Here is a 54,253-nt window from a genome sequence, read left to right on the forward strand (position 1 = left end):
TTCGCCAAGCCAAGGTCCGGGCGGCCGCCCGGACCTTGGCTCAATCGCTCTAATCCCACGAAATCTCTCTCGTGTAGATACAAGGTGGCCGCGAAGCGGTCGGAGAGGGGGCTGCGACGCTGGCAAGTTCCCTCTAAATCACCTAAGGCCGCGCCGCCCCCGCTCCGTCTCGGCTTCCCCGAGCCACCTCTCCCCCACTTCCGTGGGGGCGAGGAACCCAAACCCTGCCACGTCCCGCCATCCTCTTCCCATCAGATGCGGTTTAACTTATCTTGCCAATTGGCAAAACATGCTATATGTCTGCCAACAGCGAGGCACAAAATGCAGCTTCAGTCCATCGTCACCACGCCGGCCACGGTCGGAGCCGCTATCTCGGATGAAGAAGCTGGCGCGCTGGCGCGCACCACGGTCAATCTGTTCAAGGCCTGGAATCTCACCGACCTGGAGGCCTGCATCCTGCTCGGCGGCATGTCGGCGCGGACCTGGGCGCGTTGGAAGACTGGGGCGAAGGAAGGCGGCGTCGGCAGGATCGACCGCGACCTGCGCACCCGCTTGGCGCATCTGATGGGCATCCATAAGGGCCTGCGCTATCTGTTCACGGACCCGGCGCGCGGCTATGCCTGGATACGCAAGCCCAATACCGCCTTCGGCGGCCAGTCGGCCCTCGATCTGATGCTGCGCGGCGAAATTTCCGATCTCTCGGCGATGCGCGAATGGCTCGATGCGGAGCGTGGTGCATGGTGAGTGGGCTTGCGGTCCGGCGCGGCGTCCATTGGCACCAGACCTTCCGCATCATCCGCTCTATCCACCCGCCGATCGACCTGTTCGAGGACATTGCCGATCCGCGCGACTGGGAGGCGTTGGCCTCGGTCGAGGCGAAGACCAACCCGCGCATAAGGTTCGAGATCGGCGACCTCGGCAAGGTGTCGGCCGCAAGGCGGGTTTCCGGCCCCGGCGCCAGCTTCGTGATGGCGCCCTTCGTGCACTGTTCGACGCTGCGGCCGGGACGCTTCTCGGATGGCAGCTACGGCATCTACTATGCGGGCGACAGCGAGGAGGTGGCGCTGGCCGAGACCATCCACCACCATCAGAAATTCATGCGTGCCACCAACGAGGGGCCGGGCTGGACGGCGGATTTCCGCGTGCTGATCGGCAGCGTCGACCGCGACCTCGATGATGTCAACGCCGTGCCCGGCGTGCTCGACCCGGACGACTATTCCGCCTCGCAGGCGGAAGGGCGGGCGCTGCGGGCAGCAGGCAGCGACGGGCTGGTGTGGAACAGCGTGCGCATGCCGGGCGGCGGCTGCATCGGCATCTTCTGGCCCGACGCGATCACCATTCCAGTCCAGGGCCGCCACTACAGCTACCACTGGGACGGCGCCCGCGTCGACTTCGTGCGCCAGCACGATACGGGAAAGGTGCTTGCCGTCACATGATGGCGGCGGACACTCTTTACAGATCGCTGGGAAGCCGATATCCATAAATCCAAGGATTCGGATATATGGATAAGAAAAGCACTTTGAATGCGCTGGCCGCACTTGGCCAGGAGACGCGGCTGGATGTCTTCCGGCTGCTCGTGCGTGCCGGTCCGGAAGGTATCCCGGCGGGCGAGATCGCAACGAGGCTCGACACGGTCCAGAACACCATGTCGGCGCATCTGAAGGTGCTCGCCCATGCCGGGCTGATCCGTCCCGAACGCGACGGAAGGACCGTGCGCTATGTCGCCGATATGACCGGCTTGCGCGACCTGCTGGCCTATCTGATGGAAGATTGCTGCAATGGCGCGCCGGAGCTCTGCCGTCCCGTCATCAATGCCGTGACCTGTGACTGCTGAGGGGCTTGTGACTGTCCGCCGCGCGCCGTTCGAACAAGGAAAGCCATCATGACCGATCATGCTTTGAACGCAGCTGTGGCGGTGCGGCCCGGCATCGGCTTCGTCGAGAAATATCTGACGGTGTGGGTTGTACTGTGCATCGTCACGGGCATCGCGTTTGGCCATCTGCTGCCGGGCGTGTTCGGAGCCATCGCGTCGGCCGAGATCGCCAGGGTCAACATTCCTGTCGCCGTGCTGATCTGGCTGATGATCGTGCCGATGCTCTTGCGCGTCGATTTCGCCTCGCTGGCCAGGGTCGGCACCTATTGGCGCGGCATCGGCGTGACGCTGTTCATCAACTGGGCGGTGAAGCCGTTCTCGATGGCGCTGCTGGGCTGGCTCTTCATCGGCTGGCTGTTCCGGCCATGGCTGCCCGCCGTGCAGATCGATTCCTACATTGCCGGGCTGATCATCCTTGCCGCGGCGCCCTGCACGGCGATGGTTTTCGTCTGGTCGAACCTGACGCGCGGCGAGCCGAATTTCACGCTTTCGCAAGTGGCGCTCAACGACGCGATCATGATCGTCGCTTTCGCCCCCATCGTCGGCCTGCTGCTCGGCCTGTCGGCGATCACCGTGCCATGGGGCACGCTGATGCTGTCGGTCGCACTCTACATCGTCGCGCCGGTGATCGTCGCGCAGTTAGTTCGTGGCCGGCTGCTGGCAGCGAGGGGACAGGTCGGGCTCGATGCCCTGCTTGCCACGCTGCAGCCCTTGTCGCTGATTGCCTTGCTGGCGACGCTGGTACTGCTGTTCGGCTTCCAGGGCGAGCAGATCATTGCGCAGCCGCTGGTGATCGTGCTGCTGGCAGTGCCGATCCTGATCCAGGTCTATTTCAACTCCGGTCTTGCCTATCTGCTCAACCGCCTCAGCGGCGAGCGGCACTGCGTGGCTGGACCATCGGCGCTGATCGGCGCGTCGAACTTCTTCGAGCTGGCGGTGGCCGCCGCGATCGCGCTGTTCGGGCTGAATTCGGGCGCGGCTCTTGCCACCGTGGTCGGGGTGCTCATCGAGGTTCCGGTCATGCTGTCGGTGGTGTGGATCGTGAACCGCAGCAAGGGCTGGTACGAGAAGGGTGGCGCCGTCCGGAATACCATGTCGACTGGGAAGGCCTCGAAATGACCATCACCATCTACCACAACCCCGATTGCGGCACGTCGCGCAACACGCTGGCCATCATCCGGCAGTCGGGCGAGGAGCCGGAGGTGATCGAATATCTGAAGACGCCGCCGTCGCGACAAAGGCTAGTCGAACTGATCGCCGCGATGGGCATCACACCGCGAGACCTGCTGCGCGAGAAGGGCACCCCCTATGCCGAACTCAGCCTTGCCGACCCGAAATGGTCCGACGAGCAGATCGTCGATTTCATGCTGGCACATCCGATCCTTATCAACCGGCCGATCGTGGACAGCCCGCTCGGCGTCGTCCTTGCACGGCCGTCGGAAAAGGTGCTGGACATCCTGCCCAACCCGGAGATCGGTGCGTTCACCAAGGAGGATGGCGAGGTGATCACAGGCGCCTCGGGCAAACGCGCCGGCTGATGTTATTTCCATATTTTTCGAAATTAAGTTGACGGCGCGAAAAGTGCCGCGTAGTTTATTTCCATGAAACTCGAAAAAGCAGCTGCCCAGCTTGAAGCACTCGGCAATCCGACGCGACTTCAGCTCTATCGCATCCTGGTGCGCGCCGGTGACGACGGGCTTGCCGTCGGCAGCGTCCAGGGCAAGCTCGACATTCCGTCATCGACGCTGTCGCATCACCTCAAACGGCTGGTCGACACCGGGCTTGTCACGCAGGAGCGGCAAGCGACGACGCTGATCTGCCGCGCCAACTATCCCGGCATGAATGCGCTGATCGGCTATCTCGCCGACGAGTGCTGCGCTGACGCCGTCTGCGCGCCCGCCGTCGGCAAAGCACTGGTTTGATTTTTTTGCACTTATAATTCGAACATACCGGAAGGATCGAACCTATGGACATGATGGCAAACCTTCCCGTCGCGGTGATCGGCGCCGGCCCGGTCGGGCTGGCAGCCGCGGCGCATCTGGTCGAGCGCGGCATTCGTCCGTTGATCCTGGAGCGCGGCGAAAGCGTGGGTGCGGCGCTGCTCGATTGGGGCCATGTGCGGGTGTTTTCGCCATGGAAATACAACATCGATACGGCGGCGCGGGCGCTGCTCGACCGCTCCGGCTGGACGGCGCCGGACAGCCAGGGCCTGCCGACCGGCGGCGAGATCGTGCGCGATTATCTGACGCCGCTTGGCCGGCTTCCCGCGATCGCCGCCAATTTGAAGCTCGGCGCCGAGGTCACCGCGATCACCCGTCAGGGACACGACAAGGTCGCCAATGATGGCCGCAAGGACGCGCCCTTCGTCATCCGCTATCGCGATGCCGGCGGCGAACACCGCGTTCTCGCGCGCGCCGTCATCGACGCGTCCGGAACATGGTGGCGGCCAAATCCGATCGGCGTCGACGGGCTGCCGGTTTCCGGCGAAGGCGAGGCGTCGGCACGCATCGCCTATGGCATTCCCGACGTGCTCGGCAAGGCGAGAGAAGACTATGCGGGCAAGCGCATCCTGGTCATCGGCGGCGGGCACTCGGCCATCAACGTCGCGCTGGCGCTGATGGAGCTGCAGGATGCGGCGCCTGGCACCGAAATCTTCTGGGCGCTGCGCCACGCCAGCATCGAGAGATTGCTCGGCGGCGGGCTGAACGACCAGTTGCCGGAACGCGGCGCGCTTGGGCTGGCTGCCAGGCAGGCGATGGCGGATGGCAGGCTGAACATGCTGGCGCCCTTCGCCGTCAACGGCATCAAGACGCAGGGCGAGGGGCTTGTTGTCGATGCCGGCCTGGGTGGCAAGCCGTTCAGCCTGGCCATCGACCGCATCGTCGTCACCACCGGCTTCAGGCCAGACCTGTCGTTCCTGAGCGAAATCCGCATCGCGCTCGATCCCGCCGTCGAGGCGCCGCCGGCACTGGCGCCGCTGATCGATCCAAACTTCCACTCATGCGGCACGGTTCCCGCGCATGGCATTGCAGAGCTCGCCCATCCCGAACCGGGCTTCACCATCGTCGGCTCGAAATCCTACGGCCGTGCCCCGACCTTCCTGATGGCGACCGGCTACGAGCAGGTCCGCTCGGTGGTGGCCGATATTGCCGGAGACCATGCCGCGGCCCGCGAGGTCCGGCTGGTGCTGCCGGAGACCGGCGTGTGCTGCGCCGTCGGTGTCGCGACGGTAGCGGCAAGCGCCGGCTGCTGTGGCGGGCCCGCGCCGGCCGCTGTCGATGCCTGCTGCGTCAGGGATGCGGACGCCAAGGCAACCGGCGCATCGGGTTGCGGCTGCGCAACCGCGCCGGCCACCGAGCCGCGAGAGGATATGGCGGCCGGCGCCGATGCCTGAACGATCCGTCCTGCGCAAGGCGATCTGGGCGCTTGGGCTGACCCAGATCATTGGCTACGGCACGCTCTACTACAGCTTCTCGATCCTGGCGCCGGCAATGGCTGGGGAGTTCGGGCTCACGGAAGGCTGGGTGTTCGGCGCACTGTCGGCCTCGCTGTTTGCCGGCAGCCTATTCGCGCCGACTGCCGGGCGGTGGGCCGACCGCTTCGGCGCCGGCCGCATCATGACCGTCGGCTCGGTGGCGGCAGCCGTGGCGCTGGCGCTGTGCGCCGTCGCGCCCGACCGCGTGAGCTTCGTTGTGGCCTTGCTGGCGATGGAACTGGCCTCCAGCTTCGTTCTCTACAGCGCCGCCTTCGTTGCGATCGTGCAGATCGGGGTTCCCCGACCGCAGCGCAGCATCACCCATCTGACGCTTATCGCCGGGTTCGCCTCGACCCTGTTCTGGCCGCTGACTTCGGCGCTGCATGCGCATCTGACATGGCGCGAGGTCTATCTTTTGTTCGCCGCTCTCAATTTCGGCCTATGCCTGCCGATCCACGCGTGGCTGATGCGCCTGTCGCGCCGCCATGCAACAGTCATGCCGCAAGAGCGCGGGTCCGCCCCCGATGAAGCGGGCACGCGGCTCGATGCGCGGCGCGGCCGGACCGCGTTCCTGCTCATGCTGGCGGGGTTCGCCACCGAGGGCTTCGTGCTGTCGGCGATCCTCATCCACATGGTGCCGCTGACGGCGGCGCTGGGGCTCGGAACCGCAGGCCTCTTCGTCTCGACCCTGTTCGGGCCGGCGCAGGTCGCCAGCCGGCTGATCAACATGCTGTTTGGCGGGCGGCTGCAGCAGACGCACCTCGCCGTCATCGCCGCATCGCTGATCACAGCAGGGCTGTGCGCACTGCTCCTGACGACGCCATGGCTGCCAGGCGCTTTCCTGTTCGTGTTGCTGTTCGGCCTTGGTTCCGGCCTCACCAGCATCGTCGGCGGCACCTTGCCGCTCGAACTCTTCGGCCGCGAGGGCTATGGTGCGCGGCTCGGATGGGCGAGCGCTGCCCGTCAGTTCACCTCGGCCTTCGCGCCGTTCGCGCTCGCCTTCATGATGGCGCGGACATCCGTCGCCAATTCGCTGTGGGTGCTGGTGGTCGTCGCCGCGAGCGGCGTGATCGCCTTCCTCGCCATCGTGCTGCTCAGACGGCGGGGCGGCCTGCCAGCGTTCGTGACCCATCTCGCGTGACTTGGCACCTGGCGCCGATCATGATGGTCTGCAAAAGGGTCCGGAACGCTGAGAGTGGGGATCGACCGCAATCCCTTTTGCATCTACCGCAGTGTACTGCCGACGGAAACCTGGCTCTTAAGGAGCGCCGGGAAGACCGGCTCGACATCCAATGCGTCGCGGGGTTCCCGCTACCCGCGGTCACAGTGAACCAGGTGGAATCTTATGCAGAATGATTTTGTATTCAAGACCGGGTCAGCAAAACGAACGTTGGGATGGTTGGTCTGTCTGGGTGCCGCGGGCGCATTGGCAGCCATGATCTATGGTATTTTCACGCATCCCGAAGCGCAGACCCCGGCCGAGCTTGGTCCGGAGTGGTCATCGGTGTTTTCCTTGTCGGTCTCATGGTGGCCGGGATTGCTGTCCAATACGCACGTTGGAGCATCGAAGGCGAAAACATCATCTACCGTCGTCTCTTCAGAAACAAAACGATCCCACTCTCCGAGTTGGCAGGCTTTGGACAAGTCATTGTCGTTGTCGTCGTCATTCCTTTCGTCCATGTGGATCTTTACGATCGCGAACTGAAGCTCATCGCGCGGCTTCCGGTAAGTCTCAAGGATTGGCCTGAAGCGGAAGCACGGCTTGCAGCGCGTTTGCGCTATGTCGTCAATGACGGAAGCCCCGCATTGCCCAAACGGAGGTTCGTCGATACACCGAAAAAGAAGCATGTCTTATAAGGCGTGACATCAATGCCTGAGAATCTTGCTCAGGAAAGCGCGGCTGCGGTCGGTCTTGGGGTGTGAAAAGAACTCGTCCGGCGTGCCGCTTTCGACGATGGCGCCGGCGTCCATGAACACCACGCGCTGGGCGACCTTGCGGGCAAAGCCCATCTCGTGCGTCACCACCATCATGGTCATGCCTTCCTCGGCGACCGCCACCATGACGTCGAGCACTTCGGAAATCATCTCGGGATCGAGCGCCGAGGTCGGCTCGTCGAACAGCATGATCTTGGGCCGCATGCCGAGGCAACGCGCGATCGCCACGCGCTGCTGCTGGCCGCCGGAGAGCTGTGCGGGATAGGCATTGACCTTGTCGGCGAGGCCAACCTTGGCCAACAATTCACGGCCTGCTTTTTCAGCCTCGGCGCGCGGGATCTTGCGGACATGGATGGGGGCTAGCGTGACGTTCTCGAGTGCCGTCTTATGCGGGTAGAGGTTGAACGACTGGAAGACGAAGCCGATCTCGGTGCGCAGCTGCGTCATGTTGGTGGCGGGGTCGCCCAGGCGTTGGCCGTCGACGACGAGGTCGCCGTTCTTGATCGCCTCCAGGCCGTTGACGCAGCGGATCAGAGTGCTTTTGCCCGAGCCGCTCGGGCCGCAGACGACGACCACTTCGCGCGGCTCGACGCTGAGCGTGATGTCCTTGAGCACGTTGAGCGAGCCGAACCATTTGTTGACGCCGCGAAAGTCGATCATACCGGTCTTGGCAAGGCCCGTTGTGGTCATGTTTTCTGGACCTTTGGGGTTGGAAGTCACAACTGCACCTCGCCATGTGCCGCGCCCATGCGCTGCTCCAGCCGACGGGCCAGCATGATCAGCGGATAGCATACGATGAAATAGCCGACGCCGACGAGGAAGAAGACCAAGAGGCCGTTGGGCACACGCTGCACCACCAGCCAGCCGACGCGGGTGAGGTCGGTGAGACCGATGGCGGAGACGACCGAAGAATCCTTGATCAGCAGCACATATTGCCCGACCAGCGGCGGCAGCACGATGCGCATCGCCTGCGGCAGCACCACCTGGCGCATGCGCTGCCAGCGCGACAGGCCGGACGCCAGCGCCGCCTCGACCTGGCCGGTCGGTACCGAGCGGATGCCGGCGACGACGATCTCGCAGATGAAGCAGGCGGCCAGATTGGTCAGCGCGATGATGCCGGCGGTGAAGGCGTCAAGCTCGATGCCGAACTCCGGCAGGATAAAGAAGATCAGGAAGATCTGCACCAGGAATGGCGTGCCGCGGATCAGATCGACCCAGGCCCCGATCAAGCCCGAGATCAGCCGGTTGCCGCCGGTGCGCAGGATGCCGAGGCCGAAGCCGAGCAAGGTGCCGAGCACAAGGCTGATCAGCGACAGCATCACGGTCATGCCGAGGCCGCGCAGGGCCAGCGGATAGGAGCCGGCGAGGCTTTGCAGTTGTTGCCAGATCATGTCCGCGCCCCCGCCGTGCCGAGCCAGCGGCTGGAGACGCCAGCCAGTCCCTTCAGTCCGTAATAGAGCAGCAGATAGAAGGCGGCGATGGTGAGGAAACCTTCGGCCGGCATGAAGCGGTCGGAGGCGAGCAACTGGCCGGCGCGCGTCAGTTCGGCAACCGAGATCAGCGACAGAAGGGCGGAATCCTTGACCAGCACGATGGCTTGGCCAAGCAGAGGCGGGATCGTCACCTTGAAGGCTTGCGGCAGGACGACAAGGCGCATGCGCTGGACATAGGTCATGCCCGAGGCGACGCTGGCCTCGACCTGGCCGCGCGGGATCGACAAGATACCGGCGCGAATGATTTCAGCGATATAGGCACCGCTGTTCAACGACAGCGCGAGGATGCCGACGACGAGTTCCGGCAGGACGAAGCCGAGCCGGGGCAGGCCGAAATAGAGAAAATAGAGCTGCGCCAGCAAGGGCGTGGCGCGCACCGCATCGATATAGGCCTTGGCCGGCACACGAAACAGCCAGCCGCGCTGCAGATTCATGGCGCACAGCACGATGCCGACGATGAGCGCCCCTACAAAGGACAGCGCCGACAGCCAGACGGTCGTGATCAGGCCCTGTCCGAACAGCGGCAGGTATTCGACGATGGTGCGGAAACTGAAATTTTCGAGCATCGTTGGGTGCAATCCCCAGAGTGCAGGAAACGACGGATGAAGCGAAATTCCAGGCGGTTCGCGGCGCTTGAGACGCGCGCGAAACCGCCTGGGTTTTATCGCTGCTTAGTGGTCTTTCTTCCAGGCGTCGGAATTGACCCAGTAGTCGAGGTTCTTCTGCAGGCGACCGTCGATGGTGACCTGGTTGAGGAACAGGTTCATCCAGACCAGCAGGTCCGGCTCGTCATAGCGGGTGGCGAAGGCAAGCGGCTCCTTCGACAGAAGGTCCGGCATGATGGTGAAGCTGCCGGCCGGATAGGCGGTCGACTGGCCCTTGACCGCCGAGACGTCGTTGACGCCGCAATCGGCCTGGCCGTTGTTGACGGCGTCGAGCAGCAGCGGACCGCCGCCCTTGTAGCTCTTGATGTCGGCGTCGGGGAAGGCTTTCTTGGCTTCCTTCTCGCCGGTGGCGCCGAGCAGCACGGCGATCTTGGTGCCCTTGGCCTTGCAGTCTTCGGTGGTCTTGAACTTGCTGTCGGCCTTGGTGAAGACGGTGCTGCCGGTGTACATGTAAGGCGTGGTGAAGGCGACCTTCATGCCGCGCGCCAGCGTCGGTGTCATGTCGGCGACCAGAAGGTCGGCCTTGCCTGACAGCAGCGCCGGGATCAGACCATCCCAGTCGAAATCGAGGAAGGTGATTTTCACACCCATTTCCTTGGCCATCAGTTCGGCCAGTTCAACCGAACTGCCGGTGCGTTCGCCATTGGCGCCAACCAGCGAGAAAGGGGGTCCCTGGGTCTGCACGGCGACACGCAGTTCGCCGCGCTTGGTGATGTCGTCCAGTGTTCCGGCTGAGGCAGCAGTGGTAAGGCCGGCGAGCGCAAGTCCGGCGATGAAAAGCTTGGCAATCTTCATTTGGTAGTCCTCCTTGTTTTATTGTTCCATGTCTTCGTTGTTTTTCACCCTTTGGGGTGCTTTTTGAGCGGCAGCGCCGTTGCCGGCGGCAGCCACCGTTCGAAAATCCTCAGTCCCAGGCCACCGTCTCGGTGACCTTGATGCCGCGTCTGGCAAGCTCGTCGAAGAAGGGTTCGTCGGGCACGTCCAGCAGCGGGTTGAGCAGGCCGGGTTTGGTGATCTCGCCACGCGCCAGCATCTGCGCCACGATGCTGGCGGGATAGCCGACGCCGAGGCTCATGCCGAACAGGCCCGAAGCCAGGTCCCGCTCGATGATCAGGTCCGACGTCACTGTCTTGGCGCGGCCGCCTTCGAGGCCGGAAAAGACATTGCGCATCACGCACAGGTCCTTCTCGCCGGGACCATATTGCAGTTGCGGGCCGAGCAGCCGGCCGAGGAATTCGCGCGGGCTGTTGGAGGTGCCGGGCACCTTGTCCTCAGAGAGGAAACCGAGCTCCTTTAGCGGCGCCCAGAAGGCCGACCATCCCGGCCAGCGCAGCGTGTAGCGGCCGGAACGGCGCAGACCCTTGGCTGCCTCCAGCATCTCGACATAATGCAGCGCATCGCCATTTGGGAACGCTTCCAGCCTGCCCAGGCCCGCGACCTCGATCTCATGGATGAAAGGGTTTTCGTGCTGCTGGCCGGCCGGCACCGCGACGCGCTTTCCGCCCTCGATCATGACGCTGTCGCGGTTCTGGCTGACCAGGACCATGTCGAAATTCCAGCTCACCTTGTAGCACAGCGGCTTGGCCATCGCCTTCGGCTCGGGGATGCCGCCGCAATAGGAATCGATCGCGGTGATCGAAGAGAACTGCCTGGCGGCGCGCGCGTAGAGTACGAGGTCGATGCCGGGGTCGAGCCCGCATTCGGTCATGATCGAGACGCCGGCTTGTTCGGCGGCCGGCGCCAGATCGGCGATCGACTTGGCGTAGTTGGTGGTGACCAGCGGCGTGCGCGTGGCGATCGCGGCCTGCACCGCCTCGCGCATCAATGGCTGCGGCAACAGGTCGATGACGGCGTCGACATCATCAAGCACATTGGCCAGCGCCGGGCCGATCGCGCCTTCAGGCACGACGAAGCGCACACGGGCAAGATCGGTCAGGCCGGCAAGCCGGGCCGGGCCATCCGCTGCGGTGTCGACGCAGACGATTTCCTCGACGCCGTCGCTGGCAACAAGGTCGGCGATTGCCGCCCGGCCTTGCAGGCCGAGGCCGCCGAGTACCGCGATCTTCATGCCGGCTCCTTGCGGTCGTCCGACCAGCAGCCTTCCGGCAGGCTGACCCATTTGTTGCAGGACGCCATGACGACGAAGGTTTCGCTGCGCACGACTTCGCCGGGCTCGCCGGCACCCGGGATCAGTTCGCTAGTGACGCGGTAGAGGTCGGCGACGTCACCCGCCACGGTTACGTCGACGATGATGTCGAAGCGCCCGGTGACGACCGAGGCCGAGTTGACGAAGGGCAGTTCGGCAATGCGCTGCGCCAGTTCGCGGGCCCGGCCGCGCCCTTGGGCATTGATGCCGACAATGGCCGAGATCAGCTCGGGACGCTCGGTCAGATTCAGCAGGCCGACGATCTTGAGCAGGTTGCGGTCGAGCAGGTTGCGCAACCGCGTGCGCACCGTCGGCACCGAAATCGCCAATATCTCCGCGATGCGGTTGATGCCCGGCTGTGCATCCTGCGACAGCTGTTTGACCAGCCGCCGATCGGTCAGATCGAGATGTTCTCGCAAAGTCCCCGTCTTTCACAAAAGGAAAAAACTTTGGCGATTTTTTTGCCAATGTGCAAACAAGCTACGTCACGGATATTGGAAAAGCAAGGCAATGATTCAGCGCTACTGGGGATAGGTGGTCGCTGTCAGGGCTCAGACCAGCGCTGCCGCCAACAGTTTTGCCTGTGGCGTCAGCTCTTCGAAGCGGCGGGCGCAGAGGTTGAGCTGGCGCGTCGCCCAGTCGTCGGTCAGCCGCAGTGTGCGCACGGAACGACCCGCCGCACTTTCCGGCACGATGGCGATGCCGGCGCCTTGCGCGACCAGCCGGCAGACATTGTCGAGGCCAGGCACGCGGATGCGGACATGCAGATGGCCGCCAAGGCGGGCCGCCTGGCGCGTGATGTGCTCCTGCAGCGCATGGCCGGTGCTGAGGCCGACGAAAGATTCGCCGAGAACCTCAGTGAGGTTGACGGTGCGGCCTTCAAGGCCGGGCCGGTTCCGCGCGGCGATCACCACCAGCCGGTCGGTGAAGAACGGTTTCTGTTCGAGATGCGACAGGCCGGCCCAGGTTGCGGCGATGCCGAGATCGGCCGCACCATTGGCCACGGCTTGCGCGATCTCATGGCTGGGGCGCTCGTCGAGATCGATGTCGATCTGGGGATGGGCGACAAGGAAAGCCGGCAGGATGTCGCGCAGCAACTCGGCTGTAGCGGCGGTGTTGGCCAGCAGCCGGACGCGGGCGCGCAGGCCGGTGGCATAGGCGGCCAGATCGCCGGTCATGGCCTCGATCTGGTTCTGCACGGCGCGCGCATGATGCAGCAGCGCCTGTCCCGCCGGCGTTGGCACCACACCACGGCGGCGGCGCTCCAGGAGCGGCGCGCCGAGCCGCTCCTCCATGCCCTTGATGCGGGCGCTGGCCGACGCCAGGGCCAGGCCGGCAAGCTCGGCGCCATGGGTGATGCTGCCGCGTTCGGCCACCAGCAGGAACAGGCGGAGATCGACCAGATCGAAGCGCATTCTTTTGCTCCTGCGAATATTCAGCGCCCGGGAAGGCGATCGGCCCTCCAGCCTTCGTCCTGGCCGAAGGTTGGCAGCACAACTTCCACATTGTGATCGGCCGGGATCTTCGTCAAACAGTTTCGAAGGAGAATTGTGATGAACAAACGAACGTCAGGCCGGCTCGGCATTCTCGAAAGCACGGCGATCGTGCTGGCCATTGCCGTGGCTGGCCTTGCCATGGCGCCAGCGGGATCAGGCCTGCGGGGATGCGCGGCGACGGTCGTATCCACCAGCCGCGATGCGGCGCCGGCAAAGGCCGCCAGCCTGGATGCCGACGCAACCGATATGCTGCTGCATGACTGATCCCGCCTTGAAGATACGACCATGCTGAGCGCTGGCGTCCTCGCCTGGATCGGCGCCGTCTTCCTCGCCGCCGGCTTCGTCAAGGGCGTCGTCGGCATGGGGCTGCCTACCGTTGCGATGGGCCTGCGGGCGGTGACGATGCCGCCTGCGCAGGCCGCGGCGCTGCTGCTGATCCCGTCGCTGGTCACCAACCTCTGGCAATTGCTGACCGGCCCGTCCTTCGGCCGCCTTTGCAAGCGGCTGTGGACGATGATGGCCGGCGTGATGCTCGGCACGGTTGCCGGCGCCGGTCTGCTGACCGGCACGCATACGGGCGCGGCTTCTGCCGGGCTGGGCGCGGCACTGGTGCTTTATGCGATCCTCGGCCTCGCCAAGGCCGGCTTCACCACGCCGGTGCGCCATGAGGCCTTGATGTCACCGCTGGTCGGGGTGGCGACCGGACTGGTCACCGGCGCCACCGGCGTCTTCGTCATCCCGGCAGTGCCCTATCTGCAATCGCTGCGGCTGGAGAAAGAAGACCTGATCCAGGCGCTCGGCCTATCCTTCACCGTGTCGACGGCGGCGCTCGCCATCGGGCTGTTCAGGACCGGTGCCCTGGCGTCGCCGAGCGCGCAACTGGCGGGATCGGTCGCAGCCCTTGCGCCGGCGCTGGCCGGCATGTTCGCCGGCCAGGCATTGCGCCGGAGGATGAGCATCGAGACCTTCCGGAAAGTGTTCTTCGTCGGATTGCTGGCGCTGGGTGTCTATCTTGTGGAGGACGGTATTCTGTAGCTTGCGGCAGGCGTTCAGAATGCAGCTATCGCCTTGGCGATCGCGGCGAAAGGCAGGACCAGGGACAGCGGCGCGTCATCCAGACGGATCGCACCGTAACCTTCATACCAGTGGGCAGCCTGGTCACCTTTGGCATCGATTAGCAAGGCAACGCCGCCGAGCTCCTCCGCGACTGCCATACAGCGCTTCCCGGCGGCGAGCAGCAAACCGCCGCCAAGGCCGCGGCCTCGTATCGTACGGTCTACGGCGAGCCGACCCAGACGGTAGACCGGCACGTCATAGCGGCCAAGGCCGCGTTTGGCGACTGCCGGGGTCCTGGCAAAGTCGATCGAAGCCGGGCTGAGAGAGTAGAAGCCGAGGATGCGCAAAGGATCTTGCGCCGTCACGGCGACGAAAGTTTTTGCGCCACCGCTTTGATGACTTTGACGCGCAAAGCGCTGCAAATAGATGTTGAGGTCCGCGTCGCCACAGTCGAAGGCGGCACGGTTATGTTGTCTCCCGATCGGCACTTCTTGCCATGTGACGGAGTTCACGCGAGAGTCTGGCCGGCTTTGGCGGCGCGGATAAGGCGGTTGGTCGGGGAGGGCGGGTTTTCAAGCAGGTCGAGGACGCGCAGACTGTCCCGTTCTGACAGCGCAAGATGTTCGGCGCGTTCGATCGCAGCCTGGGCGTCACGCAGTGCGGAGCGCGTAACGAACTCGGTCAGGCCGACATTCGACAGGGCGGCCGCACGTGCGATCACGGCTTTCGCTTCGGGCGGAATCCGGAAATCGATTCGACCGTTATCACCGACGTTGCGAGGCATGGCTATCTCCTTTGTCTGCTATTATATGGTACGGATTGAATCCGTACAATATAAATCCTATCGCTTTAGCCTCACGGGCATGTGAGGAGCGCGCTGGGCCAAATCTGTTACCGCACCACCAGCACCGCAATCTCCGTGTAGGACAGCACTTCCGCCGTCTGGCTGCCGAGAAGCAGCTTGCCCAGTCCGCGACGGCCGTGCGAGGCCATGACGATCAGGTCGCAGCGCAGGGCCTGCGACAGTTCCAGGATGGCTTCGGCGGGCCGCTTGTCCTCGACATGGACCACCTCCGCGGCCACGCCAACGGCGTCCGCCGACGCCTTGCATTTGGCGAGCACTTCCTTGGCATAGCGGCCTGCCTCTTCCTTGTAGGCGACGAGCTCATCGCCGGCGGCATAGCCGGCCATGGCGCCGCCCCAGGCGAAGATCGGGAATGGTTCCGAGACGGTAACGAAGGTGACGGAGGCGCCGAGGTCCTTGGCCAATGTCAGGCCGTGGGCAACGCCCTTGTCGGCCAGTTCCGATCCGTCCGTGGCGATGAGCAGATGTTTGTACATGATGATCTCGACTTGTTGTGCAAGGGCCCGTGCCCTTGTGGTGGCGGGAGCCTTGTAGAGGCTGGCCTTGATATAGTTGCGGCACCAGGATGATCACAGGGCCGGCCCGCCGCGGATCAAGGCCAGGCGACCACGCAGTTTTGTACCAAGCGGATTCCCCTTTGCCGCATCGTCGCTTAAGGTGCCGGACCACATCGAAAGGCATCTCATGAGCAGCGTGTATCCCCAAATCCATCTGGTCCGGCATGGCGAGACGGCATGGAGCCTTTCGGGGCAGCATACCGGCCGCACCGACATGCCGTTGACCCCGGTTGGCGAGGCCGCCGCGCGGGGCGTCGCGGATAGGCTCAAGGGCCTGTCCTTTTCGGCCGTATGGTCGAGCCCGTCGCAGCGCGCCTACAACACCAGCGTATTGGCCGGCTTCGGCGCGCAGAGCGTCAAGAAGGACGATCTGCAGGAGTGGGACTATGGCGCCTATGAGGGGCTGACGACAAAACAGATCCTGGCCGAGCGCCCCGGCTGGAATGTGTTTCGCGATGGTTGTCCAAAGGGCGAGATGGCGGCCTATGTGGGCGCGCGGGCCGACAGGATCATTGACGGGTTACGCAAGGCCAATGCCGACATGTTGGTGTTTTCCAGCGCGCATTTTTTGCGCGTGCTGGCGGCGCGCTGGATCGGGCTGCCGCCCGAAGGCGGCGCGCTGTTCGTGCTCGATACGGCAAGCATCAGCGTGCTCGGCTACGAGCATGATCTGAGCGAGCCGGTCATCCGGAAATGGAACCAGAAGTAGTGCGGCATCGGCCGGCGGTACCGCTCCCCCTACCTGTCGAATTTCCTGATCGCCTCGGCGGTTACCGGCGTGAAGAAATTCACCAGATTGCCATCGGGGTCGCGAAACAGCAGCGAGCGATTACCCCAGGGCATTGTGGTCGGCTTTTGCACCGTTACATCCCTGAGTAGGTCCGAGAGCCTGGCGAATTCAGCATCGACGTCGCCGACGCGGAACTCAAGGATGACGGTGTGGTTGTCGGCGGGGCGGGCGATGTCGCCGCCGAACAGCATCAAGGTGCGCGTGCTGCCGATTGCCAACGTGCAGGCAGGTGTCGCGAGTTCGGCGAAGTCTTCTGTGTACATAGTCACGGGCATGCCGGTGATCTCGCCATAGAAGCGCACGAGACGCTGGACGTCCGACGTGATGATGCGGACAGAGACGAAATTCATTTGTTTTGCTCCTGGATTGCTGGAGCCGCAGCCCGGCCCATGAGTCACCTATAGGCCAGGCCTCCTGACAGCTTCCTGTCAGGAGGTGGCGCGGATGCAAGGCCGCCGACATCGACGATACGCGGGGCTCACCCCGCCAGCAGCTCCAGTTCCTCCGGCGTCAAATGCCGTGCCGTACCCTTGGCGAGGTCGCCGAGCGGCAGGCGGCCGATAGCGATGCGGATGAGGCGCAGAACCTCGACGCCGTGCGCGGCGAGCAGGCGACGGATGTGGCGGTTACGGCCTTCGTCGAGCACGATCTCCAGCCAGGCGGTGCGGCCGCCGCTGCGCAAAAGTTCGATCGAACTGGCGCTCAGGGTCTCGCCATCGACGGTCACGCCGGCGCGGAATTTGTCCAGCATCGCTGCGTCCGGCACCATGCCGATCTGCACGTGATAGGTCTTGGGCAAATGCGAGGCCGGATCCATCAGCCGGTTGGCAAACCGGGTGTCGTTGGTCATCAACAGCAGGCCTTCGCTGGCCTTGTCGAGGCGACCGACCGGGGAGACGAAGGGCAGGTCGAGCCCTTCCAGGCAGGCATAGACGGTGTCGCGCTGTTGCGGGTCGTCACGGGTGGTGACCAGCCCGCGCGGCTTGTTGAGGACGAGATAGACCTTGCGCTCGGCAACCACCGGCCTGTCGTCGACAACGATGCGGTCACGGTCGAGGTCGACGCGCAGGGCTGCATCGCGCACGACCTTGCCGCCGACACGCACGCGGCCTTCGGCGATCAGCACCTCGGCCTGCGTGCGAGAGCACAGGCCGAGCTTCGACAGCGCCCGGTTCAGGCTGACGCCGGGCGCCGCCTGCCTGCCGCTTTGTCGTGTCTGCCGTGGTGTCATGCTGCCGTCTGTGCTGGTGGAGCCGACAAATGCCACGGGCTGCAATGGCTTCGCAAGACGCGCTGCTGCAATCGTGCGCAAAGCAAGGGGGCAGTGGCGGCATCCGCAGTTCTTGGACCGGCGATATTGTCGCCGCCGCATCCGCGATAAACTTGCTTCGCATGAGTGAGTCTCTCGACATCTCGCCGATCACCAAGACCGTCGTCATCAGTGCCGAGCCGGCCAAGGTCTGGCGGATACTGACGATGCCAGAAATGATCCCGCAATGGATGTCCGACGAGGAGTTGACTGTCAGCCTGCAAGGGCATGCCGGCGGCGCGATCGTGATGCGCGGACTGCTGCGCGGAATGCCGTTCGAGAACCATGGCACCATCCGCGCTTTTGTGCCGGAAAGAGCTTCGCGTACGGCTACTGGAGCACGCTGTCGGCCTCGCGGCTGGCGGATGTGCCCGAAAACCACACCGTGGTCAGCTTCGATCTGGCGCCGATGGATGGGGGGACGAAGCTGACGCTGACGCTCAGCGACTTCGCCGAACCGGCGATCCGTCCGCATGCCAATCTCTACTGGGGGCCGACCTTGCAAATCCTGAAAGCGGTCTGCGAGCGCGCTTGAGGGCGGGCGTCATCCCCGCGGACGGGCCGTCCGGCCCTTACTCTTTGGGGTGTCGGGCGAGAGCCAGCGCGCGAATACGGTCGGCGACGGCGCTGTCGACCGGGTTGTAGACGGTCAGGCTCAGATCCGGCCGGCCGTCGACCGCGAAGCCCGAATATTCCAGCTCGATATCGCCGAGTTCCGGGTGTTTCAGGCGCTTTGTCCCGTCGCCGTGGCTGAGCACGTCGTTTTCGCGCCACAGCGCGTCGAATTCCGGGCTGGCGCTACAGAGCTCGTCGACGAGTTCGCGCACCTCGGAGACAGCGCCGGCGCGTGCCGCATCGGCACGGAACGAAGCGACCACGAAACGGGCCAGGTTTTTCCAATCGTGCTGCTTGGCGCGGATGACGGGGCGCAGGAACATGAAACGCAGGATGTTGCGCTCGCCTTCGGGCAGGGCGCTGTAGTCGGTCAGCACGACCCGCGCGGCGCGGTTCCAGGCAACGACGTCCCAGGTGGCGGTCCTGACTATGGCGGGGCTGGCATCGAGTGTGTCGATGAGGCGCTGCAGCCGGGGGCTGACGCCCTCGTCGCCTCTGTAGCGGACCACGGGCGGGCGCCCCAGCCCGAGCATGAAAAGATGTTCGCGTTCCGCCTCGGTCAGCAGCAGCCCCTTGGCGATGCGATTGAGGACATCGGCCGAGGGTGCGCCGCCGCGGCCCTGCTCCAGCCATGTGTACCAGGTCGGGCTTATGTTGGCGCGCTGGGCGACCTCTTCCCGGCGCAGTCCCGGCGTGCGTCGGCGGCCCGAAAAGCCGAAGGAAGCCGGATCGAGCCGCGTGCGCCGGTCTTTCAGAAACGCTGCCAGTGAGCCGGCGGAACTGGAGGGCATCCTGTTAGCCATTATACCATGATAAGATCACTACTTTAATAGAATAATAGACCAGCAATATTACGCAGGCAACTGTGCAGGAGATTTTGCATGCGTATCTTTCTCACCGGCGCGACCGGTTTCATCGGTTCGGCGCTGGTTCCCGAACTCATCCAGGCGGGCCACCAGGTGGTCGGCGTGACCCGCTCCGACGCCGGCGCCGAGGCGCTGGCCGCCGCGGGCGCCGAAGTGCTCCGGGGGACGCTCGAGGATCCCGAGGGGCTGCGCGACGGCGCGGCCAAGGCGGAGGCTGTGATCCACACAGCGTTCGACCACGATTTTTCGCGGTTTGCCGAAAATTGCGAAAAGGACAAGCGCGTCATCGCCGCACTCGGCGCCGCCCTGGCCGGCTCCGACCGGCCGCTGGTGATCACCTCCGGCGTCGGCATGGGCAGCCCCGGGCATGGCGAACTGGCGATCGAGGACGTCTTCAATCCCGGCCATCCCAATCCGCGCATCGCCTCGGAGCTGGCCGGTAATGCCTTGCTGGACGCCGGCATCAATGTGTCGGTGGTGCGGCTGCCGCAGGTCCACAATCCGGTCAAGCAAGGGCTTATCTCGCCGCTCATCGAAATCGCGCGTGAAAAAGGCGTCTCGGCCTATGTCGGCGAAGGCCGCAACCGCTTCTCCGCGGGCCATCTCCTCGACGCCGCGCGGCTTTACCGGCTGGCCGTGGAAAAGCGGCAGCCGGGCGCGCGCTATCACGCGGTCGGCGAGGAAGGCGTCGAGGTGCGGGCCATCGCCGAGGCGCTTGGCCGGGGCCTGAAATTGGCGGTCGTTTCCATCGCGCCGGAAAGAGCGGCGGAGCATTTCGGCTGGATGGCGATGTTCGCGCCGATGGATCTGCCGGCCTCCAGCGCGCTGACCCAGCTACGGCTTGGCTGGCATCCGACCGGCCCGACGCTGATCGCCGATCTCGACGCCATGCGATACGCTGCTTGATCGACTGAAGCATCGGCGCTGAAGCTGACGATACAGGGGCCGGTAATCTTCAGTCAGATTGCCGGCCCTTCTGTACGAGGCGGTCAGCCCTCATCCAGGAGTAACTGCGTAACGCAGATGGACAAGTCCATGCGCCAGCGCTTCGCAGCTCTTCAGGGACAACTGCATCTTGCCCGGCAGGCCACTCTCGCCGAACTCGACGAACGCCTGGTTCGCGGCCCGTCCATCGATCGCGGGTGCGACGAGAAGGCTCAGTTCATCGACGAGCCCGGCCGCAAGGAACGAGCCGTTGATGCCGGCACCGCCCTCGAGCAGCAGCCGGCGGATGCCGAGTTCGCGTCCGAGCACCTCGACCATCGCGGCGAGATCCATATCCGCCGTTTCCGCGACGATATAGGACACGCCGTCGGATGCGAGCTCGGCCAGATGGCTGTCGGCAACGTCACGCCCAAGCAGCACCACGACATGGTCGCCGCCGATGTCGGGTTTGGAAAAATGAAGCTTGCCCGAGGCATCGAGCGCCACGGCATAACTGCCCGCATCCCTTTGCGCGAAATGATAGGGCCGGTCGACCTTGCCGGTATTGGCCGGCGGATGCGCGCCGGCCTTGCTCATCTCGGCCATGGTGACGCGGCCGACGATCCAGGCGTCAGCCGCGAGATCATTGTGGATATGCTCGTAGAGGCTCGACCACTCCGCCCGGGTCCCGTCCGGACTTGTCGTGTAGCGGCTTGGATGAAGGCTGCCGTCGAGTGAGGCGAGCATATGGCAGATGATTTGCGGCTTCATACGGGTTCTCCAGATCACAAAAGCTTCGCGGGTCAATCCAAGGTAGTGCCGGGTCGAGGGAATGGAAGCCAGACGCCTCAGTGAGATGCCAGCCCACGATCCAAAAATCCGACAATTCCGATAATTTTGCCGGACGGCGCTGTTATATCGAGGTTGCACAAATGGTTGGCGCTGGGTTAGCATCCCTGCGCAGGCGTCGTGGGAGGCTCTTTTTACAGCGGCGGCCAGCTGGAGCGGCATGCGTTTTCGGGCGCAGGGAGGATGCTCCACACTTTGAACCGACGCATGATCCTTCCTGAAACCGATCCGGTTTTCGGGTCGTGCGTTCTTGTGGAGGAGGATCCCATGAACAGACGTGAATTCCTGCTGTCGTCCGCGGCTTTCGGCGCCATGATGGTTGCCGCGCCCTCGGTGTTTGCGCAGGACAAGCTCACCATCCTTGGCTCGGTGCCCAGTCTCGGCTTTCCGTTCTTCGTGCACATGCTGAACGAGATCAAGGCGGAAGCCGCCACGCAAGGCGTCAATCTGACCGAAAGCGACGGCCAGAACTCGGCCACCAAGCAGACCGCCGACATCGAGGCCGCCCTGGTGCAGAAGGTCAACGCCATCGTCATCTCGCCGCTCGACGTCAATGCGCTGGCGCCGGCCATCGAGGAAGCGGTCAAGGCCGGCGTTCCCGTAGTGACGATCGACCGCCGCGTCGACGGCGTCGAGGGCATCCTCGCGCATGTCGGCGCCGACAATGTGAAGGGCGGCGAGGCGGAAGCCAACGCCGTGGTGGCGGCGTTCCCGAACGGCGCCAAGCTGTTCCATCTGCAGGGCCAGCCCGGTGCCGGCCCGGCGATCGACCGCAACAAGGGCGTGCACAATGTGCTCGATCCCTTGAAGGACAAGTATCAGATCGTCTTCGAGCAGACCGCCAACTTCGCCCGCGCCGAGGCGCTGTCGGTGACCGAGGCCGGGCTTGCCGCCAACGGCAAGCCCGACGCCATCGTCTGCGCCAATGACGACATGGCGCTGGGCGCCATGGAGGCCTGCGCCGCGCGCAACTTCACCGACGTCAAGATCTACGGCTTCGATGCACTGCCGGAAGCGCTGGTCGCGGTGCGCGACGGCAAGCTTGCGGGCACCGTCGAGCAGTTTCCCGGCGAGCAGTCGCGCACCGCGGTGCGCATCGCGGTGGCCTTTGCCAAGGACAAGACCGAGCCGAAGGAGAAGCTGGTGCTTTTGACGCCAATCGTCATCGGCAAGGACAATCTCGACAAGGCGGAGCGGATTGGCGAGACGAAGTAGGGGTTTGGCGGGGATCGGCCGATTGGCAAAGCCGGTGGGACAGCACCCCCCTCTGTCCTGCCGGACATCTCCCCCGCAAGGGGGAGATTGGCTGTCCGTCCTGCTTTCGCCAATCTCCACACCGCAGGAAAAGCGCTATCAGCAAAGCTGCCGATCTCCCCCCTTGCGGGGGAGATGGCCGGCAAGGCCAGAGGGGGGTGTTCAAGTGCTGAGCGTGCCGGCATGAACTGCATCAGAGGAGCAACCCTTGCCAGCTGAATCCGCATCGCCCGAACCCGTCCTGCTCGCCGTCGAGGGCATCACCAAGCATTTCGCCGGCGTCACCGCGCTCAGCGATGTCTCGCTCGACATCCGCCCCGGCGAAATCCTCGGCCTGCTGGGCGAAAACGGCGCCGGCAAGTCGACGCTCTTGAAAATCCTCTCGGGCGTCATGCCGCCGTCGGGCGGCCGCATCACTTTCGACGGTGCCGATTATCATCCATCCAACCCGCAGGATGCCAAGCGGCTCGGCATCGTCACCATCTACCAGGAGCTCAGCCTGATCCCGACGCTGACTGTGGCGGAAAACATCTTTATCGGCCGCGCGCCGATCGGTCCGCTCGGGCTGGTCAGTTGGAGGCGCATGGAGCAAGAGTCGCGCTCGATCATCGCCCGCGTCGGTCTCTCCATAGACCCGATGACGCCGGTGTCGGCGCTGTCGGTGGCCGAACAGCAACTGGTCGAGATCGCCCGCGCCCTGTCGCTGAAAAGCCGGCTGATCATCATGGACGAGCCGACCTCGGCGCTGACCGAGACCGAGGTGCAGCGGCTGCTGTCGATCATGGATCGGCTGCGCAAGGACAAGGTCGCCATCATGTTCGTCACCCACCGGCTGGAGGAAGCGTCCGCCATATGCGATCGCATGACGGTGCTGCGCGACGGGCGGCTGGCCGGGCATCTTAACCGCGAGGGCGGCCCGATCGCGCTGCCCAAAATCATCGAGAAGATGGTCGGCCGCGCGGCGTCCGAGCTCTACGCCCGGCCGGCGCAGCGCGCGGTTGCCGGCGATGTCGTGCTGTCGGTGCGCGGCCTGCGCACCGTGCGCGACCCCGAGGCGCCCCACGCCATCGTGCTCGACGGCGTCGACATCGACCTCAAGGCCGGTGAAATCCTCGGCGTCGCCGGGCTTGTGGGGTCCGGCCGCACGGAACTGGCGCGCGCCATCTTCGGCGCCGACCGCATCGCGGCCGGCACCATCACGCTCGACGGGAAGCCGATCGCCCCGGCATCACCCGCGGATGCCATTGCGCTCGGCATCGGCCTGCTACCGGAGGACCGCAAGCACCAGGCGATCTTTGCCGCGCTGGGCATCCTGCCGAATTTCTCCATCGCTTCGCTGGGCAGCTTCAGCAACGGTTTCGGCTTCATGGCCGAGCGGCGCGAGCGCGATGCGCTGTCCGCGTTTCGCAAGATGCTGTCGATCCGCATGGCTTCGGCCGAGCAGGCGATCGAAGGCCTGTCGGGCGGCAACCAGCAGAAGGTGATCCTGGCGCGCTGGCTGGCGCGTGATCCGAAAGTGCTGATCGTCGACGAGCCGACGCGCGGCGTCGATGTCGGCGCCAAGACAGAGGTGCACCAGATCCTGGTGCAGCTTGCGGCGCGCGGCATTGCGGTGATGATGATTTCGTCCGAGCTGCCCGAGGTGCTTGCGGTGTCGGACCGCATCGTCACCATGCGCCGGGGACGCATCACCGGCCAGATGCCGGGCGTCGAGGCAAACGAGGAAAGACTGATGGAACTGATGGCACTCGACCGCAAGGAGATACTATGAGCGTGGCGGGGGAACAGGATCAGCGCGGCGGTATCAACTTCGCGCGGCTTTTGATGAGCTTCGGGCCGCTGCTGTTCCTGGTGGCGCTGATCATCGTCTTCACCGTGCTGAAGCCGAGCTTCATGGACCCGATCAATTTGTTCAACATCACAAGGCAGATCTCGATCACCGGGCTGATTGCGCTCGGCATGACCTTCGTCATCCTCACCGCCGGCATCGACCTGTCGGTCGGTTCGCTGCTCGCCTTCTGCGGTATGGTCGCCGCCGTGGTCGCCAAGGGCGGCTCCGCCAACACGCTGTCGCTGTCGACGAGCGGCACGCAAGGGTTCGGCTGGTTCGCAGCACTCTTGGCCGCCGTCGTTGTGGGCGCTGCTGCCGGCGGGGTGCAAGGGCTTGTCATCACCCGGCTAAAAGTGCCGCCCTTCGTCGTCACGCTGGGCGGGCTGACGGTGTTTCGTGGGCTGACGCTGACCATCTCAAACGGCGGCCCGATCTCGGGCTTCGACGCCTCGATGCGCTGGTTCGGAACCGGGCTGATCGGCCCCGTGCCGGTGCCGGCGCTGATCTTCGCCGCGGCCGCCATCCTGTGCCACATCGTGCTGCGCTACACGCGCTACGGCCGAGCCGTCTATGCCGTCGGCGGCAATGCCGAGGCGGCAAGGCTGTCGGGCCTGCGCGTCGACCGCATCCTGATCTCGGTCTATGTCATCGTCGGCTTCTTTGCCGGGCTTGCCGCTTTCGTGCTGTCGGCGCGGCTGAACTCCTCCGAAGCAGTCGCCGGTATTGGTTACGAGCTGACGGTCATCTCGGCCGTCGTCATCGGCGGCACCTCGCTGTTCGGCGGCATCGGCTCTGTCGGCGGCACGGTGGTGGGCGCGGCGCTCATCGGCGTGCTGCAAAACGGGCTGCAGTTCAACAACGTCTCGTCCTACACGCAAAGCATCGTCATCGGGCTCATCCTGATCCTGGCGGTGGCGTTCGACCGGTGGCTGAAATCGCGGGTGAGAAGGTGAGGAGCAAAGGGGAGGAGCGGTTGGCGCCCAGGCACCCCCCTCTGTCCTGCCGGACATCTCCCCCGCAAGGGGGGAGATTGGCAGCTTCGTCCTCGCCGCTTTCTCTTCAACGTTGAAAATTGGCGAAAGCAGTCATGACGTCCAATCTCCCCCCTTGCGGGGGAGATGTCCGGTAGGACAGAGGGGGGTGCCTCGCACCTGCGCTTGCTAGGGACCCCCATTCTTGCAAAACAAGCATGCTTTGCTAGAAAGACTTGGGGCGGGTGGCATCGTGAGAGAACCTCATGTTTGCCAATATCATCAGACCGATCACCTTGAGTTTTTCGCTGCTCATGCGGTTCTGGCCGCAACTCGTGGCACTCGTGCTGGCCGGCGTGCTGGTCGGCGATCTCCTCATGCAGCTCGCGGCGAAGGTGGCGCTGGCCAATCACTTCGCCGGGCTGGCGATGCTGACGCTGGTGGCGCTGGCGCAGCTGGTGGTGACGGTGGCGATGTTCCATGTGTTGCGCCCCGGCCTGCCGCATGTGCTGTCCGCGCAGCGCAGCGCCGACAAGGCCGCAACCGACGCGGCGCAAACGGAGCCGGGCGCGGCAGCGAACCGACGCGGTTCGCGGCTGGTGCGGATGATCACCATCGCGCTGCTGCCGTTCTTCGCCTATTACGCCGCCTGGGGATTCCTCGGCGACATCGTGCGGCAATATTCGCGCGCCACGCTCGACCAGGCCGATTTCGGCCAGAGCGCTGATGTGCTCGACGTGCTCGATTCACGCTGGCTGCTGGTCTCCGTGGCGGTGTCGTGGCTGATCCGCCGGCTGGCCAAATTCATGCAGGCTAAAACAAGTGCCGCCTCGTTCTGGCAGATCGTCGTGGTGATCTGCGAGACCAACTGGATCTTCGTTGGCCTCTATGTGATCAGCCGCTGGAAGGACTCGGCGCTGCAATGGCTGATGAGCCGCAATTTCTGGTCGCCCCTGCAGGCCTCAATGGACGGGCTGGCGAACCCGGTGCCGATGGCCTCGGCCGCCCCCATGGTGCCGGTCGAGTCGATCGCGCCATCGACGGTTGCCGTCAACCTGTTCTTCTTCATGCTCCTGCCGCTGATCTGGCTGGTGATGGCGGCGCTGATCTATGGCTATGACGTGCGCGACGATGCCGCCCTGATGCGCGTGCACGGCCGGCTGGAGCGCGCCGGCCGGCGCTATGCCGGCCTGCCGAAATTCCTGCGTGATTTCGTCGAGCATTTCATCGCCGGTTACCGCTCGCGCTATCTGCCGATCGCCAACGGGGTTCGGCTGACAGTCAGCTCCAGTCTGGTGCTTTTGTGCACGCTGGTCGTCGGCTACCGCTTGCTCGACTGGGGCGCTGCCTGGCTATGGCTGGGCACGACGCGGCTGATCGGTCCGCATGAGCTCGATATCTGGCAGATTTTTTCGCACGGCGTGACGCTGCTGTTCGGCAGCCCGTTCCAGGATTCCTCCACCGGCATCCTGATCGAGCCGCTGCGCATATGCTTTCTCGCCGCCGTGCTGGAGACAGCGTTTTCGATGGTGAACGGGGCGGAGAAGTGAATTCTCTCCGTTTACGGGGAGAAGGACGCTCACTTCGGCGGCCTCTGAAAGCGCAGGAACCACGGCCGCTCGCTGCCCAATCCGACAGCCGGGCGGATGGTCTTGATGGCATCCTCGGGCACGATGAAGGTTTCGCCCACGGTGATGATTTCGCCCTTCTTGGCGCCGGAGAAGATCGCCGAGGTGCAGTTCATCACGCCGTCCGGCAGGCTGACGCCGGAGATGAAGTCGGGCAGCCAGCGGCGGCCAGCGGCATCGGTCAGCATCAATTTGCAGCCCAGCCACTGCTTTTGTAGCTCGGGATCACCGACCGTTACCGCAAAGGTGGCGATGACGGCGAAGGCGTGGTCGGGCAAGCGGCCGGCCTTGCCGCCGCGCAGATCGGCCAGCCGCCACTCGCTGCCGCCGAATGGCACGGACTGGCCGAACTCGACATCCCTGGCGATGAGGTCGTCGCCGTGCAGCCATTCACGGACGCTGTCATAGCTGGTCTCGGCCAACGTCAGCGGCAGCAGGATAGCGAGCGCGGCAAGACCGCGCCGTCGCCATTTTTTCTCGCCACCGTCGGCTGGGTCGGTTGAAACCGCGCTCATGTCTTGCCCTGCGGTGCCTTGCCCTGCGGTGGTGGGGCGTCGAGATCGTATAGCGGCAAGATATCCGCCGGCTGGCCGTCGGCGTCGGTCGGAACGGCATCGAGGCTGAGGCGGGCCTGGGCGTCAAGCGGGCCGAACTGGCGCGCGGCGATCAAGAGGCTGGCGCCTCGGATCTGGTCGGCCGGCACCTCGAAGACGAACAGGCCGCTTCTCTCCAGCCCTGGGTCGATCGCGTGCGGCGGCATGTCCTGGCGGTAGCCCAGCCGTTCGCTCTGGTGGTAGCGCAGGCCGGTCGGGCCTTGCCAGGTGCCGTCGGCGACCGTGGTGGAGGTGCTGGTGGCGGTGAGACTGGTCGTCACCACCGCCCACAGGCCGCTGGTCGTCAAAAGCTTCTCCTGGCCGAACTGGTCGCTCTTCAGCGTGCGGGCAAAGACCACTCTGTCGAGGCGGACAGCGAAGCTGCGCGCCCGCACCGTGTCGTGGACGGCGCCGTCGACCGGGATCGGTGCGGTGAGCTCGGCATAATGCGGCTTCGACACCTGCATGCCGTAGCTCAGCGCCACGGTGGTGGCGAGGATCAGGAGATTGCCGATGGCCCGGATATTCATGAGCCGCCTTTCCGTGAGTCTGCCACGGGCAGGTCGACGACGGGCAAGGTGACGGTGCCGAGCCGAGTGGGATTGAACCAGCCGGGCGTCCCGTAAAGGTTGTCGCGCGGCTTGAAGATCTCGGCGATGATGCCGAAGCTGAGATTTGCCGGCACGATGGCGTCGCCGGCAAGCGGCCAGACATAGGCCATGCGTTCGGTCATGCCGGGATGCAGTTCCGGCGTCAGAGTCGAATCACGGGTCAGCGCGATCATCGGCAGGCCGTCGAGCAGAGCGAGTCCGTCCGGCGTGAAGACATTGAAATAGGCCTTGTCGGATTGCGCCGTGCGATTGGTCAGGTCGACCTCCAGCACCAGCGCCTTCTGGCCTGGTTTCAGCGGCACGCCATAGACCTTGGCGCGGCTGACATATGCACGCACCGGCTTGAGATGCCAACGCCCGGCATCGATGCCGGCATCGGGCGGCAATTGCGGCGGGGCGTGGGGGGGGCAGGGCGCCGAACGCGCCCATCAGGCCGGCGACGAACAGGGCGGCGATGGTTCCCGCGCCGGCCGTTATCCAGGTTTGAAATTTTAAGCGGGCAGTCTTGAACATTCCAAACTATGCACGTCGACGATCAGCCACCCCTGCGCAGTCTAGAAAGAAAAAATTGCTGATGGAACCCGCAAATGGCTGGTCCAGCCTCACGCTGCTTCGCGCGCCCATAGAAGATGGCCATGGCGACGAAAATACCGCGCCACCAGCCGCTGTTGCTTGGCCCTGATCAGGTCGGGCAGGCGCCGCTCCTGGCGCCAGCGCGGTATGTTGCGCCAGCAGGCTATGAAGCGGACGGCGTCCTCGATGGCCTCCTCCGCCGAGAGGGCCGGGCCAATCGCGGCCAGGAACAGCGCCTCCGACGGTTTCAACGCGTCGATCACCGCCTTGCGCCTGACGTGATCCTGACGGGCGTGGGCGATGCCGTTGCGGCGGATGGCTTCGAAGGCTTCAAGCAGGGCCAGGCTGTCGCCGGCGTAACCGCAGGAACGGGCAAAATCGGCGGCAAGGGCGTCCATTATCGCTCCCGGGTTTGATGCAATGGGCGGGTTCGTGCTCCGACTCACATTTGCATATCCAGCGTGAAAGCATAACTCAAATTACCTTAGAAGAAAAACTTCTGGGAAAGTTTGAAAACTGCGACTCGACTCCGGGCGCAAAACACAGGAATATGCGAACAAATCAGGAACAAAGACGAGGCAGGGGCGATGGCATTGCCGGGCAGGGAACCAACAATGGCGCATGTCGCCTCGATCTCGGTCGAGTGCGCGGATTGCGGCCGCAACCGTTGGTGGCGGCCCGATCAGTTGAAGCGGTTCGGCGTGACGAGGAACACGCCGCTTGCCGCTCTGTCGGGCCGCATCGTCTGCTCGGCCTGCCGTGCCGACGGACTGCCGGGGGCGACCGTTACGATCCAGGCGGCCTTCATCGACGAGCGCCAGCGCGTGCGTAGCGAAGCGCAGATGCTGAGCGATCGCGAGGTGCCGCTGGAGGGAGCGCGGCGGGCTTGAGTCTTGTCGAAAGGGTGAACGGCCGGTTCGCGTAAGCGAATTGATCGTGCCAGTGGCACGATCAAAGGCCAGCGAACGCCGGGGCGCTGCGAAGTAGCGGGGACCCGGCAGGTGGATCCTGCGCTACCCGGCCCTTCGCAAGCTCAGGGCGTTCAAGGCTCGAAAAGCCAAGCAATTGGCTTTTCGTCCGCTGTGCGGACCGCCTTTCACCCCCGCAAGGGGAGAAGGCAAGAAGCGCTCCTCAATACCCCAGCAATTCCTTCAGCGAAATCACGCGCCAGACATGTTTGATGGCGTAGCGGTTGAAGGTCAGCGTCTTCGGCGGATTGTATTGCTCGACCACCAACTCGCCCGCCGTGCGTTTGACCAGCTTCTTGATGAAGGCCTTGCCGTTGCGCTCGTTTTCTTCGGGGAAGGTCTCGATCACCACGTGGTCGCCGGGCACCGCGTCGCGGCCGCCGCAATAGATCAGGTCGCCGGGCTCGTAACGCGGCACCATGGAATCCGAGAGCACGTGCAGGGCGAACACCTTCGGCAGGTTGCGCACGCCCGGCGGGCGCTGGACGTAGCCTGCCGGCTCGCCGTTGAAGGTGAAATCGCCATCGTCGCCGCCGACGGCCGCGCCTAGCACCTCGATATCCATCGAACCGGCGGGCAGCGGACCGGCATCGGTGACGATCTCCGCGTCGGCGACCGGTCCGGCATCGTCGAGAAACACGACCTGCCCTTGGCCCAGCGCCACCGGGTCGACGCGCAGGAAGGCGGCGGTCTTCAGGAGGTTCTCGGTCTTGGGCAGATTGCGGCCGGTTTCCCAGTTGCCGACGGCGGCGACATCGGTGTCGTTGTGCTCCGCAATGTGGCGCATGACCAGGCCGCGTTGCTTGCGCGCCTTGCGGATCGCCGCCCCGACCTTGATCGACAGTTCCGTTTTTGCCATGGCGCCCATGTGAGCGATGAAAGCGACCCTCGTCTATGAAAGAATGGCTTGCATATATTTTCGAGTTATGCTTATATCTGGTCATGCAAAACCTGTCCAGCTTTGATGGCGCCGAGTCGCCGGCCTCACGCGAGGCGCATCCGGCGGTCGTCACCGCCACTCGTTCCCTTCCGCCCCGGCCGTCCTCCTCCCCGGCCGGGATGAAGCCCGAGGCTCAGTGCTTGACTGCACCAGCCTCGGGTCCGGTCCGCCTGTCTCCGGCGACCGGAACGGCCGGAGCCGCCGCTCCCAGCGGCTCCGGTCCCCAATTCGGCCGGCATGGCGCCGGCGCTGTTTTTTCGGCTGGCCGATCCTGCATCCGCACCGAGGACGGCACCGTCATCCTGTTGGACAGGCTAACGGGCAGGGCGGTTTCCGCCCTGGACAGAAACACGGCCGAGGCGCGGCTTTTGCACCTTGCCGGCGGGAAATCGGCCCAATCCGGCTGAGGCTGGCCGGCTGACAGCCGGCTCTTGAAAAACAACCTGACCGCGGCCCGGCCACCGGGTCGAACCTTGACGCTGCCCGACGGCGCGCGGCCGAACTTTGGATGGAGCTGGTATATGGCAAGCTATAGCGACGCGGAATTGCACGAGATCGGCCGCTGGCTGAAGGACGGGCTTTCAGCCTCCAGGATTGCAGTCGCGTTCACCGCGCTGCGTGGCAGTCCGGTGTCGCGCGACGCCATCATCGGCATCGTGCATCGTAACGCCATGCTGGGCGCGATCGGCTTTGCCAATGGCAAGGGGCCGCCGCCGCGAGCCAGACAGGCCGGGGGCAAGCGCGCTGGAAGCAAGCGGGCCGATGGCATGTCGGCGAATGCGACGCCTGCCGTCGGCAAGATGCATGGCGTGCTTGCCGCCAAGGATATCCATACGCATGAAGTGGCCCGGCCCAGGCGCGCCCATTCGTTCGTGCGCGAGGCGGGCGTGCTGATCGCCGACGGCGTAGCCTATCGCCTGGAGGTGCCGGCGCCGCCGCGCGCGGCCATCGGCCGGCAGCCGCATGGCGTGGCGATGCGCTTCGTCGATTGCCTGTTTTCACGCTGCCGCGCGCCGCTGGATCTGACGGTGGAGGAGGATTCTGAAAACGATGCGCCAGGCAGCCGGCCGGGCGCCGACATGCTGTGCTGCGGCATGCGCACCACGGCGCTGAAAAGCTATTGCACCTATCATCAGGCGCGCTTCCAGCGCCGCGTATTTGTGGCGGGATGAGCCCGCTCCCCCGTTGCTGCGCCAGCCTCCTCATCCGGCCCTTCGGGCCACCTTCTCCCCGCTGGGAGAAGAGGAGGGCACCGACGGTGCAAGTCTCCTCTCCCCTCGGGGTCCGAAGGACGGGCGGGACAGGTGGCTCGCCCCGGAATGGTCAGCCGAACGAAGCGGAGGCTGGGTGAGGGGGCTGCCTCCCGCACAGAGGTGGAGGATCTGAGATGAATCAAGCCCGGAGCAAAATCGCCAGAATCTTACTTCGGCATCTGCCGGCCCTGCTTGGGCGTGCGGCTCTGCATGCTCCTTGCGTCCATCGCCATCGCCGGGTTGCCTTCGGCGATCAATATGCCGGTCACCCGGGCAAAGCCGGTAAACACCTTCATGGCGTCGGCTTCGGAAATCTGCGCGGCGATCGCCGCGCTGCAGGCGTTAAGCGCGCTGCGGTAGACATGGCCGCGTCGCTCCAGCGGCCAGCGCTGCAGAAAATCGGCGGCTTCGCTGACGCTGTCGATCTCTTCGACCTCATCCTCCACCCGCACTTTGAGCGGCACTCCGGTTTTCATCGTACCCACGGCGTTCACCTTCGCTTTGCGCGCGGCTCTGTCTACCGCATCCTTAAACGCGCCCCGCTGGCGGGCGGTTGCATCAATTTTTCGGCTGGCTGGCGATCCTCATGGACTAGCCACCGCGTCCAGCCAGTCATGGGCGCGGCTTTTGGGCCTGGCCACCAGTATGTTCTGTTGCTTGGCCGCCCTGGTGAAGGCGTCGAATGCGATGCGCTGGCAGCAAATGCCGTCGACGGCGAGCGTAACCAGCCGCGTCGCCTCGAGATAACCAGGTGCTGTCTTGTCGGGCCATTGGTGGCGCAGTGCCTCGGCGGCGCCGGCCACCGAACTGACCAGCATGGTTTTGTTGTCGCAAAAGCGCACGGTAACCGGCATGAAGGCTGTCATCGGCGAACCTCCCCTTGGCGTGGACGCGACATAACGTCGAAAGCTCGCGCCGGTTCCATCAGCCTGGATGCCGGGCGGCAAGGATGGTGGCGCAGCGGCGAAGAGGCGACGACCTCCGGTTCAACGAAGGCCAACCGAACGGCGGCCCTCTCCGCCCTGCCGACCATGTGGGGAGATGCCCAACAGCGCGAAGGATCGCCGCTTTGCCGTCCTCCATCATCCCAAGCCAACCAGGAGCCTTCCATGAGCAAAAAGACCAAACCCGCAAAACCGCAGGCGCCGAAATTGCCGAAGGGCGAGGCCGAGCAGGTGCGCATACGCCGCGAGATCGGCCATGATTTCGCGCTCAGGGATGACGCCTTCGGCCGCAAGCGGCTGGCGGCGGGAACGCTGGAGGCTGCCCGTGTCTACGAGGTGTCGAATGACGGCTACGCCGCCACCGGCGGCATCGTGCGGGTGCGCGCCATCGATGCGCTTATCGGCATCACCTCGCTGTCGCGCCAGCAGCGCGAGGCAGGCCTGCGCTACCGCGAGGATTTCCGCTGCAGCCAGCAGGCTGATGTCAAGCCGATGCGCTGGAGCGAGCGCGTCGACGGCGGCCGCGACGGCGGCGGCATCGCCGACAGCGTTCTCGACGCCGGCAGGGCCTATGCCGCCGCCACAAGAGCGCTAGGCCATTGGGAGGTGGCCGCCGTGGTGCGACAAGTCTGCTGCGCTGACGGTTCCCTCAAGCGCCTGTCCGAGCAGACCGGCGAGGGCCGGAATGTGGTGACAAAGCTGCTGAAGGTGGGGCTGGATCTGCTGGCGGTGCATTACGGGATGATGATGAGGAGGTGAGGTGGTGAGGTGGTGAGATGGTGAGATGGTGCAACGGATGGCTCGCACGATGCGTAAAACATCGCTAGCCTAGGCGTTTGCATTCCCAGGAATAGAATCGTGAAAGCCGTTTTCGATGTGAAGCCGGGTTCTGGCTACGACGATGACATCACCCGCCGCTATCAATTCCCCGCTCGCAGCAATTATCTGGACGCTGCCCGGAACGCCATTGGCGACTGGGTGCTGTTTCGCGAACCGCAGCGCAATGGCGGCCGTCGTGCGTATATCGCCTATGCGCGTGTAACAGATGTCTTGCCGGATCCTGACCGATCCGACCGTTACTATGCCCATGTGACGGACTATCTCGAATTTCCTACACCGGTGCCTTTCGTTAAGGATGGCCGCTACGCGGAGGCGCTGTTGCGCGAGGTTCTCGACCCCAGCCACGTCGGCCAAGCCGTGCAGGGCAAGTCGATGCGCCCGATCCTGAGTGAGGATTTCGACAACATCGTGCTGGCTGGTTTGAATGAGACACTTGACCCTGCCAACGCCAGAAGGCTCAGCCCCGACATGCTGCCGCTGGATGTTCCATGGCCGATCCAGCCTGGTTTTGCCGGACAGCCCGGTTTTGCCGAGACGGTCGATCGTCGGGTCGAACAGATCTTGCTGAACCGCAAAATCCGCGACGCCACCTTCCGGTTGGAAGTCTGCCGTGCTTATGAGGATAAATGCGCAGTCACCGGCTTGCGCATTATCAATGGTGGCGGCAGGGCCGAGGTTCAGGCCGCTCATATCAAACCTGTCGCGGTCGGCGGGCCGGATGTTGTCCGGAACGGCATCGCGCTATCGGCCACCGTGCATTGGCTGTTCGATCGGCATCTGATTTCGATAGACGAAAACCATCGACTGCTGGTCGCGCACAACCGGGTGCCGAGCGAATTGAGAAATCTCTTCCGTCCGGAATCCCAGGGTTTGCATTGGCCCAAGGATGCGCGGTTGATGCCACATCCGGCGTTTCTGGCTCATCATCGCGAGCTGTTCGCGGGGGCGCATTGATTTGCCGCGCCGCGCCGCCCCTCATCCGCCTGCCGGCACCTTCTCCTCGTATAGACGGGGAGAAGGGAACCTCTAAAACAAGGCCCTCTCCAATGGCCCCGCCAGTGTCTCGGCAAAGCCCGTCGCCAGATGGTGCCTGTCACGAAACGCCAGCTTGCCTGATATGACGACGTGGCAGGTGGTCGGGCCGCAGAATTGGTTGGTGAGGTCGATGTAGCGGGTGTCGGGTACGCTGGTCACCACGGCGCGCTCGGCGGCGGCGGTGCTGTCGTTGGCGGCGTCCGCCCTTGGCGTATCGCAGTGCGGCGAGGGGGCTTCGCGCCACCACAGGGTGCGCGCCACGCAGGAGCCGGCGAAGCTGGCGTTAATCGGCGTGTCGCGGATAACAGCCGTCTCGACACCGGCCCGGCTGAAGGCCTGCAAGGTCGAGCGCAGGCCGGCCTGCCAGCGCGCTACTTCGGCGGTGCGTTCGGCGGCGGGCAGGTCGCGGGTCAGATTGCCGATGGAAAATTCGGAGATCACCACCAGGCGCGGCTTGCGGCGGATGATCTCTGATATGGCCTGCTCGCGCCAGGCGTCGCATTCGGTGTAGTCGCGCTTCAGCACCGTGTTGAAGGTGGAGAGCCGCGAGGCGCGGCACGATGATTTAAGATAGGTGATGACCTTTGTGTCGTTGCGCTTGGCCGCCTCGATCAGCGGCGTCGACCACTGGTCGGCGTGCGAATCGCCGAACAGCACGATGGTGCGGGTGGCATCGGCCGGGCCGAACATGCAGGGTTTCGGCGTCACCGTTTGGAAGTCGGCCAGGCAGTTCTTGTCGACGGCCCGCGCGATGGAAGGTCTTTCGACCGCCTGCTCGATGCCGCGCTGCTCGGGGCCGATATTGCGCGTGGCCAGATGCGCGTTGGCATAGGCGACCGCCACGCCGGTGCCGGTCAGCATCAGAGCGGGAACCAGCACAAGGCCGGGAAAAGCGCGAAGCGGTTTTGCGTCTGGAATGACCCTGGGAAAGGCGCGGGCGCCCACCGCCATCCAGGCGCCGCGCCGCGCCGGGTCTTCGATCAAATGATAGGTGAGCACCGACAGCGCGAGCGCCAGCACGCCACAGCCAAGGCGCTGCGGCACGGAAAGGTCCGGCGCCAGCATCCCGGCATAGACGATGACCGGCCAATGCCAGAGATAGAGCGAATAGGAGAGCGTGCCGATCCATCGCAAGGGAGGCAGGGACAAAGCGGTAGCCGGGCCAAGGGCTTGCCAGCCGGTCCGTCTATTGGTCTGCGGCCCGCCAACGCCGCTCAGCAGCACCAGAACGGTGCCCGCCACCGGCAGCAACGCGTACCAGCCGGGGAAGGGCAGGTCTTCGCTCAACAGGAGATAGGCGGTCGCGATCAGCGCCAGGCCGAGCCAGCCAAGTGCTGCCCGCAGCCAGATGCGGTGCTGCAGCAAAGCCATGGGGACCAGCGTCGCAAGGCCGCCGGCGGCGAACTCCCAGGCGCGCAGCGGCGAAAAATAGAAGGCCCAGGCCGGCGCCGCGCTGGTCAGCCACTGGCAGGCGGCGAAGGAGGCAAGGCCGGCAACGCCGATCACGGCTGCGGCCGTTCGCCGGCCCGGCCGCAGCCAGGCGGCCAGCAGAAGCAGCGCCGGCCAGGCCAGATAGAACTGCTCCTCCACCGACAACGACCAGAAGTGGATGAAGGGATTGCTGGTGGCGTCGGCGGCGAAATAGTCGAACGACCAGCGCAGCAGCCAGAGATTGATGGCATAGGCGGAGGCGAACATGGCGCCGCGCGAATAGAGCGCCTGCTCCTGCGGCGCCAGGATGAAGTAGCCGGCGGCCAGCGTAACCAGGATGACGAACAAAGCTGCCGGCAGAAGCCGCCGCGCGCGCCTGGCATAGAAGCGCCAAAGGTCGAGCCGGCCGGTCTCGCCGATCTCCTGCATGAGGTGGGTTGTTATCAGCCAGCCCGAGATGACGAAGAAGATGTCGACGCCGGCAAAGCCGCCGGGGAGCGCGGTGAGGCCGAAATGGTAGGCGACGACACCGCCGACAGCGAGCGCGCGCAATCCTTGTATGTCCGACCGGAACGATGCTGCCACGACGGCTCCTTCGTGCAAGGCCCAGCCCCTGCGCAACGTCGGCCGGGCAGGCCGATATCGCAATGCAACAATTTTATCGCAGTGCAACATAAAACAATTTTGTCGCAGTGCAACATAGCAGGAATGGAAATGGGCCGGCGCGCCGGCCGGGCTTGATCGTTGCGTGGCGGGCTTGGCCGCGCGCCCTGCGGCAGACGCAAAACAGCCCCGCGAAGGGGCTGTTTCTCATCGGTTCGCTGGATTGCTACTTGCTGCCGCCGTTCGCTTTCACGCTGCTGCAGAATTCCGGATGGCTGTTGGCCGCAGTGGCGTCCTTCGCCTCGTCCTCGCAGGCCTTCATCATCGCGGTCTGGTCGTCCGGCGTAAGGGCCTTCCAAGCTTTAACGAAGTCGTCGTTGCTGACCATCGTCTTCATGCCGCTATCGGTGTAGAAGGGCTGCATCTTGGCCGGATCGTCGAGAGCCGACGTGCCGGTGTCGCCTGCCGCAAGCGCGGAGCCGGCAACCATCGAGAGCGTCATCGCGCCGAAACAGATCATCTTGATGTTCATGGTGTACTCCTCCTGTTGCTTGGGATCGTCGAAGCAACGATCAGTTGGAAAACGACAGGTTTGGGTGAAAGTTCCGGCATTTTTTGCGCAAAAATCCCGAAACGAAGAAAAATATAGTCGAAAAACTTGAAACTTTCCCCGATTTTTCCCGTAGAAAGCGAGTTTAGCGGGTCTCGCGTGCAAGACTGACCACCAGCCGATCGACGCTGGGGTCGTCGAGACTGACGATATGGGCCATCAGCATCGCTCGCCTCATGCTGATCCTGGTGACGTCCTGCCGCATGATGACCGACACAAAGGCCGGCCCCGATCCGGTGAGGACGATCGCCCTGCCGACCAGAACTGGTTCGGAGATGGGCGCCCACTGTACGGTCATGATCGAGGGCTCGCTTGTCTGGCGGCGGTCGATGCCTGTGAAATAGATCCAGTTCAGGCGCGAGATCGCCACGCCGTAATGGTTGCCGGGCATTCTCGAACCACCCTGGCCATCGCCCGGAGCCCAGCGCGTTACCCGCCTGAAGGTGACGAGATCGGCCTCACGCCGCACGAAGGTGACCGAGCGCATCAAAAAATCGGGCCGGCCGGGGATCGAAAAATAGGTGAAATAGGTGCCTCCGGCGATGGCGGGCGACGGCGGCCGCACCATGTTCTCGTACAGTGCCTCGCGCAACGTTGCATTGCTGTCGCCCTTGGCTGCCGCGGCGGCCGGCTCACGATACAACTCATCCTCGTCGATCTTGAAATAGTCGCAGATCAGCCTGGCGGTGGCTTTGTTGGGAACCGCCTTGCCTTGCAGATAGCGCTCGAACTGGGTGCGGTTGATGCCAAGCTCACGGCACACCGCGCTGACGGAAGCGTGGCGTTGGACCAGCCGCCTGAGATTGGCGGCGAGATTCTCGCGGATTGGCACGACATCTCCCCGACAGACGTACGGACCAGTATTCAAGCGATAGCTTATATACACTTGCATGACGTAGCGAGGGTGCGAAGATGGACCTTTGTCCAATAGGGCGAGGATCCCGTGGCGCGTAGACTGTACGATTTTGACAGTCCGGCTATGCAAGCCCCGCAAATGGGCGTATTTCGGTGGCAAGAGCGACCTCAGATCGGCCTCTCGACATCCTGCAATGGAGGGCGGTTTGGATCATACCGGCCTGGTCGAGCTTCTGGACTACACACAAGCGCAATTGACGAAGATCCGCCAGGCGGTCGCGGCAAGCGAGCACGCCGGTGCCATGTTCACCATCGACTGCCTTGTCGGAGCGGCGGCCGAGCAGACGAAGTGCAAGCTTGCAAGTCTGGAGCATGCCGGCTTGCCGGTCGGCAGGGATGGGCCGATTGGCCGAGGCGCATTTGAAGGCGGTGCGGCGCCGCCCGGCAAAGCGACATCGGGCAAGCCGGATGCCGGCGGCGACCGCTCCTGATCAGGGCGCGCCGATCTCGCCGATCAGCCTTGCATATTCGGCCTCGGCTTCGCCGTAACTGCCATTGGCAAGTTCCAGCAGCCCGGCGCGGTCACGAATGACGATCTCGCCCCGACGCGAGCGGATCAGCGCGCGGCCTTCGAGCAATTGAAGGGCAACGGTGACGCCTGGCCGCCTGACACCAAGCATGATGGCCAGGAATTCGTGCGTGATGGCGAGATGTTCGCCCGGCACGCGGTCGTCGCACATGAGCAGCCATCGCGCCAGCCGCTCCTCGAGCTTCAGCCGCGCGTTGACGAGCGCGGTGCAGCCGGCCTGGGTTTGTAGCGCGTTGATGAAGCGCAGCAGGAACATGCGCATGGTCGCACTTGCCGCCAATGCTGCCTTGAATGCGCCGGCTTCGATGCGGATCGCCTCGCCTTCGAGTTGTACATAACAGGCATGCGGCGCACGGTCGTCGCCCATCACCAGGGAGTATCCCGTCATGCCTTCGAAGCCGATGAAGCCCACTTCGGCCTCTTGGCCGCTCGCCGTGCTGGCGACCACCGAACCGATGCCCTGTTCGATGAAGTAGACGGCCTCGATCGGAATATTCGGGGTCACAAGCATCATGCGTAGCGGCAAGTCGCAGCGCTGCATGTGCGGCTCGAGCAACGCCAGATCATCCGCAGGCATGCGTCGCAGCAGTTGGTTTCGGTATTGATGATTTTTGTTGGGATCAGACATGGCGTGGCCCAATGCAGGGCAAGAGCCATCCAATCTCCCAGCCGTCCGTGCCCGTAAAAACGTGCGGACGATCGCCTATGTATAGGGGCGCAGAACGAATAAAGCTATGAATGCGATGTGAAATTCGAAGCACGGCGCCCCCCAACGCCCGTTCGCATATGAAAAGATCGGCCTGAATGTTAGTGTCGGAAACGTACCAAGCGCCACTTGGTACAAAACCGACATATATCTTGAGAGCGTCGGATCACGGTGAGGGCCAATAAAATCCGCCGGCTAATGACAAAGCGCCATGTCGCGCTGGGCCTGAGAACCGTTCGGCAGACCGGCGGGAGAATTGTACGATACTTACTGTGATGAGGCCGATGTTGACTCTTGCTCAGTCCGATTTCATTTTTTGACCGACAGCGTCAAGGAAGTGGTCGCTGCTCCGAAAGGGGCTTCTTATGCCGAGCCTTCATAAGCGCAATCCCGGTTTCCATCCTTCCGATCTGCAGCTGTGCCAGCGCGTCTTCGATCGGGTCTGCCTGGAGCGCAAACTTGACCGCGTGTCGGGGGAGTCGGACGTACAGCGGCTGGCAGCCACAGTGTTTTCGCTGTTTCAGAATGGCTGCCGCAATGAAGGCGAGTTGCTCGAAAGTTTCAGGCGGACCCGCCAATGACCAAGGCCAGGATCACGTCCGCGACACCGGCAGCCAAAAACGAACCTTACGACGCTGCGATCTTCGCCCGGAAATACGGCATGTCGCGGAAGGCCGCGGAGGTCGTGCTGTCCGCGAACGGACCGTCCAGAACGGCTTGTGACGCTGCCGCGCGCTCTTTTATGGAAGCGGTTGCCCGCAGAGCGAAGAGCAGCCATGAACACTGAAGTTGCGAGCGACTGTCGTTTCGCCGCCGACCCGCAGGCGCGTCCAATGCTGCCTTTATTGGACGCCGCGAGGCGTTAGCCTGTCGGCCCTGTCGGACCTGTCACTCCTGAAGCGGCTTGCTGCGCCGTCACGGCAGAGAGTTTCTGCCGTTTGAGCAGCATCGGTTTTTCATAGATCTTCTTCATGTTCATGGCTTCCCTGCACAAAATTCGATTGCGGGAGCGTCGTCGCCGGCCGCGCTCTTGTCAAGCCGACCTTGTCGAGGGTCGGCCGACCGGGACGAAAATCCACGCTTCAATTCCTGTCGGCCGGCTTGGAACGCATGCGCGAAACCGTCTCGCGCTCGGCGCGCTTGGAGCGCAGCGGCGGCAGGCCGCGGTCGATCAGGTCCATGTCCTCCAGCACCATATCGCCCATGCGCTTGAAGGCGATGTCGAGCGCGCCGGCACGGTGAGCCGAGCGCAGGAAGCCGGGCAGGGTGCGCACCGGATGGTCCCGCGCCAGCGGTTCTTCGGGGAAAACGTCGCTGGCGGCGACGATGTGGCCGCTCTTCACCGCCGCCATCAGCGCCGGGAAGTCGACCACGCCGGCGCGGCTGAGCAGGATGAAGGCGGCGCCCTTGCGCATGCCGGCAAAGGCCTCGGCACCGAGAAAACCCTGGTTCTCGCTGGTCACCGACGCAACGACGAAGATGAAGTCGCTGGTCGACAGCACCTCGTCGAGAGAGGCCGGTTCGACGCCATTGTCGATGAGGATCGATGGCGGCAGCCAGGGATCGAAGACTTTGGTGCGGGTGCGGAAACCCGACAGCAGCCGGTTGAGCGCCCGGCCGAGATCGCCGAAGCCGATGATGCCGACATCGGCGCCGGACAAGAGCCGCGCCGTGTGGTTGCCGTCGCCGCCCCACAGTTCCTGTCCCTGGCGGAAGGCGAGATCGGCATCGACGATGTCGCGGGCGAGGTTGAGCGCCATGGCAAGGCCAAGCTCCGCGACCGGCTCGGCGAACACCAGGCCGGTGGTGACGACATGGATGCCGCGCGCGAACAAGGTCTCGTAGGGCATGTTGTTGATGAGGTTGGTCTCGACATTGAAGACGCAGCGCAGCGCCTTCATCCGGTCGAGCGTTTCGGGCGATATGGGCGGCTGGCCGATGATATAGCGCGCCTCGGCCAGCACGTCGGCCGGCAGTTTCGCGACGCCGTCAGCGGTCGTCTCGACAATGCGATATTGCGCCTTGAGCCGCCCCAGCTGCCGGGCTGTGAAGATCAGGTCGAGCGTGCGTGGTTCCGGCGCACTGATAACCAGCGGCAAGGCGCTGTTGGACATGACTATTCCCTCTGTTCCCGATGGCCAAAATACCTTGGATGAAACGATTTACAACATCGCGCGGGGAGGCAAGGAGAGCGCGATTGGCGCTGGGATGAGGTGCCCTGTCGGAGCCGATATGTGCCGCAATGCAACAGTGAAGAATCGTTTGACTACGATGGCGCGGAAACGACGTAAGGACCAGTAATGACACAATTGACACGGGGCAGGGAATTGGTTCTGCTGGCACCGTACTAATTTGGAGGGCACTTTACAGTGAAGAAATACGAGAAACCAACATTGCAGAAGCGCGACAGGCTTTCGGGCGTCACGGCCCAGACTGCCCCATCGACACCTCCGCCGATCCTCAGTGATTGATTGGCGCCTGATGCATTCGCCTGACAAGGGCAATCAATAGCAGCAATCGATAGGGCGCGACTGGTCGCGCCCTATCGCATATTGGCCACGGGCGCCCGCCGCTGTCCCAGATGCCGGACCTTGCGGCCGATGATCATCAGCTGGCGCGCGGTGTTGTTGCGCAGGCGCCTTGCGCGCCATTCCAGTCCGGTGCCGGCGGTGATCGACTTGGCATAGTAACTCACCCGCATGCCATCCTCATCGGCAGCCACCTTGACCGGGTCGTCATAGAAAGCGTTGATCTTGTCAGCCGCCATGCCTGGTGTTTCGAGCCATCGTGGAATGTGAACCGAATGGAGTTGATCGACATCGGTCATCACGCGCCCGATGCCGACGCCCGGCGTCGGACACGTCGTGCAGAAGGCATCGCCGATGAAGATGACCCCGTCGCGGCGATGGCCTTGCGTGGTGCTCAGGCTGATCTGCCTGACCTCGACAGGACTTGCGACTTCGAAGTTGCCACATCGCGCTGCTATTTCGGGCATCAGCTCGCAGAGCATCTTTTGCGGCTCCTGGCGAAAGGCCCGCGTCCACGCTTCGGCCACATTGCGATAGAGGAACATGTTCGCCCGCATCTTGTCGCCGAGGGGAAAGATGCTGATGTAGGCGATACGGTCGGCAGCCCGCCTGCTGTAGCAGGTGACGGACTGATGACCGAAATCGCGCGGCGAGATGGCGAGGTCGAATCCCATCGACAGTGAATGCGCCTTCGATTGCTCAATACGCTCGACCCCGACGGCGCGCCGCACCGCCTCGCCGTGGCCGGTTGCCACCACCAGCAGGCGGGCATCGATGACGGCGCCGTCGGCCAGCACAAGCCGCTGCCGGTCCGGTCCAGTCGAGACTTCGGTTACCTTGCCGACCGTCAGCGGCACTTGCGCAGGCAAGGCATCGCGCAGGCCATTGATCAGCGCGCCGTAGGAGAATGTGAATTCAGCCTTCTTCTCATGCGCGAAAAACTGGCCGAGGCGAAAGACATGCGTGTCGGTCGTCGAGGTGACGAGACGCTTGAGTGTTGCATCGAGGCCGAGCTTTTCGAACAGCAGCATCTGATCCATGCCGATCTTCTCGGCCCGGAACTCCTCGTGGTGGACGCGGTGCGGGTCGATCAGCGCCACCTTGCGCCCGGCTTTTCCCAACAGCATGGCTAAGGTGGTCCCAGCCATTCCGGCACCGACGATCGCCACATCGACTTCGGCCGGGCAGGCCTCTGAGATACTCATTCTGCTGCCCTTTCTGGTGGCAACTGCACGTTCACAATCTCCGGTAGAAAATATCTTCCGGACCTGAATCAACCGCAAGCAACCGGAGCGCGTGCCTGGTAGTAACCAATGTTTAGGTTAATCGCGGGCCCGCTGCTTCCAGCGCGGTGCGATCGCCGAGCCATCGATGAACTCAAAGCCGCCAGCCTCGTTGAGCGTGTGAAGTTTACGCCCACTCCATAGCGCACCTGGATGCAAGATGGTTTCAACGACCTGCTCCATGCCGATCAAATCAAGGTGAGAAATGCGTGCGATGCCAAGCGCCGCGCCATAGCTCCTGCGGCAGTCCTGAACCGGGCGCAGCAGGTCGTTGCCGCGCCTGACCATGCGGCCGGCCGGCCGCGCCGAGGCGATGTCGATCAGCACGGGATTTTTGGGGTGCGGCGTCCAGGGGCCGCGAAAATCCGGCGCCGACCACAGATGCAGCGTGTCGGAGAAGGCGCCGCCGCCGTCGCGGACGGTGGCGAACAGCCACCAGGCGCCGCCATGCTCGACAAGCGTGGCGTCGCTGGCGACGACACCGGACAGAAGCGTCGCCTCCTTGACCCATCCGCCGGGAAAGGCGGTGGCCCGGTAGAGATCGACCGTGCCGTTGGCGCAGCTTTCCGGCACCATCCAGACCTCGCCGTCGCGCTCGAAGACGAAGGGGTAGGAGAGATGGTAGGGCAGATCCAGCACCGGTTCAGGTCGTCCGAGCGGGCCTGCCGGGCCGAAGGGCACGGCGGAGATGATGGCCTTGCCGAGCCGGTGAATATAGTCCTCGACGAACAGGGTCAGCTGGCCCTGGTAGAGGATGGGAAACGGATCGGCGTAGAAGCGGCTGCCATCGTCCGGCAGCTCTTGCCATCCCGACGCCGGATGCGCACGCAGGTCGAAAAGATCGCGGCCCCCGGTTTGCCGCCAGCCGACCTTCCAATGCGGCGCGTTGTAGCAAAGGTGATAGATCTTCTGGACGATCCGCCGCGCCAGCGTCTTGCCGGCTCTGACCCCAAGCTTGCCGGCCGAGGGCATTGGCGGCGGGCTGCCTGCCTGCGCCGGCTCTGGCAGATCGGGCACCGACTTTGCCGCGCCTGACATGGCAGCGACGATCAGGCTTGCTGTGCGCGCCAGCATATCCTGGAAGGACGCCAGCGCGATGCCGCCATATTCTGTGCCCAGACGCCCGGCGGCGATCGCAACGCCGTTCTCATCGATGCGGGCAAGCGGCGTGCGGCCGGCGAGGATCAGGGCCAGCAAGGCCGCTTCCCCGCTGGCGCCGTCATAGGTGACGCGCCAGACCCGTGTGCTTTCCAGCCTGACATCGCCGCAGAGATCGACGACCAGGTCAGGCGAAGCGGGGGACCGCCGATAGGGCGCGAGCGCCGAAAGCGGCACACGCTTGGCCAGTCCATCATGGGCCAGTCCGTGTATCGCCGTTTCGAGTTGAAACAGGGCCGCGGCGCTGCGCGGAATGCCGCCGCCCGCCGGCCTGACATCGACGGACAGTTCGACGTCGCCGAGCGCGGCAAGGCGCTCCAGCAGCGTGAGATGAAAGGCGCGGACGCAGTCGCCGTCCAGGCGTAGGCTTATCCGCATGTCGGAGACCCGAAAAGGCGGCATCCGGCCTTGCCGGTCCGGTCAAATTGTAGCCCCATCCGCATACATCTCCGCTCGCTGCGCACTCAGCACCTCGGTATGTATATTTTTAAGCAAACCGCGTGCCAAAATTCACATGACTTCTCAACATAATTAACAATCTTTTAACAGTTGGAGGCATAGCTAGGTTAGCGCCGCAAACTGATCTTGCCGGCATATGGAGTATTGTCGGAGGCAGCCATGCAATCATCCCTGCCCATGGTTCCTCAGCAACACTCTCCGGATGCGGCACGCGCGGGATCATACGCAGCTTCGACTGTCGAACTGGGCGACCTGAAGCGCATCCTGGTGCGCCGCCGGTTCTGGATCTTCGGCACTGTCGCACTGCTGACGCTGGTCGCCCTGCTCTACGGTCTTTTCACGCCCGCGCTCTACAGCTCGGCGGCGGAAATCCTCATCGATCCGCAGGACCTGCAGGTGGTCACCAACGACGTCAATCCCAGCCGTATCTCACCCGATGGCGGCATCACGCAGGTCGAGAGCCAGGTCAGCGTGGTCCAGTCGACAGGCGTGCTGATGCGGGCGATCGCGGCGACAAACCTGACGCAGGATCCGGAATTCAACGGGCAGGGCTTGCTGTCGCGCCTACTCGGTTCGGCATCGGCCGAAGGCGACAGGTCGGTGCAGACACTCGACGCGCTGCGCCGGCGCCTGGCGGTCAAGCGGGCCGACAAGGTCCTGGTCCTGGACGTTATCGTCACCGCCAAGAGCGCCGACAAGGCCGCCCTCCTGGCCAACGCCATCGCGCAGGCCTACCTGGTCGATCAGGCGAGCGCGCGTGCGAAAATGGCCAGGGACGCCTCCGAGTCGATCACCGCCCGGCTGGACGAGCAGCGCAAACGCGTCCAGCAGGCCGAGAATGCCGTCGAGGCCTACAAGTCCGCCAACAACATGGTGATGGCGGCAGGCAACCTGGTCAGCGACCAGGAACTGACCGAGATCAATACGCAGCTTGCGGCGGCGCAGAGCCGCACCGCGGCGCTGAAGGCGCAGGTCGACCAGATGCGCCGCCAGAGCGGCACGGCGGACGCGACCTCGGAAGCAATGCGCTCGGCGGTGATCTCGAGCCTGCGGGCGCAAGAGGCGACGCTGGTCGACCAGGTCTCGCAGCTCGGCACGGAGTTGGGGCCGCGTCATCCCTCGCTGATCGCAGCCCAGCAGCAGCTGCGCGACACGCGCCAGCTGATCGCGCGCGAACTCGGCCGCATCGCCACCGCCACCGAGACCGACTACGAACGGGCGCTGGCCAACCAGCAGGCGCTGGAAGCCAAGGTGGCGGGCATGAAGAGCAAATCGCTCGACACCGACCAGGCCTCGGTGCGGCTGCGCGAATTGCAGCGCGATCTCGAGGCGCTGCGTTCCGTCTACTCGAACTATCTCCAGCGTGCCCAGGAGACGCGCGAGCAGATCAATGTCGACAGCACCAATGCGCGCATCATCTCCAACGCCATGCCCGCCTTGAAGAAGAGCTGGCCGCCTTTGCCGTTGCTGTTGCTGGGCGCGATATTCGGCGGCCTCGGGCTCGGCACCGGTCTGGCGTTGATCGCCGAATATTCCTCGCCGACGGTGCTTTCCAGCGCCCAGATGCAGTCGGCCATCGACGCGCCGGTGCTGGGCGTGGTGCCGGCAAAGTCGGGCACTGGCCGGCGCTGGTGGCCTTTCGGCGGGGCGCGCGCCGTCGCCTCCAGCCAGAAGACCGACGCCGTCGTCGGCCTTGCACTGAGGCGCATGTTCAGTTCGGGCCAGCGTCCGGCGGACTGGCCGCTGGTGCCTTCCATCCTGGTGACATCGCCGCCGGGCGAGGGCGCGCAGCGCAGCCGGGTGGCGCGGCTGCTGGCCGATGCCGCGGCATCCAGGGGCAGCCGTGTGCTGTTCATCGATGCCAATGCCGGCGGCGACCAGAAGGATCCGCAGCCGGGAGTCCTCGATGTGCTGCGCGGCGAGTACGCCTTCGAGGCCGTCAGCCATTACGCAGCCGGCAGCAACGTTGCCGTGCTGGGCAGGGGCCGCTCAAAGGCGGTCTTCCAGGAAGCGCATGGCATCTATTTTGCGCAGCAGATGCTGGCGCGGGCCAGCCGGAGCTTCGAACTCGTCGTCATCGACGGCGGCGCGCTGGCCGACAATCTCAATGCCTCGCCGCTGGTCGCCATGGCCGACGAGATCGTGCTCGTCGCCACGCTGAACGCCACCCCGATGCGCGACGTCACGACGACCGCGCAGGCGGTTTCCGTCATGGGGCGGTTGCCAACGGCCGCCTTGCTGGTCGACGAGGCCGCCTGATATGGCTGCCAGTTGGAGCGCAAGCGCTTCGAACCATGGTGTTGCCGCACCCCGCGCCGGCACGTCGCTCGATGCGCTGACGCGCTTCGGACTGATCGCGGCGGTAGCGGTGCTGTTCAGCATCTCGGGCGGCATGCTGTGGCTGGTCGGCTACAATTATGATGGCCTGTTCGGCAACCCGGCGACCAAGATCCACCCGTCCACCTATCTCATCGTCCTCCTGTTTGCCTGGCGTTCCTGCGCATCAGGCAATCCGGTGGGCCATATCGTCCATCTCGCCGACAGGCGGCCGGCCAGCGCGCTGATGGCCGCCATATCGATCGTGCTTCTGTTCGTCGTCATCGCAAGGCAGCGGCCCGGCATGGCCGGCATGATCGATACGTTCGTGGCCGCGGCACTTCTGGTCCTGATGCTCAGCGAGGACGACGAACGGACCTTCGCCGGGCTGCAGACCGTCGTTCACGTGGTCATGACGGCGAATGCGCTGCTTGCCCTTTTCGAGTTCGCCACCAAGACGCTTATCTTCCCCTATCGCCTGGACGGCGTGGCGTTTACCACCGATCTGCGCTCGAGCGCGCTGCAGGGGCATCCGCTTGCCAATGCCATGGTGACGTCGATCTATGTGCTTGCGCTGCTCTCCGGTGCCAGATCCCTGTCGATGCCTGTGCGGATAGGGTTGATCGGCCTGCAATGCGCGGCACTCGTCGCCTTCGGCGGCCGCACGGCGATGGTGACGACGGTGGTGCTCGGCGGCTGCTACCTGCTTTTTCAGGGCACCACCAAATTGCGCCAGGGCCGCGTCAATCTCTTGGGTGCGGCACTCGGCTTCATGCTTGCCGCACTGCTGCCGGTCGTCATCATAGTGGCGGCATATCTGGGCTTTTTCGACGCGCTGCTGGAGCGCTTCGTGTCGGACAGCGGAAGCGCCAATGCCCGCGTCGAGATGTTCGAGCTTTTCAAGCACCTGGAATTGCGCGATCTGATCGTGGGGCCGGATGTCGAGCTGATCGACAGCCTGCGCCGCATCAACGGTCTCGAACAGGGCATCGAGAACCCGATCATCCGCACGGTCCTCTATCAGGGCGCCTTCTTCACCCTTTTGCTGACGTTCGGCTTCGTGCTGTTCCTGTTCGAGGTGGCGCGCCGCTGCCATGCCGGCATCTGGCTGCCGATGCTGGGCTGGGTCATCCTGATCAACACTTCGGAAAGCGTCGCGTCGAAGACGACGCTGCTGACCAAGTTCGTGGTGCTGGCATTGGTGCTTTACCGGCCGGCGCGGGCAGCTTTCAAACCGGTCAGTCCACCGGCATGGTCAGACCAAGCGCCGCGATGATATCAGGGTCCACCGCCCGGGTGGTATCGTCCATCATGCCCATGCCGTCGAAGAGATCCCACAGTGCCCAGGCGAAGCCGAGTTCCTCGGCGCTCCGCCTGACATCGGCGATGTAGCGCCCGCGATCCGGGTTGGGCGCGGCGACATAGCGGGCGTCGGTGCGCAGCGCGCCGAACTCGCCCATGATGATGCGTTCCGGCGCAAGGCCGTGGCCGTCGGCCCAGTCGCGAACCTGGCGAAGATATTTGTCGACAAACCAGCGGTCGGGCCGGGCGTCGAAATAGACTTTCAGCACACGCTCGGTCTCGGCATAGGCTGCCTGCTTGGCGTCTTCAGGGGTTTCGGTGTCCTGCGCCATGCGCGCCCTGACCGATGCCAGCGTCTGCTCCAGCGAGCCGGCGGATGCCGGCCACGGCACATTGTTGAGCGACCGGTAGACGGGCTCGCGCATCCAGGGTGCCCCCTGATGGCTGAACAGATAGGGCTCATAGAAGTGGAAGGTGAACAGGATCGGCTCGAACGGGGACAGCGGTGCCGGATCGAGCGCGTTCAGTCCGCTCACCATCGAGCCGCAGCCGCCGGTGACGACCAGCGGCAGGGTCGCGGCCAAGGCTCTTGCCGCCGTCAGAAGTGAAAGCTGGATCTGCGACCAGACGTTCGACGCGCAGGCCTGCGCCGGCTCGTTGACCGGCTCGAGCGCCACCCTGCCGGGCTGGAACCGCGCCAGCCTGCCGGCAAGCTCGCCGACCAGCCCGCGGTAGAGATCGAAGGCGGGCGCCGCGGTGCTGGAGACCATGCGGTCGGGGTTCCAATAATGGGTGGCGGCATTGGCCTGGATGTTGACGATGATGCCGAGACCGGCGTGGAGGGTGGCCGTGACAGCCGCGTCCAGCATGTCCAGCAACCGGCCGCGCGTGGTGGCGTCGGCGGCCAGGAAAGGGCCGGGATCAACAGGCAGACGGATGAAATCGAGCCCGGTCCTGCGCAGCCGACGCAGGTCGTCCGGGGTCGGCACCGGCCGTTGCGACTGGAAGGGCGGCCAGTCATAGTCGGTGCGCGGAGCGGGAAATTCGCGCGTCAGCGAGAACCAGGGCCAGGCGTTGACGCCGCGCCGAAATCGCGGCCCGGCGGCTGCGCGAGCGATTGGTGCGATCGGGAGCGAGCCGAGAGCCGCCGCGGTGGACAGCGCCGTCCGCAGCACCCGCCGGCGCGACCAGCCTGTCATACGGTTCCTGGCGATGCGTGATCCATCGCGGTGGTCTTGGCGGCGGTCATGCCGAGCAAATGATAGGCCTCATTTTCATAGGCAAGCAGGACATCGTCCCAGCGAAAGGCTTCGCGGGCGCGCGCCCTGGCGGCAACGCCGCAGGCCTTGACCAGGGCATCATCGTCCAGCGCCTGCTGCATCCGCTTGGCGCAACTGTCCTTGTCGGTGAAGTAGATCGCCGCAGCCCCGGCGGTCCATCTGTTGTAGGGATTGTCGTGGGCGATCACCATGTTGCCGGCCGCCAGCGCCTCGACCAGCGAGGGGTTGGTGCCGCCGACCGTGTGGCCATGCAGATAGGCGCGGGCGTGGTATCTGAGCGCCTTGACCGTCGCCTGGTCGTAGATGGCGCCCGGCAGGACCACCGAGCCATTCGCCGCCTTGCGGATGGCGGCATGATAGGGGATGTCGTCGGACAGCGTTCCCAGCACCACCAGCTTCATGTCGCGCTTGGCGGAGCAAAAAGCTTCGACGATCGGCAGGATGTTGTTGTCGGGTTCGATGCGGGCGATCGAGACCAGATAGCGCCCGGGCTCGAGGCCGAGCGCCCGGACCGGCGCCTCGGGCGCTGATGTCACCGGATCGGCGCCATAGGCGATGGTGGCGATGGCGCTGCGCGGCCGGCGTGTCGCCAGGTGATCTGCGATGGCGGGATGATCGGCGACCAGCCGATGCGAGGCCCATGCGCCGATCCATTCGTTGAGCCAGAACCAGGTTCGCGCCGCCATTCCCCATTTTGGGCGGCGCCACTCGATGCCGTCCATGTTGGTGAAGATCTTGCGTCGTTTCAGCCTGAGCCAGGTCAGGAAGACCGCGCCATTGTAGCCGAGCACCAGGCAAACACCCGGTTGCCGGGCGGCGTTGCGGGCGCATTGCCAGTCGAATTCCAGCGTCGCGCGCGGTCCCTTGGAGGCGACCTGGATGTGAATGAGCTCGATGCCGCGCCAGGTTTCGCTGCGCACCCTCTGGTCGATCCGCTCGACCTCATCTTGGCAATAGACGCCAACTTTCCAACCGCGCCCGACAAGAAACAGCGCCAGTTTTTCGGCAAAGGTTTCAAAGCCGCCATGGGCCGCGGGTATGCCGCGGGTCCCCAGGATCAGAATGGCGGGCGTTTCTGGTTTCATGGCCGGCGGCACTTTCACATGTCTCATATATTAGATATTGCTTAATTTATAATGAGCAGATGGCAACTTCCGTGCCACCTCCCGATTTCAGTATCTTGCGAGGGATCATCGCGCGGGGTTGTAAAAAAACGGTGTTGAAGCCGATGGTTGTTTCATTCTCGGTCAACCCTTCTGTGCGTAGCTGTATCGAAACGAAGCAATGCCTGGGGCGTACGGCCGGCAGTCGGGCGTATCGAACCGATAGTCGGACATATCAACCGATAGTCGGACGTATCGAACCAGGCATGATTCTTGCGGACGGGCTTCTGCCACAATCGCCCAGCGCGATGGTTCTAGCACCTGGCGGGATATAAAGATGCGGATTGCCTGCGTTCATCAGGGTTATGAACTCTATGGTTCTGACCGCAGCTTCGCGGAGAGCGTTGCCGCGTTGCGCGCCGCGTTTCCGTCGGCCGACATCGAAGTGGTTTTGCCGCGTAGCGGGCCGATCGTGCGGATTCTGGAAGCGCATGCCAGCCGGATCGTCTTCGAACCGCTCTGGGTGCTGAGGCGCCAGGCCATTGCGCGCCTTGCTACCGTCGAGATGGCGCGATTGCCGGTTGCCGTGTTCAGGGCGTGGCGGCGCCTCAAGGATTGCGACCTCGTCTATGTCAACACCTCGATCGTGGCCGACTACGCGCTGGCCGCACGCCTTCTTCCCCATAAGGCCGTCCTGCACATCCACGAAATCCCCGAAGGCGCCATGCGCAGGGTACTTGTCGGCCTGATGCGCTGGAGCCACGCGGATCTGATCTTCAATTCACACGCGACACGCGCCGCGTTTGGTGATCCCAAGGCGGCGCGTGCGTATGTCGTCTACAACGGTGTTGCCGGGCCGGCGGCGGTCGAACCGATGACATATGACGGCAAGCGTCCATTGCGGGTGCTGCTGCTTGGCCGTATCAACCGGATCAAGGGGCAGGAAATCCTGCTGGAGGCGATCGCCTCGATGCCGGCGGAACTCCAGGCGAGGATCGAGGTGCGGCTGGTCGGCGGCGCCTTCGAAAGCACTGAGCGCGAGCATGCGCTTGCCGAACTGGTCGAAACCATGGGGCTTACCGGGCGCGTCAGAGTCCTGCCTTTCATTCCCGACCCCTCTGAGCATTATCGATGGGCCGATATCGTCACCGTGCCGTCGCGGCGTCCGGAATCGCTGGGCCGCGTCGCCATCGAGGCGATGGCTCATGGCCGGCCGCCGCTTGTGTCGGCGATCGGCGGGCTGGTGGAAGTGGTCAGCGACGGGGAGACCGGCTGGCATGTCCCGCCCGGCGACGCAGCAGCTCTTGGCGCGAAATTGCAGGAGATCATCCTCGCCCCTGAGGCCTGGCGCGGGTTTGTCGCTGCCGGGCGCGCGCGCTACGAGGCAATCTTCAGCGAGCCGGTCGCGGCCGCGGCGATCACCGCGATCGCCGCCGACAAGCTGAAGACGACCATCGCGCGGCCGGGCAGGGTGCCTGCCGCCCGCGAAGCGGAGACGCGGCCGTGAAGCTAGCGTTTCCGAGCCATCTGGTTCGACGCCTCGTGCTGATGATCGGCGGCGAGGCGATGCAGAGCGGCTTTCATTTTGCCCTCAACATCATGCTGTTGCACATGCTGTCGGCGCAGGGCTACGGCCTCTTCGCCATCGGCATGGTGATGGGCGGTGTCGGCCTGTCCTATATCAGGTCGCTCACCGCCGTTCCCGCCAGCATCTGGATGAGCAAGAGCACCAACAGCGCCGGCGTCGATACCTATGACGTGGCGTTCGGAACGGCGGCGCTGATCGTGGCGTTGCTGATGGCCGTCGGCACGGCAGTCCTGATGCATGTTCTTGGCGATCCAAGCGGAATTGCCGCCGGCTGCTTCGTCGGTGCCTGGTCGTTGCGCAGCCATATGCGCACGGCTTTCTTCGCACGGCGCCAGCAGGTTGTCGTCTCCGTCAGCGATGGCGCTTTTACAGTCGCCGGCTGTGTCCTGACCGGGCTGTCGATCTGGTTGGTCCAAGACCCGCTGCAGACCGTGTTCTATGCACTAGCCGCGGCAAATGTGTTCGGCATTTTCGTCCTGGTCCGGCTGGCTCGGCGCTCGCTTCGCATCAGCTTCCGCATGCCGACGCGGCGACGCTATGTCAGGCTCTGGCCCCAGCTGCGCTGGTCGGCATTCAGCGCGACCACCACCAACATCCAGGGTCAATGTCTGGCGCTGCTGGTCGCCGGCATTGCCGGTCCTGCCGCCTACGCACCTCTGGCGGCGGTTCTGGTGCTGTTTGCCCCGCTGCGCATCATCAGCCTTGCTTTCGTCAACATGACGCAGCCGGATCTCGCCAGGCTGATGCGGAACAATGAAACAGGCCGTGTCTGGACGCAGGCCAAGATCTGGGCGCTCGTCATGGGGTTTGGCGGCCTTGCCTATGGATGCGCCATCATGTTCGTCCTGCCGATGATAGAATCCCAAGCTCTCCAGGACGCTTCGACCTGGTTCATCGGACTTTTCGTGATCGCGAATTTTGTCCCGATCATGCTCTACATCATGCCCCGCATCGTGCTTGAGATACTCGGCGATTTTCGGATCGTCGCGTTCACCACGACGGGCGGCGCGGTCGTCGGGCTGGCGCTGATCGCGGCCCTGCTGGCAATCGCGTCTCCGCCGTGGGCGTTGTTGGGTTCCGCCGTCTCGGAGATGTTCGTGCTCGTGGCATCATGGTATTTCGCGCATCACCGCATGTGGAATATCGAGCATCCCGACGAGGCGCGCGACAGCCGGTTGGGCGCGTGGCGGCGCACGCTGTCGTTCGCTACGGCAAAGCGATAGGAAAAAATATGGCAGTCCAGGCGGTGCAAATTGCTGCGGTGACCGGCTCGCCCGATGGCCAGTCCTCCCATCCGGCCATCGTCGTCGCCAACGATGCATACACGGCGCGGCTCCACACCAGCCTGGAAGCGGCCAGGCCGCTCTGGCTGCGCCTCCAGGCGGACGGTGTGTGCACCGCCCACCAGAATTATGCCTGGGCCGAGGGGATCGTCGCGCGGCTGATGCCGGAAGGTGCGGAACTGCTCATCGTGGAGGTAAACGACGCCGTGACGGGCGTGCCGCGAATGCTGGTGCCGTTGATACGGCGACCGGCTTTCCGCCATCGGGTGATCGAGTGGCTGAGCTGTGGCGTTTGCGACTATTCGGCACCGTTGCTGGCCGATGCGAGCCCGTGGACGACGCAGTCGGCGCAGGCCGCGTGGGCCGCGGTGCGTTCCGTGCTGCCGCCGGCGGACCGTATCCAGATCAGGGGAATTCCGCAATTGATCAGCGGTGTCGCCAATCCGCTGGCCCTGCTGGCGGCCACGCGCGATTCCCTGCATACCAGCTTCGGCCTCGCCATCGACGGCGATCCGGAAACCGTCCTCAAGCGCCTATGCCGGCCATCCTTCGTCAAGGCTTTCAACAAGGACTGGCGTCGCCTCGAACGGCTTGGCGGCGTGGAACTGGTCGAAGCCAACACGCCGGCCCTGGTGGAGGTCATCTTCGGCGGCCTGGTCCGGATGCGGCTCAGCCGCTTTCGCGAACTGGGCCGCTTCGACCTGCTGACGCAGGCGGCGGTTGTCGATTTCTATCGAAACGCCGCTCTCGAGGGCCTGTCGGATGGGTCGGTGCGGCTCTTCGGGTTGCGTGTGGGTGAAGCTC

General features: G+C 64.3%; 61 protein-coding genes (1 of these 61 cut by a window edge). 30 read left to right on the forward strand and 31 right to left on the reverse strand.

Annotated elements, in window-relative coordinates; genetic code table 11:
• The first annotated feature begins 321 nt into the window (after window positions 1–321).
• The 9 genes from NKH06_RS03225 to NKH06_RS03265 all read left to right on the forward strand — a co-directional run bounded on the left by NKH06_RS03225 (window position 322) and on the right by NKH06_RS03265 (window position 7,205).
• Complete coding sequence (locus NKH06_RS03225) at window positions 322–744, forward strand: MbcA/ParS/Xre antitoxin family protein (RefSeq protein WP_023809330.1); 423 nt, start codon at window positions 322–324, stop codon at window positions 742–744.
• Window positions 738–1,436 (forward strand): RES family NAD+ phosphorylase, encoded by a 699-nt coding sequence (locus NKH06_RS03230; protein ID WP_023809329.1) that lies wholly within the window; start codon window positions 738–740, stop codon window positions 1,434–1,436. Before NKH06_RS03225 ends, NKH06_RS03230 begins: the two co-directional genes overlap by 7 nt.
• Window positions 1,437–1,501: 65 nt before the next feature.
• The gene (locus tag NKH06_RS03235) at window positions 1,502–1,834 is read left to right on the forward strand and encodes an ArsR/SmtB family transcription factor (protein WP_023809328.1); all 333 of its coding nucleotides are present in this window, start codon (window positions 1,502–1,504) and stop codon (window positions 1,832–1,834) included.
• 48 nt (window positions 1,835–1,882) lie between these two features.
• A complete protein-coding gene (gene arsB, locus NKH06_RS03240; protein ID WP_502914394.1) occupies window positions 1,883–2,992 on the forward strand; it encodes an ACR3 family arsenite efflux transporter in 1,110 nt (369 codons plus the stop codon).
• The gene (gene arsC, locus NKH06_RS03245) at window positions 2,989–3,411 is read left to right on the forward strand and encodes an arsenate reductase (glutaredoxin) (protein WP_023809326.1); all 423 of its coding nucleotides are present in this window, start codon (window positions 2,989–2,991) and stop codon (window positions 3,409–3,411) included. Before arsB ends, arsC begins: the two co-directional genes overlap by 4 nt.
• A gap of 63 nt (window positions 3,412–3,474) precedes the next feature.
• Window positions 3,475–3,795 carry an ArsR/SmtB family transcription factor gene (locus tag NKH06_RS03250; protein ID WP_023809325.1) on the forward strand — a complete coding sequence of 107 codons (321 nt, stop codon included), beginning with the start codon at window positions 3,475–3,477 and terminating at the stop codon, window positions 3,793–3,795.
• Window positions 3,796–3,839: 44 nt separating this feature from the next.
• Entirely contained in the window at window positions 3,840–5,267 is a 1,428-nt protein-coding gene (locus NKH06_RS03255) for an NAD(P)-binding domain-containing protein (RefSeq protein WP_128305596.1), read from the forward strand.
• Complete coding sequence (gene arsK, locus NKH06_RS03260) at window positions 5,260–6,489, forward strand: arsenite efflux MFS transporter ArsK (RefSeq protein ID WP_352892192.1); 1,230 nt, start codon at window positions 5,260–5,262, stop codon at window positions 6,487–6,489. Before NKH06_RS03255 ends, arsK begins: the two co-directional genes overlap by 8 nt.
• 353 nt (window positions 6,490–6,842) lie before the next feature.
• Window positions 6,843–7,205, forward strand: coding sequence for a hypothetical protein (locus NKH06_RS03265; protein WP_352892194.1), 363 nt, complete (start codon window positions 6,843–6,845; stop codon window positions 7,203–7,205).
• Window positions 7,206–7,214: 9 nt separating this feature from the next.
• Here NKH06_RS03265 and NKH06_RS03270 read toward each other — a convergent pair whose 3' ends face one another.
• The 7 genes from NKH06_RS03270 to NKH06_RS03300 form a co-directional block, all read right to left on the reverse strand.
• The gene (locus NKH06_RS03270; protein ID WP_023813258.1) at window positions 7,215–7,973 is read right to left on the reverse strand and encodes an amino acid ABC transporter ATP-binding protein; all 759 of its coding nucleotides are present in this window, start codon (window positions 7,971–7,973) and stop codon (window positions 7,215–7,217) included.
• A 26-nt stretch (window positions 7,974–7,999) separates the two neighbouring features.
• Complete coding sequence (locus NKH06_RS03275; RefSeq protein ID WP_027035301.1) at window positions 8,000–8,674, reverse strand: amino acid ABC transporter permease; 675 nt, start codon at window positions 8,672–8,674, stop codon at window positions 8,000–8,002.
• Window positions 8,671–9,342, reverse strand: a complete 672-nt coding sequence (locus NKH06_RS03280) for an amino acid ABC transporter permease (RefSeq protein ID WP_023813260.1) — start codon at window positions 9,340–9,342, stop codon at window positions 8,671–8,673. The genes NKH06_RS03275 and NKH06_RS03280 overlap by 4 nt, the downstream gene beginning before the upstream one ends.
• A gap of 105 nt (window positions 9,343–9,447) precedes the next feature.
• The gene (locus tag NKH06_RS03285; protein WP_023813261.1) at window positions 9,448–10,236 is read right to left on the reverse strand and encodes an ABC transporter substrate-binding protein; all 789 of its coding nucleotides are present in this window, start codon (window positions 10,234–10,236) and stop codon (window positions 9,448–9,450) included.
• A 109-nt stretch (window positions 10,237–10,345) separates the two neighbouring features.
• Window positions 10,346–11,509 (reverse strand): saccharopine dehydrogenase family protein, encoded by a 1,164-nt coding sequence (locus NKH06_RS03290; RefSeq protein WP_352610828.1) that lies wholly within the window; start codon window positions 11,507–11,509, stop codon window positions 10,346–10,348.
• Window positions 11,506–12,006 (reverse strand): Lrp/AsnC family transcriptional regulator, encoded by a 501-nt coding sequence (locus NKH06_RS03295; protein WP_023813263.1) that lies wholly within the window; start codon window positions 12,004–12,006, stop codon window positions 11,506–11,508. Before NKH06_RS03295 ends, NKH06_RS03290 begins: the two co-directional genes overlap by 4 nt.
• A gap of 132 nt (window positions 12,007–12,138) precedes the next feature.
• On the reverse strand, window positions 12,139–13,002 hold the full coding sequence (locus NKH06_RS03300) for a LysR substrate-binding domain-containing protein (protein ID WP_352551420.1): 864 nt from the start codon (window positions 13,000–13,002) through the stop codon (window positions 12,139–12,141).
• A gap of 138 nt (window positions 13,003–13,140) precedes the next feature.
• Between NKH06_RS03300 and NKH06_RS03305 the strand changes: the two genes are divergently transcribed.
• Window positions 13,141–13,347 (forward strand): hypothetical protein, encoded by a 207-nt coding sequence (locus NKH06_RS03305; RefSeq protein ID WP_023813266.1) that lies wholly within the window; start codon window positions 13,141–13,143, stop codon window positions 13,345–13,347.
• A gap of 21 nt (window positions 13,348–13,368) precedes the next feature.
• Entirely contained in the window at window positions 13,369–14,118 is a 750-nt protein-coding gene (locus NKH06_RS03310) for a sulfite exporter TauE/SafE family protein (protein WP_352892197.1), read from the forward strand.
• A 14-nt stretch (window positions 14,119–14,132) separates the two neighbouring features.
• On the opposite strand, the gene NKH06_RS03315 is transcribed toward NKH06_RS03310, so the two are convergent.
• From NKH06_RS03315 to NKH06_RS03325, 3 genes are all read right to left on the reverse strand, one after another.
• Window positions 14,133–14,651: a GNAT family N-acetyltransferase gene (locus NKH06_RS03315; RefSeq protein WP_352892199.1), complete on the reverse strand. Its 519-nt coding sequence runs from the start codon at window positions 14,649–14,651 to the stop codon at window positions 14,133–14,135.
• Entirely contained in the window at window positions 14,648–14,923 is a 276-nt protein-coding gene (locus NKH06_RS03320; protein WP_023813269.1) for a type II toxin-antitoxin system TacA family antitoxin, read from the reverse strand. Before NKH06_RS03320 ends, NKH06_RS03315 begins: the two co-directional genes overlap by 4 nt.
• Before the next feature lie 107 nt (window positions 14,924–15,030).
• A complete protein-coding gene (locus NKH06_RS03325) occupies window positions 15,031–15,480 on the reverse strand; it encodes a universal stress protein (protein WP_023813270.1) in 450 nt (149 codons plus the stop codon).
• Window positions 15,481–15,688: 208 nt separating this feature from the next.
• Here NKH06_RS03325 and NKH06_RS03330 point away from each other — a divergent pair, with 208 nt between their 5' ends.
• Window positions 15,689–16,270 carry a histidine phosphatase family protein gene (locus NKH06_RS03330; RefSeq protein ID WP_031213611.1) on the forward strand — a complete coding sequence of 194 codons (582 nt, stop codon included), beginning with the start codon at window positions 15,689–15,691 and terminating at the stop codon, window positions 16,268–16,270.
• Between the two features lie 29 nt (window positions 16,271–16,299).
• On the opposite strand, the gene NKH06_RS03335 is transcribed toward NKH06_RS03330, so the two are convergent.
• Window positions 16,300–16,701 carry a VOC family protein gene (locus tag NKH06_RS03335; protein ID WP_023813272.1) on the reverse strand — a complete coding sequence of 134 codons (402 nt, stop codon included), beginning with the start codon at window positions 16,699–16,701 and terminating at the stop codon, window positions 16,300–16,302.
• A gap of 128 nt (window positions 16,702–16,829) precedes the next feature.
• On the reverse strand, window positions 16,830–17,582 hold the full coding sequence (locus NKH06_RS03340; RefSeq protein WP_031213612.1) for a pseudouridine synthase: 753 nt from the start codon (window positions 17,580–17,582) through the stop codon (window positions 16,830–16,832).
• A gap of 29 nt (window positions 17,583–17,611) precedes the next feature.
• Here NKH06_RS03340 and NKH06_RS03345 point away from each other — a divergent pair, with 29 nt between their 5' ends.
• Entirely contained in the window at window positions 17,612–18,091 is a 480-nt protein-coding gene (locus NKH06_RS03345; protein ID WP_352892202.1) for an SRPBCC family protein, read from the forward strand.
• Window positions 18,070–18,195, forward strand: coding sequence for an SRPBCC family protein (locus tag NKH06_RS03350; protein WP_352892204.1), 126 nt, complete (start codon window positions 18,070–18,072; stop codon window positions 18,193–18,195). The genes NKH06_RS03345 and NKH06_RS03350 overlap by 22 nt, the downstream gene beginning before the upstream one ends.
• 37 nt (window positions 18,196–18,232) lie before the next feature.
• On the opposite strand, the gene NKH06_RS03355 is transcribed toward NKH06_RS03350, so the two are convergent.
• Window positions 18,233–19,066 (reverse strand): helix-turn-helix transcriptional regulator, encoded by an 834-nt coding sequence (locus NKH06_RS03355; protein ID WP_352892206.1) that lies wholly within the window; start codon window positions 19,064–19,066, stop codon window positions 18,233–18,235.
• Window positions 19,067–19,156: 90 nt separating this feature from the next.
• On the opposite strand from NKH06_RS03355, the gene NKH06_RS03360 reads away from it, so the two are divergent.
• A complete protein-coding gene (locus NKH06_RS03360) occupies window positions 19,157–20,047 on the forward strand; it encodes an SDR family oxidoreductase (RefSeq protein WP_352892207.1) in 891 nt (296 codons plus the stop codon).
• Window positions 20,048–20,137: 90 nt separating this feature from the next.
• Here the strand turns inward: NKH06_RS03360 and NKH06_RS03365 are convergent, their stop codons facing one another.
• Complete coding sequence (locus NKH06_RS03365; RefSeq protein WP_352443114.1) at window positions 20,138–20,836, reverse strand: RibD family protein; 699 nt, start codon at window positions 20,834–20,836, stop codon at window positions 20,138–20,140.
• 345 nt (window positions 20,837–21,181) lie between these two features.
• Between NKH06_RS03365 and NKH06_RS03370 the strand changes: the two genes are divergently transcribed.
• From NKH06_RS03370 to NKH06_RS03385, 4 genes are all read left to right on the forward strand, one after another.
• Complete coding sequence (locus tag NKH06_RS03370) at window positions 21,182–22,129, forward strand: substrate-binding domain-containing protein (RefSeq protein WP_013530574.1); 948 nt, start codon at window positions 21,182–21,184, stop codon at window positions 22,127–22,129.
• Between the two features lie 247 nt (window positions 22,130–22,376).
• Window positions 22,377–23,939: a sugar ABC transporter ATP-binding protein gene (locus tag NKH06_RS03375; protein WP_352892209.1), complete on the forward strand. Its 1,563-nt coding sequence runs from the start codon at window positions 22,377–22,379 to the stop codon at window positions 23,937–23,939.
• Window positions 23,936–24,952: an ABC transporter permease gene (locus NKH06_RS03380; RefSeq protein WP_352443288.1), complete on the forward strand. Its 1,017-nt coding sequence runs from the start codon at window positions 23,936–23,938 to the stop codon at window positions 24,950–24,952. Before NKH06_RS03375 ends, NKH06_RS03380 begins: the two co-directional genes overlap by 4 nt.
• Window positions 24,953–25,236: 284 nt before the next feature.
• Window positions 25,237–26,520, forward strand: coding sequence for a hypothetical protein (locus NKH06_RS03385; RefSeq protein WP_352892212.1), 1,284 nt, complete (start codon window positions 25,237–25,239; stop codon window positions 26,518–26,520).
• A gap of 29 nt (window positions 26,521–26,549) precedes the next feature.
• Here NKH06_RS03385 and NKH06_RS03390 read toward each other — a convergent pair whose 3' ends face one another.
• The 4 genes from NKH06_RS03390 to NKH06_RS03405 all read right to left on the reverse strand — a co-directional run bounded on the left by NKH06_RS03390 (window position 26,550) and on the right by NKH06_RS03405 (window position 28,773).
• On the reverse strand, window positions 26,550–27,113 hold the full coding sequence (locus NKH06_RS03390; RefSeq protein WP_352892214.1) for a hypothetical protein: 564 nt from the start codon (window positions 27,111–27,113) through the stop codon (window positions 26,550–26,552).
• Complete coding sequence (locus tag NKH06_RS03395) at window positions 27,110–27,721, reverse strand: hypothetical protein (RefSeq protein WP_352892215.1); 612 nt, start codon at window positions 27,719–27,721, stop codon at window positions 27,110–27,112. The genes NKH06_RS03390 and NKH06_RS03395 overlap by 4 nt, the downstream gene beginning before the upstream one ends.
• Entirely contained in the window at window positions 27,718–28,188 is a 471-nt protein-coding gene (locus NKH06_RS03400; protein WP_352892218.1) for a hypothetical protein, read from the reverse strand. Before NKH06_RS03400 ends, NKH06_RS03395 begins: the two co-directional genes overlap by 4 nt.
• Before the next feature lie 216 nt (window positions 28,189–28,404).
• Window positions 28,405–28,773 (reverse strand): hypothetical protein, encoded by a 369-nt coding sequence (locus tag NKH06_RS03405; RefSeq protein WP_023813287.1) that lies wholly within the window; start codon window positions 28,771–28,773, stop codon window positions 28,405–28,407.
• A gap of 189 nt (window positions 28,774–28,962) precedes the next feature.
• On the opposite strand from NKH06_RS03405, the gene NKH06_RS03410 reads away from it, so the two are divergent.
• Window positions 28,963–29,265 carry a hypothetical protein gene (locus tag NKH06_RS03410; RefSeq protein WP_031213614.1) on the forward strand — a complete coding sequence of 101 codons (303 nt, stop codon included), beginning with the start codon at window positions 28,963–28,965 and terminating at the stop codon, window positions 29,263–29,265.
• A gap of 241 nt (window positions 29,266–29,506) precedes the next feature.
• On the opposite strand, the gene NKH06_RS03415 is transcribed toward NKH06_RS03410, so the two are convergent.
• Window positions 29,507–30,211, reverse strand: coding sequence for an XRE family transcriptional regulator (locus NKH06_RS03415; protein ID WP_023813289.1), 705 nt, complete (start codon window positions 30,209–30,211; stop codon window positions 29,507–29,509).
• Between the two features lie 593 nt (window positions 30,212–30,804).
• On the opposite strand from NKH06_RS03415, the gene NKH06_RS03420 reads away from it, so the two are divergent.
• Entirely contained in the window at window positions 30,805–31,455 is a 651-nt protein-coding gene (locus NKH06_RS03420; RefSeq protein WP_352892221.1) for a GcrA cell cycle regulator, read from the forward strand.
• A gap of 248 nt (window positions 31,456–31,703) precedes the next feature.
• Here the strand turns inward: NKH06_RS03420 and NKH06_RS03425 are convergent, their stop codons facing one another.
• Window positions 31,704–32,012, reverse strand: coding sequence for a DUF982 domain-containing protein (locus NKH06_RS03425; RefSeq protein WP_023813292.1), 309 nt, complete (start codon window positions 32,010–32,012; stop codon window positions 31,704–31,706).
• 108 nt (window positions 32,013–32,120) lie between these two features.
• Window positions 32,121–32,402 (reverse strand): DUF982 domain-containing protein, encoded by a 282-nt coding sequence (locus NKH06_RS03430; protein ID WP_352892222.1) that lies wholly within the window; start codon window positions 32,400–32,402, stop codon window positions 32,121–32,123.
• Between the two features lie 243 nt (window positions 32,403–32,645).
• Here NKH06_RS03430 and NKH06_RS03435 point away from each other — a divergent pair, with 243 nt between their 5' ends.
• Both NKH06_RS03435 and NKH06_RS03440 read left to right on the forward strand, forming a co-directional pair.
• The gene (locus tag NKH06_RS03435) at window positions 32,646–33,239 is read left to right on the forward strand and encodes a DUF6456 domain-containing protein (protein ID WP_352892225.1); all 594 of its coding nucleotides are present in this window, start codon (window positions 32,646–32,648) and stop codon (window positions 33,237–33,239) included.
• A gap of 99 nt (window positions 33,240–33,338) precedes the next feature.
• Window positions 33,339–34,274, forward strand: coding sequence for an HNH endonuclease (locus NKH06_RS03440; RefSeq protein WP_023813295.1), 936 nt, complete (start codon window positions 33,339–33,341; stop codon window positions 34,272–34,274).
• Window positions 34,275–34,346: 72 nt separating this feature from the next.
• Here the strand turns inward: NKH06_RS03440 and NKH06_RS03445 are convergent, their stop codons facing one another.
• The 3 genes from NKH06_RS03445 to NKH06_RS03455 form a co-directional block, all read right to left on the reverse strand.
• Window positions 34,347–36,371, reverse strand: a complete 2,025-nt coding sequence (locus NKH06_RS03445) for an acyltransferase family protein (protein WP_352441852.1) — start codon at window positions 36,369–36,371, stop codon at window positions 34,347–34,349.
• 244 nt (window positions 36,372–36,615) lie between these two features.
• The gene (locus NKH06_RS03450) at window positions 36,616–36,921 is read right to left on the reverse strand and encodes a hypothetical protein (RefSeq protein ID WP_023813297.1); all 306 of its coding nucleotides are present in this window, start codon (window positions 36,919–36,921) and stop codon (window positions 36,616–36,618) included.
• Window positions 36,922–37,084: 163 nt separating this feature from the next.
• The gene (locus NKH06_RS03455) at window positions 37,085–37,831 is read right to left on the reverse strand and encodes a helix-turn-helix domain-containing protein (RefSeq protein WP_352441850.1); all 747 of its coding nucleotides are present in this window, start codon (window positions 37,829–37,831) and stop codon (window positions 37,085–37,087) included.
• 229 nt (window positions 37,832–38,060) lie between these two features.
• Between NKH06_RS03455 and NKH06_RS03460 the strand changes: the two genes are divergently transcribed.
• The gene (locus NKH06_RS03460; RefSeq protein ID WP_081734951.1) at window positions 38,061–38,345 is read left to right on the forward strand and encodes a hypothetical protein; all 285 of its coding nucleotides are present in this window, start codon (window positions 38,061–38,063) and stop codon (window positions 38,343–38,345) included.
• Here the strand turns inward: NKH06_RS03460 and NKH06_RS03465 are convergent, their stop codons facing one another.
• Entirely contained in the window at window positions 38,346–39,071 is a 726-nt protein-coding gene (locus NKH06_RS03465) for a Crp/Fnr family transcriptional regulator (RefSeq protein ID WP_031213618.1), read from the reverse strand. It lies immediately after the preceding gene.
• A 655-nt stretch (window positions 39,072–39,726) separates the two neighbouring features.
• Here NKH06_RS03465 and NKH06_RS03470 point away from each other — a divergent pair.
• Window positions 39,727–39,936, forward strand: a complete 210-nt coding sequence (locus tag NKH06_RS03470; protein ID WP_023813302.1) for a hypothetical protein — start codon at window positions 39,727–39,729, stop codon at window positions 39,934–39,936.
• A gap of 75 nt (window positions 39,937–40,011) precedes the next feature.
• Here NKH06_RS03470 and NKH06_RS03475 read toward each other — a convergent pair whose 3' ends face one another.
• From NKH06_RS03475 to NKH06_RS03490, 4 genes are all read right to left on the reverse strand, one after another.
• Window positions 40,012–40,122 (reverse strand): hypothetical protein, encoded by a 111-nt coding sequence (locus NKH06_RS03475; RefSeq protein WP_081734952.1) that lies wholly within the window; start codon window positions 40,120–40,122, stop codon window positions 40,012–40,014.
• A 109-nt stretch (window positions 40,123–40,231) separates the two neighbouring features.
• Window positions 40,232–41,263, reverse strand: coding sequence for a hydroxyacid dehydrogenase (locus NKH06_RS03480; RefSeq protein WP_352441849.1), 1,032 nt, complete (start codon window positions 41,261–41,263; stop codon window positions 40,232–40,234).
• A 428-nt stretch (window positions 41,264–41,691) separates the two neighbouring features.
• On the reverse strand, window positions 41,692–42,882 hold the full coding sequence (locus NKH06_RS03485) for an FAD-dependent oxidoreductase (RefSeq protein ID WP_352441848.1): 1,191 nt from the start codon (window positions 42,880–42,882) through the stop codon (window positions 41,692–41,694).
• Window positions 42,883–42,999: 117 nt separating this feature from the next.
• On the reverse strand, window positions 43,000–44,496 hold the full coding sequence (locus NKH06_RS03490) for a glucosamine inositolphosphorylceramide transferase family protein (RefSeq protein WP_352441858.1): 1,497 nt from the start codon (window positions 44,494–44,496) through the stop codon (window positions 43,000–43,002).
• 240 nt (window positions 44,497–44,736) lie between these two features.
• Here NKH06_RS03490 and NKH06_RS03495 point away from each other — a divergent pair, with 240 nt between their 5' ends.
• Together NKH06_RS03495 and NKH06_RS03500 are read left to right on the forward strand one after the other, a co-directional pair.
• Window positions 44,737–46,836, forward strand: coding sequence for a GumC family protein (locus tag NKH06_RS03495; RefSeq protein WP_352441847.1), 2,100 nt, complete (start codon window positions 44,737–44,739; stop codon window positions 46,834–46,836).
• Between the two features lies 1 nt (window position 46,837).
• The gene (locus NKH06_RS03500; RefSeq protein WP_023813308.1) at window positions 46,838–48,169 is read left to right on the forward strand and encodes a VpsF family polysaccharide biosynthesis protein; all 1,332 of its coding nucleotides are present in this window, start codon (window positions 46,838–46,840) and stop codon (window positions 48,167–48,169) included.
• Here the strand turns inward: NKH06_RS03500 and NKH06_RS03505 are convergent.
• Together NKH06_RS03505 and NKH06_RS03510 are read right to left on the reverse strand one after the other, a co-directional pair.
• Window positions 48,132–49,394 (reverse strand): glycoside hydrolase family 5 protein, encoded by a 1,263-nt coding sequence (locus tag NKH06_RS03505; RefSeq protein ID WP_352721061.1) that lies wholly within the window; start codon window positions 49,392–49,394, stop codon window positions 48,132–48,134. The genes NKH06_RS03500 and NKH06_RS03505 overlap by 38 nt on opposite strands.
• Window positions 49,391–50,560: a DUF1972 domain-containing protein gene (locus NKH06_RS03510; protein WP_164893068.1), complete on the reverse strand. Its 1,170-nt coding sequence runs from the start codon at window positions 50,558–50,560 to the stop codon at window positions 49,391–49,393. Before NKH06_RS03510 ends, NKH06_RS03505 begins: the two co-directional genes overlap by 4 nt.
• 355 nt (window positions 50,561–50,915) lie before the next feature.
• Between NKH06_RS03510 and NKH06_RS03515 the strand changes: the two genes are divergently transcribed.
• The 3 genes in view from NKH06_RS03515 to NKH06_RS03525 are tightly spaced (at most 8 nt apart) and all read left to right on the forward strand, a layout consistent with a single transcriptional unit that may run on beyond the window.
• Complete coding sequence (locus tag NKH06_RS03515) at window positions 50,916–52,085, forward strand: glycosyltransferase (protein ID WP_352721059.1); 1,170 nt, start codon at window positions 50,916–50,918, stop codon at window positions 52,083–52,085.
• Window positions 52,082–53,389 (forward strand): MATE family efflux transporter, encoded by a 1,308-nt coding sequence (locus NKH06_RS03520; protein ID WP_352721057.1) that lies wholly within the window; start codon window positions 52,082–52,084, stop codon window positions 53,387–53,389. Before NKH06_RS03515 ends, NKH06_RS03520 begins: the two co-directional genes overlap by 4 nt.
• Before the next feature lie 8 nt (window positions 53,390–53,397).
• Window positions 53,398–54,253 carry the 5' portion of a GNAT family N-acetyltransferase gene (locus NKH06_RS03525; RefSeq protein WP_352721055.1) on the forward strand. It continues 374 nt past the right edge of the window, so the window shows 856 of its 1,230 coding nt (coding positions 1–856); the start codon lies at window positions 53,398–53,400; its stop codon lies off the right edge, out of view.

The organism is Mesorhizobium sp. M1342 (genome assembly GCF_040317955.1).
In the GTDB taxonomy this organism is placed as follows: domain Bacteria; phylum Pseudomonadota; class Alphaproteobacteria; order Rhizobiales; family Rhizobiaceae; genus Mesorhizobium.

Bases quoted from the DNA above. Each gene is read 5' to 3' on its own strand.
- NKH06_RS03465 (WP_031213618.1), bottom strand. From the start codon at position 39,071: ATGTCTGATCCCAACAAAAATCATCAATACCGAAACCAACTGCTGCGA.
- NKH06_RS03370 (WP_013530574.1), top strand. From the start codon at position 21,182: ATGAACAGACGTGAATTCCTGCTGTCGTCCGCGGCTTTCGGCGCCATG.
- NKH06_RS03395 (WP_352892215.1), bottom strand. From the start codon at position 27,721: ATGAATATCCGGGCCATCGGCAATCTCCTGATCCTCGCCACCACCGTG.
- arsK (WP_352892192.1), top strand. From the start codon at position 5,260: ATGCCTGAACGATCCGTCCTGCGCAAGGCGATCTGGGCGCTTGGGCTG.
- NKH06_RS03505 (WP_352721061.1), bottom strand. From the start codon at position 49,394: ATGACAGGCTGGTCGCGCCGGCGGGTGCTGCGGACGGCGCTGTCCACC.
- NKH06_RS03390 (WP_352892214.1), bottom strand. From the start codon at position 27,113: ATGAGCGCGGTTTCAACCGACCCAGCCGACGGTGGCGAGAAAAAATGG.
- NKH06_RS03300 (WP_352551420.1), bottom strand. From the start codon at position 13,002: ATGCGCTTCGATCTGGTCGATCTCCGCCTGTTCCTGCTGGTGGCCGAA.
- NKH06_RS03490 (WP_352441858.1), bottom strand. From the start codon at position 44,496: ATGCGGATAAGCCTACGCCTGGACGGCGACTGCGTCCGCGCCTTTCAT.
- NKH06_RS03230 (WP_023809329.1), top strand. From the start codon at position 738: ATGGTGAGTGGGCTTGCGGTCCGGCGCGGCGTCCATTGGCACCAGACC.
- NKH06_RS03420 (WP_352892221.1), top strand. From the start codon at position 30,805: ATGGCAAGCTATAGCGACGCGGAATTGCACGAGATCGGCCGCTGGCTG.
- NKH06_RS03365 (WP_352443114.1), bottom strand. From the start codon at position 20,836: ATGAAGCCGCAAATCATCTGCCATATGCTCGCCTCACTCGACGGCAGC.
- NKH06_RS03500 (WP_023813308.1), top strand. From the start codon at position 46,838: ATGGCTGCCAGTTGGAGCGCAAGCGCTTCGAACCATGGTGTTGCCGCA.
- arsB (WP_502914394.1), top strand. From the start codon at position 1,883: ATGACCGATCATGCTTTGAACGCAGCTGTGGCGGTGCGGCCCGGCATC.
- NKH06_RS03450 (WP_023813297.1), bottom strand. From the start codon at position 36,921: ATGAACATCAAGATGATCTGTTTCGGCGCGATGACGCTCTCGATGGTT.
- NKH06_RS03235 (WP_023809328.1), top strand. From the start codon at position 1,502: ATGGATAAGAAAAGCACTTTGAATGCGCTGGCCGCACTTGGCCAGGAG.
- NKH06_RS03305 (WP_023813266.1), top strand. From the start codon at position 13,141: ATGAACAAACGAACGTCAGGCCGGCTCGGCATTCTCGAAAGCACGGCG.
- NKH06_RS03270 (WP_023813258.1), bottom strand. From the start codon at position 7,973: ATGACCACAACGGGCCTTGCCAAGACCGGTATGATCGACTTTCGCGGC.
- NKH06_RS03255 (WP_128305596.1), top strand. From the start codon at position 3,840: ATGGACATGATGGCAAACCTTCCCGTCGCGGTGATCGGCGCCGGCCCG.
- arsC (WP_023809326.1), top strand. From the start codon at position 2,989: ATGACCATCACCATCTACCACAACCCCGATTGCGGCACGTCGCGCAAC.
- NKH06_RS03325 (WP_023813270.1), bottom strand. From the start codon at position 15,480: ATGTACAAACATCTGCTCATCGCCACGGACGGATCGGAACTGGCCGAC.
- NKH06_RS03405 (WP_023813287.1), bottom strand. From the start codon at position 28,773: ATGGACGCCCTTGCCGCCGATTTTGCCCGTTCCTGCGGTTACGCCGGC.
- NKH06_RS03275 (WP_027035301.1), bottom strand. From the start codon at position 8,674: ATGATCTGGCAACAACTGCAAAGCCTCGCCGGCTCCTATCCGCTGGCC.
- NKH06_RS03430 (WP_352892222.1), bottom strand. From the start codon at position 32,402: ATGACAGCCTTCATGCCGGTTACCGTGCGCTTTTGCGACAACAAAACC.
- NKH06_RS03310 (WP_352892197.1), top strand. From the start codon at position 13,369: ATGCTGAGCGCTGGCGTCCTCGCCTGGATCGGCGCCGTCTTCCTCGCC.
- NKH06_RS03475 (WP_081734952.1), bottom strand. From the start codon at position 40,122: ATGAAGAAGATCTATGAAAAACCGATGCTGCTCAAACGGCAGAAACTC.
- NKH06_RS03470 (WP_023813302.1), top strand. From the start codon at position 39,727: ATGACCAAGGCCAGGATCACGTCCGCGACACCGGCAGCCAAAAACGAA.
- NKH06_RS03425 (WP_023813292.1), bottom strand. From the start codon at position 32,012: ATGAAAACCGGAGTGCCGCTCAAAGTGCGGGTGGAGGATGAGGTCGAA.
- NKH06_RS03385 (WP_352892212.1), top strand. From the start codon at position 25,237: ATGTTTGCCAATATCATCAGACCGATCACCTTGAGTTTTTCGCTGCTC.
- NKH06_RS03345 (WP_352892202.1), top strand. From the start codon at position 17,612: ATGCCACGGGCTGCAATGGCTTCGCAAGACGCGCTGCTGCAATCGTGC.
- NKH06_RS03380 (WP_352443288.1), top strand. From the start codon at position 23,936: ATGAGCGTGGCGGGGGAACAGGATCAGCGCGGCGGTATCAACTTCGCG.
- NKH06_RS03355 (WP_352892206.1), bottom strand. From the start codon at position 19,066: ATGCCCTCCAGTTCCGCCGGCTCACTGGCAGCGTTTCTGAAAGACCGG.
- NKH06_RS03290 (WP_352610828.1), bottom strand. From the start codon at position 11,509: ATGAAGATCGCGGTACTCGGCGGCCTCGGCCTGCAAGGCCGGGCGGCA.
- NKH06_RS03280 (WP_023813260.1), bottom strand. From the start codon at position 9,342: ATGCTCGAAAATTTCAGTTTCCGCACCATCGTCGAATACCTGCCGCTG.
- NKH06_RS03410 (WP_031213614.1), top strand. From the start codon at position 28,963: ATGGCATTGCCGGGCAGGGAACCAACAATGGCGCATGTCGCCTCGATC.
- NKH06_RS03515 (WP_352721059.1), top strand. From the start codon at position 50,916: ATGCGGATTGCCTGCGTTCATCAGGGTTATGAACTCTATGGTTCTGAC.
- NKH06_RS03415 (WP_023813289.1), bottom strand. From the start codon at position 30,211: ATGGGCGCCATGGCAAAAACGGAACTGTCGATCAAGGTCGGGGCGGCG.
- NKH06_RS03335 (WP_023813272.1), bottom strand. From the start codon at position 16,701: ATGAATTTCGTCTCTGTCCGCATCATCACGTCGGACGTCCAGCGTCTC.
- NKH06_RS03320 (WP_023813269.1), bottom strand. From the start codon at position 14,923: ATGCCTCGCAACGTCGGTGATAACGGTCGAATCGATTTCCGGATTCCG.
- NKH06_RS03510 (WP_164893068.1), bottom strand. From the start codon at position 50,560: ATGAAACCAGAAACGCCCGCCATTCTGATCCTGGGGACCCGCGGCATA.
- NKH06_RS03435 (WP_352892225.1), top strand. From the start codon at position 32,646: ATGAGCAAAAAGACCAAACCCGCAAAACCGCAGGCGCCGAAATTGCCG.
- NKH06_RS03480 (WP_352441849.1), bottom strand. From the start codon at position 41,263: ATGTCCAACAGCGCCTTGCCGCTGGTTATCAGTGCGCCGGAACCACGC.
- NKH06_RS03485 (WP_352441848.1), bottom strand. From the start codon at position 42,882: ATGAGTATCTCAGAGGCCTGCCCGGCCGAAGTCGATGTGGCGATCGTC.
- NKH06_RS03350 (WP_352892204.1), top strand. From the start codon at position 18,070: ATGGATGGGGGGACGAAGCTGACGCTGACGCTCAGCGACTTCGCCGAA.
- NKH06_RS03340 (WP_031213612.1), bottom strand. From the start codon at position 17,582: ATGACACCACGGCAGACACGACAAAGCGGCAGGCAGGCGGCGCCCGGC.
- NKH06_RS03495 (WP_352441847.1), top strand. From the start codon at position 44,737: ATGCAATCATCCCTGCCCATGGTTCCTCAGCAACACTCTCCGGATGCG.
- NKH06_RS03250 (WP_023809325.1), top strand. From the start codon at position 3,475: ATGAAACTCGAAAAAGCAGCTGCCCAGCTTGAAGCACTCGGCAATCCG.
- NKH06_RS03225 (WP_023809330.1), top strand. From the start codon at position 322: ATGCAGCTTCAGTCCATCGTCACCACGCCGGCCACGGTCGGAGCCGCT.
- NKH06_RS03360 (WP_352892207.1), top strand. From the start codon at position 19,157: ATGCGTATCTTTCTCACCGGCGCGACCGGTTTCATCGGTTCGGCGCTG.
- NKH06_RS03285 (WP_023813261.1), bottom strand. From the start codon at position 10,236: ATGAAGATTGCCAAGCTTTTCATCGCCGGACTTGCGCTCGCCGGCCTT.
- NKH06_RS03330 (WP_031213611.1), top strand. From the start codon at position 15,689: ATGAGCAGCGTGTATCCCCAAATCCATCTGGTCCGGCATGGCGAGACG.